This is a genomic window from Pseudomonas sp. 300, assembly GCF_055803035.1.
On the sequence record NZ_JAVLRV010000001.1, the window covers coordinates 123,025 to 164,848 of the forward strand.

Consider the following 41,824-nt stretch of genomic DNA (forward strand, 5'->3'; position numbering starts at 1 on the left):
GGTCAATGGAGCATGGTGTACGCCAACGGTGGGTTCACCCGGATGTTCGGGTACGACCTCGATCAGGTCCGCGGACGCACGCTCGATAGCGTGATCGCGCCGGATTTTGATCAGCAGACCATTGCCGCCATCAACGGGCAGGTAACGCGTGGCGAGGTCTACCGCTCAGAGGCTGTCGGCTACCTGCGCGAGGGGCGCCGGGTTTGGTGCGATGTCACGATTTACCCGGTGTGTGACGACCACGGCAATCTGCTCAATACCGTCAGCGTGATGATCGACGTCACTCACTCTCGAATGCCGGAGATCCTGCGTCACAAGATGCTTGAGGCGATGGTACAGGAGGAGTCGATAGAGTCGTTGATGGGCCTGGTATGCAAGGAGGTCCAGAGGGTCGCGCCGGAAGTGGTCGCCTCGATTTTGAGTGTCGATGATAGCGGGCGATTGCGGACCCTGGCGGCTCCTGATCTGCCGGCCAGCTACTGTGCGGCGTTGGATAATGTGGCTATCGGACCGGGCGTCGGCTCTTGCGGCGCCGCTGCGTTCAGCGGCACGGCGGTGATGGTCCGTGACATTGCCAGTCATCCGTTCTGGGTCCGCTTTCGTGATTTGGCGTTGCCCTTGGGCCTCAGGGCCTGCTGGTCGACGCCGATCAAATCCAGCTCGGGCCGGGTGTTGGGTACTTTTGCGTTTTACTATCACGAGCCCCGTGAGCCTTCGTTGCTGCATCAGCAATTGGTCAGTGCCAGTATTTACTTGTGTGCATTGGCCCTTGAGCGCGAGGAATCACGCGCGCATATCCGCCAACTGGCTTTTTATGACGACTTGACCGGTCTGCCCAACCGCAACCTGCTTAGCGCCCGCGCGGACCAGGCCATCGCCGAAGCCTCACGCGATGACACGCCGCTCACCGTCCTGTTTATTGACCTGGACCGCTTCAAGCAGGTCAATGATTCGCTGGGGCATCCGGCCGGTGATGAGTTTCTGCGAATGATCGCCCGGCGCCTGGGCAAGTATCGGCGCAAGGTCGACATCGTGAGCAGATTATCGGGTGATGAGTTTGTCGTGGTGTTGCCCCAGTGCGCATTGGCGCAGGCCCAGGTCGTGATCGAGCATTTGAGATGTGAACTGTGCGCGCCCTGCGAGATTGCGGGTGTAACGCTCAAACCATCGGCAAGTATCGGTGTCAGCCTGTTTCCTGACGATGGCCGTTCCATGGAGACTCTGCTGCATCGCGCCGATATGGCCATGTATCAAGCCAAGACCAGCGGGCGGGGGTGTGTCAGCTTCTTCAGCCAAGGCCTTGATCAGTTGGCGCGCGGACGCTTGAACCTTGAGGCGGCATTGCGTGAAGCTATTGATCAACATCTGTTGCACTTGGTCTATCAGCCGCAAATCAATCTGCAGGGCAATGATCTTTACGGCGTGGAGGCCTTGGCTCGCTGGAGGCATCCACATCTGGGCGATATCTCGCCCGGCTGCTTTATTCCACTCGCCGAGGAGTGCGGGTTGATTGTCGAGCTTGGACAATGGGCCCTGCGTGAAGCCTGCCGCCAACTGGCCGCCTGGCGTCGCGAAGGGCTTGAGGTGCCCGCCATATCAGTCAATCTGTCACCCACCAATTTCCATAATCGGGGATTGCCCGGCATGCTGATCGGGATCCTCGCCGAGCAGCAGCTGAAAACTTCCGACCTGACGCTGGAAATTACCGAAAACGTCCTGATGGACAGCAATCCCGATACCCTGACCACGATCAACGAGGTGCACGCCCTGGGGATTCGCCTGGCCATGGATGATTTCGGCACGGGTTATTCGAGCCTTAGCTATCTGCGTCGAATTCCTATCCAGGAACTCAAGCTCGATCGCAGCTTTGTTCATGACCTGGAACATGACACCACCAGTCAGGCCTTGAGCGAAGCGGTAATCCGTATTGGCGAGAGCCTGAAATTACGCGTGGTGGCCGAAGGTATTGAAACGCTGGGCCAGCAACGCATTCTGCAAGAGCAGGGCTATCACGTCGGCCAGGGCTATCTGATTTCAAGGCCGCTATCGGCGCCGGGGTTGAGGCTTTGGCTCGAGGATCGCTCGTACTGCGAGTAAGCGTGGCCTTCGACGCGCTTGTTCGAGCTGCTAGCATTGCGTCTGAATCAATCCAGATCAGTCACGAGTGCCCAGTATGCAACTCCCGGACATGAATCTTCTGGTCGCCCTCGACGCCTTGCTCGACGAAGGCAGCGTGGTAGGCGCCGCGCGCCGCATGAATCTAAGCCCGGCAGCCATGAGCCGGACGTTGACGCGGATCCGCGAGGCCATCGGCGATCCGATCCTGGTACGTGCCGGCCGCGGCCTGGTGCCGACGCCCAAGGCATTGGCGTTGCGCGAACAGGTGCGGGAGGTGGTGGAGCAGGCCGCGTTGTTGTTCCGATCCGCTGATGACGTAGAGCTGGGCAGTTTGCGCCGACGCTTCAGCATTCGCGCCAACGATTTCTTTGTCGGGGTCTACGGCGGCAAGCTGTTCGACACCATGGAGCGGCAGGCGCCGCACTGCGAATTGCGCTTCGTTCCGGAGGGCGATGGGGATGACGAAGCGCTGCGTGAAGGGCGCATCGATTTAAGCGTCAGCAACAATCGGCCGTTGATGCCGGAAGTGAAGGTGCAGACCCTGTTCTCCACGCACTTTGTCGGCCTGGTGCGCGACGACCACCCGCTGTTTGATGAAGAGATCACCGCCGAACGCTATGCCGGGTTTTCTCACATCAGCGTGTCTCGTCGCGGCATCGCTCGCGGGCCGATTGATACGGCGCTCAATGCCTTGGGCCTGGAGCGCCGGGTTGCGGTGATAGCACCGAGTTTCCATGCGGCGATGTTTGCCTTGCCTGATTCCGATCTGATTCTGCCGGTGCCCAAGGAAGCGCTGTTGAGCGTGCGACGGCTGGGCTTGAAATTACGCTCGTTCACCCTGCCGATCCCGTTGCCGACCCTGATGCTGACCCAGGCCTGGCACCCGCGCTTCGACAAAGACCCGGCGCATCGCTGGATGCGAGAAACACTAAAAACCTGCTGCGACGAAACGTGGCTGGCTGCACAGCCGACTTCAGGTTGATCAAATGATTCCCTGTGGGAGCGAGCCTGCTCGCGATAACGGTAGATCAGACAAAGATGATGTTGAATGTAAGTGCCCCATCGCGTGCAGGCTCGCTCCCACAGGGGTTCTGCATTGCTGCATGGAACGCACTTATAACCTACCAATAAGTTGATTTTCGTCAGCTTCCACACTTCCTAAAATGCTTCGGTATTCAAATCCCGGAGCTTGCAGTCCATGACGTCCCTCACGGCCCCGGCCCCTCTCGCCACGGCCAGTCCCTCCACCATGACGCCACCGGTGTTCGGCCCGCGGATCATCATCGGTCTGGTGGGCGTGTTGCTGGCGGTGCTGGTGTCGGGTCTGAACGAGATGGTGACCAAGGTCGCTCTCGCCGACATTCGCGGCGCATTGGCCATCGGCTACGACGAAGGCACCTGGCTGGTCGCCAGTTACACCGCGACCTCGGTGGCCGCGATGGCATTCGCGCCGTGGTGTTCGGTGACGTTCTCGTTGCGGCGCTTCACCCTCTGCGCGATCAGCGTGTTCACGGTGTTGGGCGTGCTTTGTCCGTTCGCCCCGAACTACGAAAGCCTGCTGCTCATGCGCACTGTTCAAGGTCTGGCGGGCGGTGCCTTGCCGCCGATGTTGATGACCGTCGCCCTGCGTTTTTTGCCGGCCAACGTGAAGCTCTACGGCCTGGCCGGGTATGCCCTCACGGCCACCTTCGGTCCGGGGCTCGGCACGCCGCTGGCCGGGTTGTGGACCGAGCATGTCGGCTGGCAATGGACGTTCTGGCAAATCGTCGCGCCGTGCCTGATCACCATGGCGGCGGTGGCCTACGGCTTACCCCAGGATCCGCTGCGCCTCGAGCGTTTCAGGCAGTTCAACTGGCGCGGATTACTGCTGGGGTTTCCGGCGATCTGCATGCTGGTGATCGGCATCCTGCAGGGCAATCGGCTGGACTGGTTCGAGTCGACGCTGATCTGTGGCTTGCTCGGCGGCGGGCTGGTGTTGCTGGTGCTGTTCCTGATCAACGAGTGGTCGCAGCCGATTCCGTTTTTCAAAATGCAGATGCTCGGCATCCGCAACCTGTCGTTTGCCTTGCTGACCCTGGCCGGCGTGCTGGTGATCTTGCTGGCGGTGATCATCATTCCGTCCAGTTACCTCGCGCAGGTTCAGGGTTATCGCCCGGTGCAGACGGCGCCGGTCATGTTGCTGGCGGCCCTGCCACAGTTGCTTGCGCTGCCCTTGGTGGCGGCGCTGTGCAACCTGCGCTGGGTCGATTGCCGCTGGGTGTTGGGGATCGGCCTGAGCATGCTGGCGCTGTCGTGCATCGGTGGCTCGCAGCTGACGTCGGTGTGGATTCGCGACGATTTCTACGTGCTGCAACTGCTGCAAATCTTCGGTCAGCCGATGGCGGTGTTGCCGCTGTTGATGCTCTCCACCGGCAGCATCAGTCCGATGGAAGGGCCGTTCGCTTCGGCATGGTTCAACACCGTAAAGGGTCTGTCGGCGGTGATCGCCACGGGTGTCATCGACGCGCTGACCACGTCAAGGCTGCACTTTCACTCGACCATGCTGGTGGACCGCCTCGGCAACTCGCCGCTGGCCGACAGCGACAGCGCGGGCCTTGCCCACCGGCTGCATGAGCAAGCCGTGGTGCTGACGGCCTCGGACCTTTATCTGTGCATGAGCGGCGTCGCGCTGGCGCTGATCCTGCTGATTTTCTGGCTGCCGACGCGAATCTATCCGCCGCGTGCACCGACATGAATGCTTCGCTGAAACAGAAGGTTTTTATGACTCAATCCAAGCAAAAAGTGGCCGTCGCAATTGTCGCCGTGATGGTGGTCGGCGTGCTGGTGTATCTGTTGGCGCCGGGGATTTTCGGCAAACGCACGCAACAGAACACCAATGACGCCTTTGTCTCTGCCGACTTCACCTTGGTCGTGCCCCGCGTTGCCGGGTTCATCAAGGAAGTGCTGGTGGAAGATAATCAACAGGTCCAGGCCGGGCAGTTGCTGGCGCTGATCGATGACCGGGATTTGCGCGCTGCCGCTCAGGCCGCGGATGCCGAAACGCTGGTGGCGCGGGCGCAACTGCAAAACGCCCGCGCAACCCTTGAGCGCCAGACGTCGGTGATTGCTCAGGCGCAAGCCACGGTCGTGTCGGCCAAGGCGGAAATGGCCTTCGCCGAACATGAATTGAACCGCTACAACCACCTTGCCGGTGTTGGCGCGGGGACGGTGCAGAACGCTCAGCAAGCCCGCACGCGTATCGATCAGGCCAGCGCCCGGTTGGCCAATGCGATGGCGGTGTTGGCGGCGGAACGCAAGCAAGTGGAAATCCTCACCGCCCAGCGCGATGCGGCAGACGGTGGGTTGAAACGCGCGCAAGCGGCGCTGGAAATGGCCAGCTTTGAGCTGTCCTATACGCGCATCGTCGCGCCGCAGGACGGCATGGTCGGCGAGCGCGCCGTGCGTGTCGGTGCGTATGTCACACCGGGCAGCAAGCTGCTGGCGGTGGTGCCACTGGCGCAGGCGTATGTGGTCGCCAACTTTCAGGAAACCCAATTGACCGACGTGCAACCGGGGCAGGGTGTGCAGGTGCGCGTCGACAGCCTTGGCGGCGAAGCATTGCGCGGTCGCGTCGAGAGCATTGCGCCGGCCACCGGGGTGACCTTCGCGTCGATCAAGCCGGACAACGCGACCGGTAACTTCACCAAGGTTGTGCAGCGGATTCCGGTGAAAATCGTCCTCGATCCGGGCCAGCCTCTGGCTGAGCGTTTGCGGGTGGGGATGTCGGTGGAGGCGAGTATTGATACGGCTGACACCGGTGAGCATGAGGTTGCTCAGCGATGAAAATGTTTGTTAACCGGGCTGGCCCCATCGCCGGCAAGCCGGTCTCGCTCCCACAGTGGATTTACGCAACGACCACAATCTCAGCACAAATGGAGATCCCCTGTGTGCGAACCTGCTCGCGAAGAGGCCGTCTGCCTCAACTGACCTTTTGTGCCTTGTTGGTCATGAGCCTCACCGCCTGCACAGTCGGCCCTGATTTTCAGAAGCCTCAAACCCGGCAAGTGGCCGGGTGGTCGAAACCGTCGAAAGCCGCCGCCAGCGAAGTGATAACCGCTGACATGGACGAACACTGGTGGGACGTTTTCCAAGACCCGAAACTGTCGGCCCTGACCCAGCGCGCACTGACCGACAACCTCGACCTGAAACTCGCCAGCAGCCGCTTGCAGCAAAGCCGCGCTGCGCGCCAGGTGATCACCGCCGAACGCTATCCCAACACCGCCGCCACCGGCAGCTACGGGCGCAAACGCAACAGCGGTGAAGGCCTGAGCGATCCGTCGGGGCACAACGGTGACTCGGCGTTTAACCTGTGGGACGCAGGTTTCTCGGCCTCCTGGGAACTGGATTTCTGGGGCCGTGTGCGGCGCGAAACCGAAGCGGCTGATGCCACCCTTGAGGTCGCGGAAAACGACCAGCGCGGTGTGCTGTTGTCGGTGCTCGCCGAAACCGCCCAGGACTACATTCAACTGCGTGGGGTGCAGAGCACACGAGCCGTCACCGAGCAGAACCTCGATGTCGCCCGCCATAGCCTGAAGCTGTCGCAACTGCGCCTGGCCGACGGTGTCGCCACCGACCTGGATGTCGCCGAAGCCGCCGCGCAAGTCGCGGCTATCGAATCGCGCTTGCCGGCGCTGGAGCAACGCCAATCGCAACTGATCAATGCCCTGAGCCTGTTAATGGGCGAACCGCCGCAAGCGCTGCACGCCGAGTTGTCCACCGACGCGCCAGTGCCACAAACCCCGCAGCAGGTCGCCATCGGCCTGCCGTCGCAACTGGCCGAACGCCGCCCGGACATTCGGCAGGCCGAAGCCCGTTTGCATGCCGCCACCGCGAACACTGGCGTGGCCAAGGGCGATTTCTATCCGCGTATCACCCTGTCGGGCAACCTCGGTTCGCAAGCCATGCAACTGAGCGATTTCGGCTCGTGGGGCTCACGTGCTTTTGGCATCGGCCCGCAATTCAGCCTGCCGTTGTTCGACGGCGGGCGCCTGCGCGGCGTGTTGAACCTGCGTGAAGCGCAACAACAAGAAGCCGCCATCGCCTACCAGCAAACCGTGCTGCGCGCCTGGCACGAAATCGACGATCAACTGAGCGCCTACAACGCCAGCCAACTGCGCCGCGACAGCCTCGCCGAAGCCGTGCGCCAAAACCGAATCGCCCTGCGCGCCGCGCAACAGCAGTACGTGGAAGGCGTGGTGGATTTCGTCAATGTCCTCACCGTGCAAGGCGAGTTGCTGGCGACGCAGCAGCAATGGGTCGAGAGCTCGACCGGGGTGTCGCTGGCGATGGTGGGGTTGTACAAGGCGTTGGGTGGGGGATGGGAGTCGGTGTATCCGCTGTCGGTGCAGCGCTGAGTGAAATAGGGAACCTGAAAGTAGGAATCGTCCTGTTTTTTTTGTGTGGGCATTGTCCAGGCCATTCGAGCGTTAGCATTTTCGCGAATTCCTTGAGCAAGGTTGCGCACTTCTATGATCGTCAGTTCCGGTAAGCCCTTTTCAGTTGAACTGCTGGAAACATCGCCAAAGCGTCCAGCCTTTTATGTCGTTGGCCAAAGCAAGTTTGCGGGCAAGGAAGGGCGGATGGCTGCTGTGGGTCAGGTCAACTCGATGGCGCAGCGATGGCTCCGGTCGATGCGGGTTGTTGCCGATCCTGATCCTCGCCGCCGTCGTTCGTCTCTATGGCCTCACTGACTCGGCCATCTGGTGCGATGAAGGCTCCAGCCTGCTGTTGAGCCAATATTCACCCGCGCTGACCTGGTTTCACGCGCCTGGCGTGGTGGCTGGCCAACGTCGCCATCGTCGCGCTCTATATGCCGTGGATTCCCAGTCTGGTGGATCAACTGCAGCACCTGGAGCAACTCAAGCTCGGCGGGGTTGCTGCTGGTAATCGGCGTGCAAGGTGTCGGACTGAAGAACATTTACACCACCGCTCCGGATCGAATCGATCGAATGGTCGACTACGTGAACCAGCAGTACGTCGCCGGAGATCGCATCGTGGTCAGCGATCTGTTCTGGTACTTCAGTTACGTCTATTACAACCGCACGGCTGCTGCGCCGATGCTTTACACGCCGCCGCAGCCCGACGGACGCTCGGGTCGCCCCAATGCATACGGATTTGGCACATTGGTCGAGGACAGTGGCGAAAAAATCTACCTCGATACACTGACGGACTTACCGCGTGGCACCGGGCGTGTCTGGCTGATCAGCAGCAGCGAAGCACCTTATGATTTCGCGCCGGTACCCAGTGGCTGGAAAGCCATCGATGAGCTGAAAGTCGACGACACGCTGGCGCGGCTGTACGCGATCTGCCCGGACTAGGGTTGTCCTTAAGGTTTCGACAAATCCGCCATGCCCTTGAGCAGCTCGATTGGCAGCGGAAAAACGATGGTCGAACTCTTGTCCCCGGCAATCGAACTCAGTGTCTGCATGTAGCGCAGCTGCATGGCGCCCGGCTGACGTCCGAGCATTTCGGCGGCCTGCATGAGCTTTTCCGAGGCTTGCAATTCGCCTTCGGCGTGGATGACCTTGGCCCGACGTTCCCGCTCGGCTTCCGCCTGTTTGGCGATGGCGCGGACCATCGACTCGTTGAGGTCCACGTGTTTGATTTCGACGTTGGCGACCTTGATGCCCCAGGCGTCGGTCTGGGCATCGAGCACTTGCTGGATGTCGATGTTCAACCGTTCGCGTTCGGCCAGCAGTTCATCGAGTTCGTGTTTGCCGAGCACTGCGCGCAGGGTGGTCTGGGCCAGTTGGCTGGTGGCCATCAGGAAATCTTCGACCTGGATGATCGCTTTCTGCGGGTCGAGCACGCGGAAGTACAACACCGCATTGACCTTGACCGAGACGTTGTCGCGGGTGATCACGTCTTGCGGTGGCACGTCGAGCACCACCGTACGCAGGTCGACGCGGACCATTTGCTGGACCACCGGAATCAGCAGGATCAGGCCAGGGCCTTTTACTTGCCAGAAGCGACCGAGCTGGAACACCACCCCGCGCTCGTATTCGCGCAGGATGCGAAACGTCGATCCCGCCAGCGCAATCACCAACAGCAGCAGCGCGGCAAAACCCAGTTGCAGGCCCATGGTTATTCTCCACCCGGCGCCGCGTCAGCCGCGGCCACTTTCAGCACTAATCCCTTGCGTGCCACCACCCGGACCTGTTGCCCGGGTTGCAGTGGCGTGGCGCTGAGTACTTGCCACTGCTCGCCTTGCAGATGCACCCAGCCGTTGCAGGCATTGCCCGGCTGCAACGACATCACCGGGGTCACGCTGCCAACCAGTCCGGCATCGCCGCTGACGGTCTGGCGCGGACGGGTCTTCAGCGCGTGGATCAGCAGGAAGATCAGCAGCAATGCACTGATCATTCCCAGGCCGATCATCAATGGCACAGGCACCTCGGTGTTGGTCAGGATCACCGCGCCAATGACGAACATCACGATGCCACCCAAGCCGATCACGCCGTAGTTGGGCAAGGCAGCTTCGGCGATCAGAAACGCGACGCCGAAGGTGATCAGCCAGATCCCCATGGGGTTGGGAATCAGCACGATGGTGTCGGCCGCGAACGCCGATCCGCTCAAGGCCAACAGCAATGCAAGTGCACAGCCACGAATGTTCACTTGGCCCTCCTTGTAGGTGCGAGCTTGCTCGCGATGAACCTGAGAGCGCCTCGCCCATCCATTCAGTCCGCATTCCCGATAACGCCCATCGCTAAATACAGTCTAGTCGAGCAATGGGTTGTACGATTTTTAGTCAATTTTCGACATTGTTCCGGTGGGCAGATTTCCCACGCGGTGTCGTCATCAGGCCTAGACTTTTCAGTGGTGAGAAAAGGTTTATTCATCGTCCGCAACGTTGTCGCGGACACCGAGGTGCATCATGCGTATGGCAAGAACCGTGCAGAGAAGCCTGGAAAAGGCGCGCTGCGAATTTGACATCGTTACCCACCCTCACTCGGCCAGCAGCCTTGAAACGGCGCGTGTCGCGGGCATTCCTGCCGAGCGGGTGGCCAAATCGGTGATTCTTGACGATCACCACGGCCATTACTTGATGGCCGTGCTGCCGGCGAGTCGTCACCTGGATCTGAGCAAAGTGCGCAGCAGCGGCGAATGGCAGGTCTCCCGGGAAAGCAATCTGCCGCACCTGTTCGATGATTGCGAACGTGGCGCGGTGCCGGCCCTGGGCGAGGCCTATGGGCTGGACGTGGTTATTGACCCACTGCTGACCCGGCAGAAAGACATTTATCTGGAAGCCGGCAACCACACCAACCTGCTGCACATGAACATGCCGGAGTTTCTGAAAATGGTGCCGCATGCCGAAGTGCGGGAGTTGAGCTATTAGTTTTTGCGGCGTCCGTTACATCGCCTTCGCGGGCAAGCCACGCTCCCACAGGGATCTCGCCATTCCTGTGGGAGCGTGGATTGCCCGCGATTGACTGCGCAGCAGTCGCCCATCCTTTGCCATTCCCAAGGAGCCCGACATGGAATCCCCAACCCACAGCCTCCCCTCCCTGTTCAAACAACTCGGCCTGCCGGATGACGCCGAAAGCATCGATAAATTCATCGCTACCCACTCACCGCTCAAACCGGAATTGCATTTGGCCGATGCTTTTTTCTGGAGCGAGAGCCAGGCGCAGTTTTTGCGCGACGATATTCTCGATGACGCGGATTGGGCGGAGGTGGTGGATCAGTTGGATGTGCTGTTGCGAAAAGGGCGCGGTGGTTAAAAATCGATCATCTGCCTAAGAATTGTTTCAAAACTTGACCAACTTTCCCCTCCAATGACATATTGATAGTTAGCAAACTAACAGTGTGTCTTTTCTCTCGTGTCAAAAAACCTCGACGCTCTCCAGATGAACATCAGCAGCTCCATGGTGGTGGCCGCCCGGCATTGGCGGAAGATCTGCCAGACCACGCTGGTCAACTATGGAATCTCCGAAGCCTGCGCCGTCCCGTTGTTGATGATCGGCCGGTTAGGCGAGGGTGTGCGGCAGGTGACGGTGGCGCAGGCGGCCGGGATGGAGAGCCCGTCGCTGGTGCGGCTGCTCGATCAGCTGTGTCATGCCGGCTACGTTCGTCGAACCGAAGATGCGCAGGACCGCCGCGCCAAATGCCTGAGCCTGACTGACACCGGTCGGGAACTGGTGCAGGCCGTTGAAATCGAGTTGGTGCGCTTGCGCAATGAAGTGCTGGAAGGGATCGCCCCGAGTGATCTGGAAGCAGCGTTGCGGGTATTGAAAGCGTTTGAAGCGGCCGGTGCTCCGTCGTTGGTGAACCCTTGAGCGGATTTTTTACCGGCGTTCCTCCGGCGCGAGACTGGTTCTACGGTGTGCGCACTTTCGCGGCGTCGATGATTGCGTTGTACATCGCCATGCTCATGCAAATGCCGCGTCCGTACTGGGCGATGGCCACGGTCTACATCGTTTCCAGCCCCTTCGTCGGCCCGACCAGTTCCAAGGCGCTGTACCGCGCAGTCGGTACATTGATGGGCGCGGCGGCGGCGGTGTTTTTTGTGCCGATGTTTGTCCAGAGCCCTTATGTGCTGGTGGTGGTCATCGCGCTGTGGACCGGGATTCTGCTGTTCCTGTCGCTGCACCTGCGCACCGCCAACAGTTACGCATTGATGCTCGCCGGTTACACGCTGCCGCTGATCGCCTTGCCCGTGGTCGATAACCCCCTGGCGGTGTGGGATGTGGCTGAAGCGCGGACTGAGGAGATCTTCCTCGGCATCGCCGTCGCGGCAGTGGTTGGTGCGATGTTCTGGCCACGGCGGCTGGCGCCGGTGTTCAACGACTCGGTGAACAAGTGGTTCACCGATGCCTCGACCTACAGTCTGCGATTCCTAAACCGCAACGTGCAGCCCGATGAAGTCAGCGCGCTGCGTTCGGCGATGGTTGCGACATTCAATACGCTGGAGTTGATGATCGGTCAGCTACCCCACGAAGGTGCGCGCCCGCAAACCGTGCGCAACACCAAGGAACTGCGCGGGCGAATGATTCATTTGCTGCCGGTAATCGATGCCCTCGACGATGCGCTCTACGCCCTCGAACGCCGCACGCCGGAGCTTGTGGATAAGTTCGCGCCGTTGCTGGCAGCGACTACTGAATGGCTCGACCACAAAGACGCCAACCTCGATCGCTGGCAAACGCTGAAAGATCAACTCGAAGCGCTGCAACCGTCCGCCGAGGCGCTGGATGATCGCAAGCAACTGCTGTTCTCCAACGCGCTGTATCGCCTCGGCGAATGGATCGATCTGTGGCAAGACTGCCGCAGTCTGCAATGCGCGATTCAGTGCGAAAGCCAGGACAGCTGGCGCGCGGTGTATCGGCACTGGCGCCTCGGTCGCCTGTCGCCGTTTCTCGACCGTGGGCTGATGCTTTATTCGGCGGCGTCCACCGTCACCGCGATCATCGTCGCCTCGGTATTGTGGATTCTGCTCGGCTGGACCGACGGCGGCGCTGCGGTGATTCTGGCGGCGGTGGCGTGCAGTTTTTTCGCCTCGATGGACGACCCGGCGCCGCAGATTTACCGGTTCTTTTTCTGGACGGCGATGTCGGTGCTGTTCGCCAGCCTTTACCTGTTTCTGGTGCTGCCTAACCTGCATGACTTCCCGATGCTGGTGCTGGCGTTCGCCGTGCCGTTCATTTGCATCGGCACCCTGACGGTCAAGCCGCAGTTTTACCTGGGCATGCTGCTGACGCTGGTCAACACCTCGTCCTTCATCAGTATTCAGGGCGCTTACGACGCGGATTTCCTGAGCTTCGCCAACTCCAACCTGGCGGGCCCGGTCGGTTTGCTGTTTGCGTTTGTCTGGACCCTGATCGCCCGGCCGTTTGGCGCGGAACTGGCGGCCAAGCGCCTGACCCGTTTCAGTTGGCGCGACATCGTCAGCCTGACCGAGCCGGCCTCCCTGGCCGAACATCGCCGCTTGGGTGTGCAGGTACTCGACCGCCTGATGCAGCATTTACCGCGTCTGGCCATGACCGGCCAGGACACCGGCGTCGCGTTGCGCGAAGTGCGCGTGGCGCTGAACGTGCTCGACCTGCTGGCCTACACGCCGCGTGTGCTCGGCGTACCGCAAACATTGCTGCACCAAGTCGTGGCCGAGGTCGGCGAGTACTTCAAAGCCTGCCTCAAGGCCGGCGAGCGTTTGCCGGCACCGAGTGCGTTGTTGATGACGATGGACCGCGCGCGCCGCACCCTGAACCGCGAATGCGATGACGGCGCCCGTCTGCACCTGCTGCACGCCTTGAGCGGCTTGCGTCTGGCATTGCTGCCCGGGGTGGAATTCCTCGGCACCGGCGACCTCGAAGAACCGCTTCCCCATGGCATCGATGGAGCGCCTTTATGATCGGTGATCTGGATATCAGCGGGGTGTTCCTGCCTACGCTGCTGGTGCTGATGGGCATTACGTATGTGATTTACCTGCTGGTGCACGGGCTGCTGACGCGCCTGCACTTTTACCGTCTGGTCTGGCACCGGGCATTGTTCAACGTGGCTCTCTACGCCTTGCTGCTCGGCGCCGTGGACTCACTCAGTCGATACCTGATGACATGAAAAAACCTTTTTTGACCCTCGGCCGTGTGGTCCTGACCCTGTTGATCGTGACCTTCGCCGTGGTCGTGGTCTGGCGCATGGTGATGTATTACATGTTCGCGCCCTGGACCCGTGACGGGCACATCCGCGCCGACATCGTGCAGATCGCTCCGGACGTGTCCGGGCTGATTCAGCAAGTGGACGTGCGCGACAACCAATTGGTGAAACGCGGCCAGGTGCTGTTCAGCATCGATCAGGACCGTTTCAAACTCGCGCTGCGTCAGGCCAAAGCGGCGGTCGCCGACCGTCAGGAAACCCTGGCGCAGGCGCAACGCGAAGCCAAGCGTAACCGCGGCCTCGGCAATCTGGTGCCGGGCGAGCAACTGGAAGAGAGCCAATCACGAGTCGCCCGCGCCGAAGTGGCGTTGATGGAAGCGCAAGTGGCAGTGGATAGCGCCCAGCTCAACCTCGACCGCTCGACCATCCGCAGCCCGGTGGACGGCTACGTCAACGACCGGGCGCCCCGTACGCAGGAATTCGTCACCGCCGGGCGCCCGGTATTGTCGGTGGTGGACAGCAATTCGTTTCACATCGACGGCTATTTCGAGGAAACCAAACTGGACGGCATTCATGTCGGCCAGTCGGTTGATATCCGCGTGATTGGCGACCGCGCTCGCCTGCGCGGGCACGTGGAAAGCATCGTCGCCGGCATCGAAGACCGCGACCGCAGCAGCGGCAGCAACTTGCTGCCCAACGTCAACCCGGCGTTCAGCTGGGTGCGGCTGGCCCAGCGGATTCCGGTGCGGATCGCCTTCGATCACGTGCCGTCGGACTTCCGAATGATTGCCGGGCGCACCGCGACGGTGTCGATCATCGACGACCAGCAGCAGGAGCCGGGCAAATGAGCAGGGCCTCGGGTTTGGCGGTGGCCGGATTAGGCCTGCTGCTGTCGGCGTGTCAGGTGGTCGGGCCGGATTATCACCTGCCGGCCGAGGCCGCCGTGCACCGGGAAGACGTTCAGGGTGACTTGGCGGTGAACGGCAAAAATGTCATTTCTGCGCCGGTGCCGAGCGATTGGTGGCGCCTGTATCAAGATCCGCGACTGGATCAGTTGGTGCAGCAAGCCATGGCGTCCAACACTGACTTGCGTGTGGCCGCCGCAAACCTGTCCCGCGCCCGCGCGCAGCTCGATGAAGCCCAGGCCGCAGGAGGCTGGAGTGGCGGCGTGAAGCTCGGCGCCCAGCGTTTGCAGGAGTCCGGCGAAGCCTTCCTGCTGCCGGAAAAAGTGCCGGTGGCTAATGTCGGCGACATCGGCATTACCACCTCGTACCAATTCGACCTGTTCGGCACCTTGCAGCGCGGGATCGAGGCCGCCAAGGCCAATGCCGATGCGACGCAAGCGGCGGCGGATACGGCGCGAATCACCTTGGTGGCCGACGTCGTCCGGGCCTACACCCAAGTGTGCGCGGCCAATGAAGAGCGGGAAATCGCACAGCATTCCCTCGACCTGCAAGCCCAAGGCACCTCGCTGATCCAGCGTTTGCGCGATGCGGGGCGTGGCGATGAAACCCAGGTCACCCGCTCGCAAACCCAATTCAAATCCCTGCGCGCCGACATGCCGCGTTATGAAGCGGCGCGTCAGGCGGGATTGTTCCGTTTGTCGATGTTGTTGGCCAAACCGGTCGACCAATTGCCGACCGGCACCGCCACGTGCGCCGAATTGCCGAAAATCGCGCAATTATTGCCGGTCGGTAACGGCGTTACCTTGCTCAAGCGCCGGCCCGATGTGCGTCAGGCCGAGCGCCGACTGGCCGCCGCGACCGCTGGCATCGGCATCGCCACCGGCGAGTTGTACCCGGACATCAGCATCGGCGCGACCGTCGGCACCGTCGGTATTCTGGAGAATCTCGGCAAACCGGCGACCAACCGCTGGGGCTTCGGTCCATTGCTGACCTGGACCGTGCCGTCCAATGGCTCCCGGGCGCGAATCCGCGAGGCAGAAGCGGCGACCCAAGGCGCCCTGGCGCATTTCGATGGCGTGGTGCTCAACGCCATTCGCGAGACACAAACCGGTCTGGCCCAGTATTCCGCGTTGCTGCAACGCCGCGATGCGTTGGCGGATGCCGAGCAGTCGGCGCAATTGGCTGCGGACCAGACCCACCGCTTTTTCACGGCCGGTCGCGAATCGTTCCTGGCCGATCTGCAAGCCACGCGCACCTACACTGATGTGCGGGCGCAACTGGCCTCCGCCAACACCCAGGTTGCCATGAGCCAGATCGATTTGTTCCTGGCTCTGGGCGGTGGCTGGGAAAGCGGACGAACGCAAGCGACGAACACCAGCAAACCCTGAGGCCGTTGCTATGCTTTGATGTGTTGGGCTGACGCGCTACGAGCCACGCCAGTCCGCAGATCAAGGCTCGCGTTGGTCATGGGGACTCTAATAATGAAAAACCCTTATGCTCCCGGCTTCTGGTGCGCTATTGCGGCGTTGGTGTTGCTGTCGGCCACCTATTTCTACGGCATCATGCTGGCTCACCAGATCGACAAGGCACTGGTGTTCCTCGACAGCGCATCCGCACTGATTGCCGTGATGGCCATCGTGGTGGTGGCCTGGGCTTCGTTCCAGGGCCAGCGCATCAAAAAAAGACATCTCGAACAAGGCAAGACGCTGGTGCTGATCTGGGACACCAAGGTCGCTCTGCGCCGGGTCGAAACGGTGTTCGATCGTTATTTCTGGGGCAGTTACTGGCAACCGGGGCGCACGTTCCAGGAAGTCATGGGCGAACTCACCGGCACGCCGCTGGAAAAGAGCCTCGAAACGCTGAAGAAGCAATGTCTTGAGCTGGACAAGCAAATCGCCGAAGACGACTGGCACTGGCTGAACAACGCCCGAGAACTCTCTGATGTTGCCGCCGCCATGGCCCGCGAGCGTTATCAGCTGGATTTCTGCGACCCGCGCGCGGACGTGGCGGGCGGGGCGGTGATCAATCGGGATTTCGAGGTGCTGGTGTATACGTGGACGGCGCGGCTGAAAAGCTTTGATCATCAGCTGGATGAGATGGAAGTGCAGTATTCCTGAATTGATGCCGTCGGCACTGACGCCATCGCGGGCAAGCCCGCTCCCACAAGGATCACGCTGAACCTGTGGGAGCGGGCTTGCCCGCGATGGCGATTTTAAGTGCACCGAAACTCTCAACCCCTTCGCACGGTCCATAGACACTCTTTAACCTTTAAACATTGGGCCACCCGATGCGCCTGATGCTAATCTCCTTCGCACTTTCAGCGCAGTCGTGTCCGTACGCCGTCATGGGTTCAGGGAAGACGACCACACCTCAAACAACGGACATCGAACGGGTCATTCATGAATAAATCAGCAGGCGTGCTTCTTGGAATTGTCGTGGCCATCGGTGCAATCAGCGCTGGCGGTGCCTGGTTCACCGGCACCAAACTCGAAGGGGTGCTGAACACCTCGATCGCCGACGCCAACAAAGAACTGCAAGCCGCACTGGTCGGTTCCAACGGCACCGCGTCGCTGGAACTGGTGTCGCTTGAGCGCCACGTGTTCAGCAGCACCGCGCACTACCGCCTCAAGGGCGAGGGCGAGATGTTCGGCGAGGCGCCGGTCGAATTGCTCTTTGTCGATCACATCGAACACGGTCCGCTGCCGCTTTCGCGTCTGATGTCACTGAAGTTGTTGCCGGTCCTGGCCACCAGTCACTACGAACTGGAAAAGACCCCGATCACCGAGAAGTGGTTCGCCGCGGCCAAGGACAAATCGCCGCTCACCGGCGTGGTCAACATCGGTTACGACAACGCCACCAACGGCACCCTCGAATTGCTGCCGCTGGATGTGGCGCTGGACGACAAGTCCCACCTGAAATTCTCCGGCCTGAACCTCGATGTCTCGGCCAACGCCCAGGCGCAGAAAGTCAAAGCCAACGGCTACATGGACAGCTTCACACTCACCACCGTGGCTGAAGACCAGACACCGGTAAAAGTCGAATTGAGTGGCCTGACCCTGGCCAGCAATCTGGTCAAAAGCACCTACGGCTACTACACCGGCGAGAACACCGTCGAGCTGACCGACAGCAAAACCACGTTCGGCGCGCAACAGTCGGTGTTGGGCATCAAGAAATTCGAAATGAAGAACCAGACCGAGGAGTCGGGCACGAACGCTTCCGGGCGAGCCGATTACAAGATCGGCGAAGTGTCCTTGAACGGCAAGACGGTCGGCTCCGCGCAAATGGCCATGAGCCTGAAGAATCTCGATATTCCGTCGACGATGTCGTTGATGCAGATCTACCAGACCAAACTGCAACCCTACGAAAAAGCCGCCGCCGAAGCGGCTGCCGCTGGCGAGCCGGCACCCGAGCTGGTCTTGACCCCGGAGGAAGAGGCTCAGGTAAAAATGGGTCTGGAGAAACTGCTGGCCGCCGGCCCGCAAGTGGCTCTGGAAAACCTGTCGTTCACCACCGCCAACGGTGAAAGCCGCGCCAACCTGGTGCTCGACCTGACCAAACCACAATCCATGGACCTGCCGCCGGATCAACTGACCCAACAGCTGATCGCCCTGCTGGACGTCAACATCAAAGTGTCCAAGCCGATGCTGGTTGATTTGCTCAGCGTGCAGGGCCAAATCGACGGTCAGGCCGACGCCAAGGTCATTGCCGATCAAGCCACCGCCACCGCCGACATGTTCGGCGCCATGGCGGTCGGCACGCAATTCGCCAAAGCCGACGGCAATGACATCGTCAGCAAACTGCATTACGCCAACAATCAAGTGGAATTCAACGGCCAGAAAATGACCGTCGAAGAGTTTGTCGGCTTCGTGATGAGCAAACTCGGTGGTGCGGGCGTGGTCCAGTAACGCTAGACGTCCCGAATCAGCCGCCACGCCTCGTCAACCGGCAGCGGCTGTTTCATCCGCTCGGCCAGCATCGCCATCGCCCGCTCTTCATCGCAGGCGATGGCGGCGGTTACCACGCCATTCTTGCCAAACAGGCCGATAAAGGGTGGATGGTACGGATCGCCCTTGAACTCGACCTCGTCCCACGTTTCGGCATGACCGAGGTAGTCGTAGTTTTTGCCGAAGTGCCAGGTCCAGAAGTACGGCACATCCAGGTAGTGTTCATCACCGCCCAGCATGTTTGCCGCTGCAATCCGCGCTTGTTGTTGGGCCAGGCGCCAATGCTCGATTCGTTGCGGCTGGCCGTTGAGCGGGAAGGTCGCGATATCGCCGGCCGCCCACAGCCCCTCGGTCACGCGCATACCGCCATCGACCTTGAGTGAATGATCTTTTTCCAACGGCAGATCGTTGAACGGCCCGGTGGCCGGGCTGACGCCAATGCCGACCAATACCAGATCCGCCGGCAAACGCTGACCGTTATCCAGGCGCACCGCTTCGACTTTGTTCGAACCTTCGATTTGCGCGGCCTCGCCCTCCGTATGAAACACCACGCCGTGGGCCACATGGCGGGCAAGAATCGCTTTGCCGACCGTTTCGCCGAACTGCTTGGCGAAGGGCACCGCGTGGCGGGCCAGGACGGTGACATCCAGCCCGTATTCGCGTAAAGCCGCAGCGGATTCCATCGCGATAAAGCTGTCGCCGATGATCACTGCCCGCTGGCCGGGTTTGGCAGCGCTCAGAATTTTTTGTGCCTGATCTTTCGTGCGCAGCAAGAACACCTGCGGCAGGTCGGCGCCGGGCACGTCGAGGGCGTTCGGTGTGCCGCCCGTGGCGATCAGCGCGGCGTCATAGGTCAATGTTTGACCGTCCTTGAGCTGCAGGGTCCGGGTCTTGGCATTCAGGCTCGCCACTTCACCGTTGATGCGATCGATGCGCTGCTCGCGGTAAAAGCTGTCGTCACGCAGCGGTGGCACTTCGTCCGGCGGCATCTCCCCGGCAATCACGAATTTGCTCAACACGGTGCGGTCGTAACCGGCGTCAGCTTCGCGGTCGATCAGTAGCACGCGGCCACCGAAACCCTTTTCACGCAGCGCCGCTGCACCCGCCGTGCCTGCGGCGCCAGCGCCGATAATCACAAACGTGCGTTCATCATCGGCCGGGGGGGTGTGAGCATCCGCAAGCGGGTTTTCGTCGACCCAGACGTCGTCGTCGCGCACTTCCAGGGGATAGCGCTTGAGGCTGTCCAGCGACGGCGGTTCACACAACGCGCCGTCCTCGATCCGATATGCGGCCTTGTGCCACGGGCAAATCAGACGTCCGTGACACAGCGCGCCCTCCGCCAGCGGCGCCCCGGCGTGGGGGCATTCGCCCTGATAGGCGCGCAATTGCGCGCCGACCCGCAGCAAGACGATTTTGGTGTCCCCAATCCGAACTTCCAGGCCACGGTTATCGGGAACATCGGCAAAACGGGCAACGCGGTGCAGTGCCATGATCGCTCTCCAGGCAGGCGTTTCACTTAAGAGTTTGGCGCCTATCCCGTGGTTCAGCCAATTCCCACTGCCACCGCACGAACGGTTTGGCTATAGTTTGCACGCCGACCACGGCCTCACCCGCACAAGGTGCTCCGGTATGACCCGATTGACCTCTCTGAACCCTTGGCTGGCGGCCGTTGCCGTCGCCCTTTGCGTGCAGTTTCCGGCGCAGGCCGCAGAACGATTTACCGTCAGCATCCCCGGCGTTTCGGACAACCGGCTGTTCACTTCGGCGGCGGCCAGCGATGCTGCCGGTTGCGGCGGCAAGAACCAGTCTCCGGCCCTGAGCTGGACTGCCGCGCCGCCAGGCACCCAGAGCTTCGCCGTCGTCATGCATGACCCGGACGGCCAGAAAGGCCTCGGCGTCGATCATTGGGTTCACTACGGCATCAAGGCCGCAACCCGTCAGATTCCAGCCGGAGTGGGCGCCAAGTCCGCGTTCGAAGGCGTGGCTGGCAGCAACAGCAAAGGCACCACCGGCTACATCGGCCCTTGCCCGCCGGTCGGCGACAGCTCCCATCACTACATCATCCAGCTCTATGCCCTCGACCTGGCTCCGGACGCCTTGCCTGCCGGCCTGACCCGCGTGCAGTTGCTGGAAAAAATCAAAGGTCATGTGCTGAAAAACAGCAGCGTGGTGCGGCGTTATCACCGCTGAAGTTTTTTTCAGCGGGTTTAACCCGAACCGGTCGTGCTGCCCGTCTCAGAGGATGAATGGATCAATTTCCTCCTGAGGTCAGCCCCCATGTCCCTCCCTCTGCATGTCCTCCGCCCGGCCGCCCAGGGTTTCGCCGCCGGGTTGCTGCTGGCCGTTGCCGGTTGCGGTGTTTCGTCCAAGCCTGAATCTGCGGCGGTTCCGGTTTCGCCTCCGGCACAAAGTACGTTGGTGCGAAGTGAAGCCGTCATGGCCGATGCGACTCTGGCCAAGCGCAGTGTAAGTCCGGCGCCCATGGCAGGTTTTGCCCCGGAATCTTCACCTCCGGGTTATCAGGATGAGCCGCGCGAGCAATATCAAGCGCTGGCGGATAACCCGATTCACAGTGTCGCCGAAGCGCCGGTCTCCACCTTCAGCGCCGACGTCGACACGGGCGCTTACGCCAACGTTCGCCGCTTGCTCAATCAAGGTCGCTTGCCACCCGAGGGTGCGGTGCGCCTGGAGGAGATCGTCAATTACTTCCCCTACGATTACGCCTTGCCTACCGATGGCTCGCCGTTTGGCGTGACCACGGAACTGGCACCGTCGCCGTGGAACCCGCACACCCGCTTGCTGCGCATCGGCATCAAGGCATCGGATCGCGCAGTGGCTGAATTGGCCCCGGCGAACCTGGTGTTTCTGGTGGACGTGTCCGGTTCGATGGACCGTCGCGAGGGGTTACCGTTGGTCAAAAGCACCCTGAAATTACTGGTCGATCAATTGCGCGAGCAGGATCGGGTGTCGCTGGTGGTCTATGCCGGCGATTCGCGTGTAGTGCTCGAACCCACTTCCGGACGGGAAAAGGCGAAAATTCGTACAGCCATTGATCAATTGACTGCGGGCGGCTCCACCGCCGGGGCATCCGGCATCGAACTGGCCTATCAAATGGCACAACAAGCCTTTATCCCCAAAGGCATCAACCGCATCCTCCTGGCCACCGACGGCGATTTCAACGTCGGCATCAGCGACTTCGACAGCCTCAAGCAAATGGCTGTGGATAAACGCAAGACCGGCGTATCCCTGACCACCCTGGGTTTTGGTGTGGATAACTACAATGAACACCTGATGGAACAACTGGCCGACGCCGGTGACGGTAACTACGCCTACATCGACAACCTGCGCGAGGCACGCAAGGTGCTGGTGGATCAGCTCGGCTCGACCCTCGCCGTCGTGGCGAAGAACGTGAAACTGCAAGTGGAGTTCAACCCGGCGCAGGTCAGCGAGTATCGGCTGTTGGGGTATGAGAATCGCGCATTGAAGCGTGAGGATTTCAGCAACGACAAGGTCGATGCCGGTGAAATTGGCGCAGGGCATACGGTCACGGCGTTGTACGAAATCGTGCCGAAGGGTGAGAAGGGTTGGTTGGAGCCGTTGCGGTACGGCGGCGTCGAATCAACGGCTTCTGGTAAGTCTGGGGAATTGGCGATGCTGCGTGTGCGTTATCAACCGCCGGAAGGTGGGAATAGTCGGCTGATCGAGCGCCCGATTGCGGCTGGCTCTGAAGGCAAAGCCAGTGATGACCTGCGATTTGCCGCGGCCGTAGCGGCGTTTTCCCAGCAGCTCAAGGACGGGCGTTACACCGGTGATTTCAGCCTGAAGGACACTGAGGCATTGGCTCGCGGTGCGCGGGGTGATGATCGATTCGGTCTGCGTGCAGAATTCGTGCAATTGGTGGAGTTGGCGCAGAGCCTGCGAACCACGACCGCATCCAATAGTGAGCCGCATAAAGGAGGCTACAACTGACATGTCTGCTCCCGAATCGAGCGACGAAACTCTGCTGGCCCGCTATCGCTCAGGCGACGGCCCCGCGTTCGAGACGCTGTACGCCCGTCACCGGCAAGGACTTTATCGGTTCCTGCTCGGCCTCAGCGGTAAGTCGGAACTGGCCGAAGAGGTTTACCAGGACACCTGGCTGAGCCTGATCCGCAGCACCAGTCAGCCACAAGGTCGGGCGAATTTTCGTACGTGGCTTTACCAGATCGCCCGCAATCGCCTGATCGATAACTGGCGCAAACACGGAATCCGCAGCCCCTTGCACGATAGCTATGACGAACAGACCCACGCCCTGGCCGATGACGCGGCCGATCCCGAGCAACTGCTGAGCTTGAGCCGCGATAACCAGCGCCTCGAGGCCGCCCTGCAAACCTTGCCCACCGATCAGCGCGAAGTATTCCTGCTACGCGCCCACGGCGATCTCGACCTGCCGCAGATCGCCACCCTCACCGAAACACCGCTGGAGACCGTCAAAAGCCGCTTGCGCTACGCCCAGCAAAAACTGCGTCGGCTGCTGGCCGAGGAGGTACTGACATGACTGACGCCCGCAAAACACCGGAAGACCAAGTGCTGAAGCACTTCCGCGAGCATTCGACCGGCGAACCACCGGCGCATCTCGATGCGTTCATCCTCGCTGCTGCACAGCGTGAAGTCTCCGCGCCGAAACCGAACCTGTGGCAGCGCTGGGTTCAGGCGTGCCAAAAACCCCGTTGGCAAGTGGCTTTCGCCAGCCTCGTCGGCGTCGCGTTGATGCTGGCGCTGGTGCAACGCACGCCGGAACAAGTGCCGAGCTATGACTTCGCTCCCAAATTGTCCGAGCCGGTCGCTAAAAAAGAGGCTGCACAAGCGCCGTCGTCGGTTGCGCGCTCTCTCGCGGCGCCAGCGCCGGCCGCACCGATGGCAGGTTTCACCGCCCCCGCGCAAAGCGAATCGATCAACGCCGAAATGGCCGATGAAGCAAAAGTCAGCAAACGTGCAACCGCCCCGGTGAAAACCCTGGATGAGCAATTGCTTGAAGTGATTCGCCTGCAGAACGCCGGTCAGACACACGCGGCGGATGGCTTGATGGCGACATTGCACAAACGCTTTCCCAAGGAAAACCTCAAAGCCCGACTCGAGGAATTGAAGAAAAACTGAGGACAACGGTGCTCCGCGATTTGGCATCAACACCTGAAAGCGCGCACTATCGACCCATAGCCGATGCGTTGGAGGATGCCGTGGCAAAAAAAATCGACCGCATCGCCCAAATGCTCAATTGCCCGGAAAAGGGTGAGGAACTTCGGCGAGCAGTGACGGAGAGTCGTAAGGAGTTTCTTCTGGCGAAGCAGGCGGAAGAAGCTCTGGAGGAGGACGTTCTTGATGATGAAGAGATTGAGGACGACGAAGACGATGATTACGATGAGTTTGATTGGACGACTGAGTAAGAGCGGCACTTAGGAAGCAATGCTCTTTCAAATTGCAGATCCGTACAAATCAGGATCCGCAATTTGAATGGTGGGTTGCCGCTATTCTTTGGTTTTACCTTTCCGCGAAGGTTCGTCCCGCGTCAGCACTTTCACAGCATCATCTACCAATGCCTTACTCAGCGCCGTCAGATAATGTGCCGCCCAGGCATGACGATCGCTTTCTTTGTCATATGCCGCATCTCTGGTCAGTGCCTTGGCAAGGAAAAGAAAGTCAGAAGCCATGCCTAGCGCGTCGTCGAGAGGCACATCGCGAGTGACGTGGAAGACTGCCTTATCCAGGCAATAGATGGCAGGCGTTAAGCCGATGGTTTTCAGTTCTGATGGATCGGTCATTTGCCACCTCCATTGATGGAGGTGCGGGGGAATTGCGATTCGAAATCGCGTTGGGTGGTAAGTCGAATTTCATACGGATTGATGCTGCGCATTTTTACTTCCTTGATTTTAGAAGTTGCCGCGCATTCGATACCAAGCGAATGGGTGGCAACTGTGCGCAGGTTGGTAAACCGGGGAATCAAGGAAACCGGCACGTCCGAAGACGTCCCACGCACAGCCGCCATAGCACAAGATCACAGACGAAAAAAAACGCCTGCAAACGTGTTTGGGGCGCTGTTGCGCCTTTATTCCATCGGGTTACCAAGCCCGGCCGCTGAATTGGCAGCGACGGCGGAAGGGTATCGTGCGGGATGGTCACCTGCAACCTCTGATGTTGGTTGAATGGCAACGGCGAATGTCAGAGCACTAGTGGTCGCCGACTACTGAAGAAACTACCCAAGAAACGCCCAAGGACTACCCAAGACACTTGCCATGGCCAGCATGCGAACGACTCTGACGCGCTCACTCAAATCGAACCGTCAAGTTTTCCTTGACGGTTGCATTGGGCTAACCAGAAGTTGCCGAGATGCCCTTACCCCTTATAATCGCTAACAACACGGCCCCTGTCGGTTGATGCGCCTCCGCGCTGAGATTTCTCAGGGGTTTTTTATTGCCTGGCCCTCTCCACCTGGCAGGCATTTTCTTACGGTGCCGTCGTGTATCTACGAGTAAAACTGCGGGATCCTGCAGGTGACAGGCTCACCGAATTATTGAATGCCACTTCTGCCGTCTGCCGCAGTTGTCAACTTTTAGTTGACAACTGCGGCGTCAGTCAGCTGAGCACCCGGGGGGGGATGTTCGGATAGGGCAAAGGCGTGGGTTCACACGGTCCAAGCTGCTAGTCGGGTCGTGTATACAAAAATCAAATGCGGTGACCTAGCACTGGTAGCGATCTTTGATGACTCTGTCGAAATATGAACCTTTGGAGCCTGACGTCATCAAGCCTTGGTGTACGTGTGATGGAACGCGGCAGAAGTCGTACGTCCGTCCTTGTTTGAACGTAATTTTCATCCGGCCGGTGGTGGCATCGTAGCCCACAGCTGAAATTGCCGACGAGATGACTCGAACCATATCCATCGCGCTTTCCTTAAATTTGACTCGCTACCAACCTGATAGCTTGGCTACTGATACTAGCTGATGACTGACATTCCAATACTTTGGCAGTCCTTGAGCCCGCGCCAATAGGGTGCGCAAGCTGTCACGAGATACCGTCCGTCAGCTTAACGAGAGAAGGAAATCAAATATGGTAACTTCCGCGGCCAGTAAACACCTGCGTATTGACAGCTTGGCGTTTTCCGGTAGGCTGGCGCGTCAGTGCCGGCCTACCGGGAAACGCCAAGCTAACAACAACAGTGCCCCAACATTTTTCTATGCATGGTCTAACCTTGTGTTGACGTCACTTACACATTAGCCGGCAGGTGGGACTTTTTTACTAAGGACAATACGCCGATGAGAACTGAAGAACGCGTTGAAACGCCAGTCGCTAAGGTCGCTCGCGGTGAGGAGTCTCGCGGCTCTGTAGTTTTCTCGGATGCATTCGTTGAACGCAGAAAGCAAAAAGAATACCAGCACGCGATTAAACAAATAGCAGAGCGCGCCAAAAAACTCGATTGGTAGTTTTAATATGGCAACAGGGACGGTTAAAAGTTTTCCTCAAAAAGGAATAGCTGAAAGTACTCGCACTGATCACGATCAGAATTTACAGGAAAAGATTAAGTCTCGTCGCACCAACGAGCTTATTATTGGTGTATGCGGAGCTGTAGGATGCAACCTACAAGATGTTGTCTCCGAGCTGAAGGACCAATTTGGTGCATTTTCTTATGAAGTCACCATTGTCAAAGTAAGCAGTCTCATCAAAGAGCTTGCAAAAAAACACAGCGATCTATCGTCGATTGATATTGGATCAATTGAGAATCTCGATTTTTTTTCGCGCTATACCGCACTCCAAGATCTTGGTAATGATATCCGTGACAAATTTACTGATGACGCATTGGCTATCCAGGCTATTAAATTCATCTCTACTAATCGCCAAGTAAAGATGAATGAAAGTGGGGATGCGATCCCGCCCCGTGCTGTTTATATTGTGGATCAACTTAAACACCCGGCAGAAGTAGAACTGTTCCGCCTGACGTACCGGAATGCTTTTTTCCTAGTAGGTGTGATGAGTCCTCAGAATGCTCGTTTGGAGTATCTGCAAACGGAAGGGTTGAGCCCTGTTGATGCACAGAATCTGGTCGAACGTGATCGCAAAGAGAACGTCACTCATGGGCAGCAGCTTGAAAAAACAGTCCACAGGGCTGACTTTTTCGTTAAGCACAGTTTAAAAAACTCCGGAAACATCACCAAACCCTGCAAAAGGTTTGTTGGCTTGGTTCATGGCGAGAACGGAATTACCCCTACTCGTGACGAAGCGGGTATGTATGCGGCCTACGCTGCCTCATTGAAGTCAGCATGCCTTAGCCGCCAGGTTGGCGCCGCGATTGCGAATGGTTCCGGCGATGTGATCTCTGTTGGTTGGAATGATGTTCCGGCGGGTGGCGGTGGTCTCTATAGCGAAGATTCCGAAAATGACCAGCGTTGTGTTGTGCACGGTAAAAAGTGCTACAACGACGATACCAAGCAACGACTGGCCAAAGACATCGTATCCATACTTTCGGAGGTCAAGAGTAACGACAATAGCGATAAACGTAATGAGCTTGAGAAAGAAGAGGTTACTCCGGCGCTTATTTTTGCGAAAGTTGGTGGATTAGATGAGGCCGGCGGGAATAACACCCTACTTAGCTCCGCGGAAGCAGCTAGGTTGGCGCGCCAAATACTCGAAATTACCGCGCTGGGCTCTATTATCGAATATTCTCGTGCCATTCATGCGGAAATGGAAGCAATTCTTAATATTGCTCGAAGTGGGAAAAGTTCTACTCTCGGGGCGATAATGTATACAACTACTTATCCCTGCCACAACTGTGCCCGGCATATCATTGCGTCTGGAATTTCCCGCGTGGTTTACATCGAGCCATATGAGAAAAGCTTGGCAATGAAATTACATTCTGATGCGATTTCGATAGACGAGTCTTCTACCGGAAAGGTTCTATTCGAGAATTTCCAAGGTGTTTCCCCTACGCGTTACACTACTCTGTTCGCATTCAGTCATCGTCGCAAAGACAAAACTGGTCAAGCCGTTCGAATTGTTGGCAAGGATGCTTCGCTTATTTCTCACGAATATTTAGATTCTTATATCGATGTTGAAAGCAAGGTGGCAGTCAAAGGGTTAGAAGACAGCGGCGAAGCTCCTAATTAAAGAATTCGGTCGGCCGAACGTCCATTTTCGGCCGAGCCCACGCCAAAAATTAACAAAAAAATGCGGACGTCAAAAAGAGCGCGATTCTAACGGAGGTGCTGTCCTGTTACCTCGTCGGGTAACCAAGCCCATCGCCGAGTTGGCAGTGGGCGGCAGTGGCAGAAGGGTTTCGTGCAGGCCGATCTCCGCAACCTCCACAGATGCACACGTCAGTTAACGATAAAGTGGCAACCGACTTTTTATGCTGGACTTTTGTACGAGCGTTTTCCCAAAGCCGTGCGATTTGTCTCGTATCCGTCGACGGGGCTGCGGTAGTAGAAGCTTTTGGTTTGCAACTACATGTTTGCCGGATCATCGGCATACAGCTGCAATTGTCATGGAATCCTAAAAACAATACTCACAAAAAAGCCCCAGACCCTACGGCCTGAGGCTTTCTCGTTTCTACTATATGGTGCACCAGGCGGGATTCGAACCCACGACCCCTGCCTTCGGAGGGCAGTACTCTATCCAGCTGAGCTACTGGTGCAAGCGGGCGCCATGATACTCATATGCACTGCGGGCGTCCATGCTGCTGAATCGACAGCGCTTTTTCAAAGCGTAACCTGCATTTGCTACGTTGATCAGAAAAAAGCAGCAAATGCGGCGTTTTCGTTCTTTTTTTCGAACAGGCTATTGTCCTTTACCCCCTTTGATCCTAGGATTCGTTTGAGATTTCAAACGCTCTTGTCTGGGTGCTGAACCGCACGAGTTCATTCCGTGCGCTATTTATGTGCTTCAGCCCGGTGAATGATTTCCCTGACGGCAGCCTTTGAGGCGCCTTTCTACAATCATAATTTGCTCCGCGCCTGTCGCGGTGCTGTTAAGGAAAGCCGACATGCAGCTTAAAGACACCCAGTTGTTCCGCCAGCAAGCCTTTATCGATGGCGCTTGGGTCGATGCGGACAATGGTCAGACGATCAAGGTCAACAACCCGGCAACGGGCGAAATTCTGGGCACTGTGCCGAAAATGGGCGCTGCCGAAACCCGCCGTGCAATCGAAGCCGCTGACAAAGCGCTGCCGGCCTGGCGTGCACTGACCGCCAAGGACCGCGCCAACAAGCTGCGTCGCTGGTTCGAACTGATCATCGAGAACCAGGACGACCTGGCTCGCCTGATGACCCTCGAACAAGGCAAGCCATTGGCCGAAGCCAAGGGCGAAATCGTTTACGCCGCTTCCTTTATCGAGTGGTTCGCCGAAGAAGCCAAGCGCATCTACGGTGACGTGATTCCGGGCCACCAGCCAGACAAGCGCCTGATCGTGATCAAGCAGCCAATCGGTGTGACCGCTGCAATCACCCCGTGGAACTTCCCGGCCGCGATGATCACCCGTAAAGCCGGCCCGGCCCTGGCCGCCGGTTGCACCATGGTGCTCAAGCCTGCTTCGCAAACCCCGTTCTCGGCATTCGCTCTGGCTGAACTGGCCCAGCGTGCCGGCATTCCTGCTGGCGTGTTCAGCGTGGTGTCCGGCAGTGCCGGCGACATCGGTAGCGAGCTGACCAGCAACCCGATCGTGCGTAAATTGTCGTTCACTGGCTCGACCGAAATCGGTCGTCAGCTGATGGCTGAATGCGCCAAGGACATCAAGAAAGTGTCCCTGGAATTGGGTGGCAACGCGCCGTTCATCGTGTTCGACGACGCGGACCTGGATAAGGCCGTCGAAGGCGCGATCATTTCCAAATACCGCAACAACGGCCAGACCTGCGTCTGCGCCAACCGTCTGTACATTCAGGATTCGGTCTACGACGCGTTCGCCGAGAAGCTGAAGGTGGCTGTGGCCAAACTCAAGATCGGCAACGGTCTGGAAGAAGGCACCACCACTGGCCCGCTGATCGACGAAAAAGCCGTGGCCAAGGTTCAAGAGCACATTGCTGACGCGATCAGCAAAGGCGCTACCGTTCTGGCGGGCGGCAAGGTCATGGAAGGCAACTTCTTCGAGCCGACCATCCTGACCAACGTGCCGAAAAACGCTGCCGTGGCCAAGGAAGAAACCTTTGGTCCATTGGCGCCACTGTTCCGCTTCAAAGATGAAGCCGAAGTGATCGCAATGTCCAATGACACCGAGTTCGGTCTGGCGTCGTACTTCTACGCTCGCGACCTGGGTCGTGTGTTCCGTGTGGCGGAAGCCCTGGAATACGGCATGGTCGGCGTCAACACCGGGTTGATCTCCAACGAAGTCGCGCCATTCGGCGGCATCAAGGCGTCGGGCCTGGGCCGTGAAGGCTCCAAGTACGGCATCGAAGATTACCTGGAAATCAAATACCTCTGCCTGGGCATCTAAGCTCGGCAGACGGGAATGCAATAAGCGGAAAGGGCACGAGAGCGCTGACCCTTTCTGCGTTTCAAATGGAATTTTCTCTGCGGCCGGGAACGCTGTGGCAGTCGATCATCGCATGCTGCCGTAGTTGCCTCCCCGCCGCATTTTCCTTGAACCACGCCGCCCGATGAGCGGTGAATGAGGACTTTATGAGCAAGACTAACGCATCCCTGATGAAACGCCGCGAAGCCGCTGTACCACGCGGTGTTGGCCAGATTCACCCGATCTTCGCCGAGTCCGCGAAGAACGCCACCGTGACCGACGTTGAAGGTCGCGAGTTCATCGACTTCGCCGGCGGTATCGCCGTGCTGAACACCGGCCACGTGCACCCGAAAATCATCGCCGCCGTGACCGAGCAGCTGAACAAGCTGACCCACACCTGCTTCCAGGTCCTGGCTTACGAGCCGTACGTTGAAGTGTGCGAAAAAATCAACGCCAAGGTGCCAGGTGATTTCGCCAAGAAAACCCTGCTGGTCACCACCGGTTCCGAAGCGGTAGAAAACGCCGTGAAAATTGCCCGTGCCGCCACTGGCCGTGCTGGCGTGATCGCGTTCACCGGCGCTTACCACGGTCGCACCATGATGACCCTGGGCCTGACCGGTAAAGTCGTGCCTTACTCGGCCGGCATGGGCCTGATGCCAGGCGGCATCTTCCGCGCGCTGTACCCGAACGAACTGCACGGTGTGAGCATCGACGATTCGATCGCCAGCATCGAACGCATCTTCAAGAACGACGCCGAGCCGCGTGACATCGCTGCCATCATCATCGAGCCGGTTCAGGGCGAAGGCGGTTTCTACGTCGCGCCTAAAGAGTTCATGAAGCGTCTGCGCGCCCTGTGCGACCAGCACGGCATCCTGTTGATCGCTGACGAAGTGCAGACCGGCGCGGGCCGTACCGGTACTTTCTTCGCCATGGAACAGATGGGCGTTGCTGCCGACCTGACCACCTTCGCCAAATCCATCGCTGGCGGCTTCCCGCTGGCTGGTGTGTGCGGCAAGGCCGAATACATGGACGCCATCGCTCCAGGCGGCCTCGGCGGCACCTACGCCGGTAGCCCGATCGCTTGCGCCGCGGCCCTGGCCGTGATGGAAGTGTTCGAAGAAGAACACCTGCTGGACCGCTGCAAGGCAGTCGGCGAGCGTCTGGTCACTGGCCTCAAAGCCATCCAGGCCAAGTACCCGGTGATCGGCGAAGTCCGTGCCTTGGGCGCGATGATCGCGGTCGAGCTGTTTGTTGACGGCGACAGCCACAAGCCGAACGCTCCAGCGGTCGCTGCCGTCGTGGCCAAGGCTCGCGATAAAGGTTTGATCCTGCTGTCCTGCGGCACTTACGGCAACGTTCTGCGCGTCCTGGTACCGCTGACCTCGCCGGACGAGCAGCTGGACAAAGGCCTGGCGATCATCGAAGAGTGCTTCTCGGAGCTGTGATCTCCTGACTCTGATCGATCTGTGACCTGATTGACAAAAAAACCCGCTTCGGCGGGTTTTTTTTCGTGTCCGCGGAACACATGCACTGTTTCAAATGGCCTGCATTGACTAAGGTGCAAGCAGTGCGAATGGAGTATGCAGATGACCGCTGTCGTTTTACCCGCTGTACCGCGTGTACTGATTGCCGAAGCTGACCCTTGGTCTCGCGACTTGCTCAAGCAGGTGTTGTTGAACGTGCGCTGCGATGCACGTCTGGATCTATGCGCCGACGGTCAGCAGGCGCTGGAGTTGCTGGCGGAAAATCCTTACGACCTGGTGATCGTCGATTGGGAATTGCCCGGCGTCGACGGTTTGAATATCTTGCGCTCTGTCCGCCAGCGCAAACGTAATCCGCCGTTGCCGTTTATTCTGATGAGCAGCCGCAACGACAGCGCCAGCGTGCGCGAAGCCTTGCCCCTGGCGCCCACGGCGTACCTGACCAAACCCCTGAACATGGAAAGCCTGACCCTCCGTCTGCAGGATCTGCTGCTGAACGCCGGTGAACAGGTTTCGTGTGACGTGCCGGCGTTGGCGCCCGGCATGACCTTGTCGGCGTACCTGGAGCGTTGTCGTGAATTTGCCGATGGTGCGCCGCTGATGACCGACGTGCAACTGGCGGTCAAGCGCAGCCTTAATCCCAACGGCCTTGACCTGAAACTGCTGGAAGATGAAATCCGCGTTGATCCGCAGATCACCGCCGTCCTGATCGCCGCCGCCAACAGTGCGGCCCAGCATCACGGCGCGGCGGTACAAACCCTGTCCCAGGCGCTGCATCGGCTGGGCAGCGCGCAGAGCATGAATCTGATTCTGGGGTTGGCGCTCAAGCGCAGTGCGCGGCTCAGCGATCCGGCGCTCGCGGATTACGCCGAGCGTTACTGGAACCTGTCGCTGCACACCGCCGAATACGCCCGAACGCTGGCACGTCTGCTGGACCTGGACCAGGAGCGCTGTTACTGCGCAGGCATGCTGCACCGCTTGGGTGACCTCGCGTTGCTGCGGTGTCTGCAGGAATGGAAGCAGTCCGGCGGAGAGCTGGATGAGTGGGAGGAGGTCGGTGATGCACTCGCTGAGTTCGGCGCGGCCTATGGTTCGGCGCTGCGTACGCGCTGGCGCTTGCCCCTGGAGCTGCGAGAACTGATTGCGGCGGTCTTCCAGCTCGGTGGCGGGGTTTACTCACGCGAAGCGCTGGTGATGAACATGGCGGCGCAGATGGCGCGGTTGAATGAGCACGAAGGCCTCGAGGAACTGGCCAAGAGCCGGACGGCGCGGTTGCTCAAGATTGGTTTGCCGGAATTGATACGTTTGCGCAAAAAGTGAGTCCGACGCAGCCCCTTGTAGGCGCTGCGTTGATTGCATCAGCCGGAGATGATCCGGTTCTTGCCCTGGCGCTTGGCTTCGTACATCGCTGCATCCGCCCGGGAAAACAGACTGTCGACGTTTTCGTCCTCGGCAGTGAGGCTGGTCAGGCCCTGGCTGACGGTGATGCCGAACGTCTGGTCGGCATGGCTGAAGCTCAATCGCTGAATCTCCCGTTGCAGACGCTCCGCCACTTGCATGGCCATGTCTGGCGCGCAACCGGGGAACACGGCGGCAAACTCTTCGCCACCAATCCGTCCAAACACATCGCCGCGCCGTAAAGCCGCTTGCCCGCACTCGGCGATACGTTGCAGAACGTTGTCGCCTTCCGGATGGCCGTAGGTGTCGTTGATCAATTTGAAGTCATCGATGTCCAGCAACAGAAACGCCAATGGCGCGCCTTTTTGTCGCGCCTGTTCGAACTCAAGGCTGGCGCAGTCGAAGAAATGCCGGCGATTGCTGCTCTGGGTCAGGACGTCGGTAGTGGCCAGGCGATGCAACTCGCTTTCCATCTGCTTCTTGTCGGTGATGTCTTCGGCAATGCCGACGATGATCACCGGCTGCCCCGGCTCGGCTTGCCGGTTGATGAAGCACTTGTCGCTGAGCCAGCGCACCTGGCCGTCGGCGGCGATGATGCGGTACTCACGGTCTTCAACGGCACCTTTGACCAGCACTTCGGCGAGGCTGCGCTCGGCGTACTCCAGATCGTCGGGGTAGATGCTGTCGCGCCACTGGTTGGCATCGGACAGCAACAGGCCGGCGGATCGGCCGAAAATCCGTTCGTAGGCGGGGCTCACGTAGAGCACTTGGCGGGTTTCCCAGTTGAACGCCCAAAGCACCGCGTTGACGCTCACCAGCAGCGAGCTGAATAGCTGTTCGCGTTCGCTCAGGCGCGCGACTTCGCCTTGGGCATGCATCAGCGCCATCAGGGTTTGCGCGGCTTCCGGCCACTGGGGCAGGGATGCGTCTTGCGGGTTCTTGTTGACCATCGACACAAATCTCAAGGACGTGCCGCGAGTTCGACAGCGGCCACAGCAAAGCCCGCCGTAGTGGCGAAGTGTCTTTGAGATAGGGGATTTGGAGCTAAGTTCCGAAGGGTGCGCCCGCAAACGGGGCGCACCGATCAACGGTGTCAGGCGGTAACGGCAGGTCGCAGGGAGTAGGTCTTCAATTGGTCAGCGAAGTCGCGCAGGGATTGAATTCCGCTGGCTTCGGCTTCGTGTACCCAATCCTTGATGGCGGCCAGCATGTCGTGACCATTTGAGCTGGTCTTGACCCAGATCTGCTGCAAGGCCAGTCGTTTCTCGTAAATTACCTTCAGCGCCTGACTGTGCTCGAGCATGGTCTGGATACGCAGGTGGTGTTTGTCATCGAGCAGGCTGGTTTCCCGCGAGAGCAGGCGTTTGGCCCTGTGGAACTGGTGACGGACCGAGTGATCGACCTTTTCCAGCTCTTGCTTGACCAGCGGCGCGATCACCAATTTGCGGTACTGGGCCATGATCTGGAAGCGGTTGTTGAGGATGGCCATGGCGGTGTCCATGTCCAGGCTGCCTTTGCCTTCGACCCGGTGGGCAATCGGCGCAACCCGCTGAACCTTGGCCAGGCGCAGGAAACTGAAGACCTGGATCCAGGCCCAGCCGAGGTCGAACTCCCATTTCTTCACCGACAGTTTTGCCGAATTAGGATAAGTGTGATGGTTGTTATGCAGTTCTTCGCCGCCGATCAGGATGCCCCAGGGCACCAGATTGGTCGCCGCATCGCGGCACTCGAAGTTGCGGTAGCCGACGGCATGGCCCAGGCCATTGACCACGCCGGCGGCCCAGACCGGGATCCACATCATCTGGATAGCCCAGATGGTGATGCCGATGGTGCCGAACAACAGCAGGTCGATGACGGCCATGATCGCCACGCCCAACAGCGGGTAGCGGCTGTAGAGGTTGCGTTCGATCCAGTCTTCGGGGCAATTCTTGCCGTAGATGCGCAGGGTCTCGGGGTTTTCCGCTTCGGCGCGGTACAGCTCGGCACCTTTGCGCAGAACGGTAGACAAGCCCTTGATTACCGGGCTGTGCGGGTCATCGACGGTTTCGCATTTGGCGTGATGCTTGCGGTGGATGGCGGTCCACTCGCGGGTGTTCTGCGCCGTGGTCAGCCACAGCCAGAAGCGGAAGAAATGTTTCAGGCCAGCATTGAGCTCAAGCGAGCGATGCGCCGAATAACGATGCAGATAGACCGTGACGCCGATAATCGTGACGTGGGTCATCAGCAGGGTGACTGCCACCAGTGACCAGGGCGACAAGCCGAGAAAACCTTCGTACCACATAGGCTATAGGGCCCTCGATAAAGAAAAAAACAGCCGTTGCATTATCACTAAGCCCACAGATAAAACCAGTCACCCTTTCAGATAAGAGTGGCCGGATGTTTCTTTACACTATAATTCCAACCCTTTTGTTGGGACATGGACGACCGAATGCCTGCCACCTATCGCGATGCCATGCGTGCAGCGCTGCTTTACCTGCTGCTTTCCGTCGTCTGGCTGAAGCTAAGCGGTTACTTATCGAACAGTTTCTTCGATAGCTCCGATGAGCGACTGCGATGGCAACTGATCAACGGTTACGTGTGGGTGGTGCTCAGCGCCGGGTTGATCTTTATTGCTCGGGCGCGATTGTTCCGTTGCCTGGGGATCGGCGCTGAATTGCGCGAGCGCAATGAAGACCGGGAACGTTTGCGTCAGGCGGCCGCTGTGTTCGATTGCACCCGCGAAGGCGTGTTGGTCACCGACCGTCATGGGATCATCGTCCATGTGAACCGGGCGTTCATGGAAATCACCGGCTATCAGACCGACGAAGTGCTGGGCAAGCAACCCAGTCTGTTCAAGTCCGGTCATCATCCGGCGAGTTTCTACCAGGCGATGTTCGCCACACTCACCCGTTGCGGCGAGTGGAGCGGTGAAATCTGGAATCGCCGAAAAAGTGGCGAAATCTATCCGCAATGGCAGACGATTCGCCTGATTCACGATGACCAGGGTCAGCTCAGCCACTACGTCGCGGTGTTCTCCGACATCAGCGCGATCAAGGATTCCGAGCACGAGCTCAAGTACCTGGCTCATCACGATCCGTTGACCGATCTGCCCAACCGCCTGCTGTTCACCGACCGTGCCGAGCAGGCATTGGCGTCGGCGCAAATCCACAAACGCGGCTGTGCGTTGCTGATGATCGATCTGGATCATTTCAAGATGATCAACGACAGCCTCGGACACACGGTCGGCGACCAACTGCTCAAGCCGTGGCAGAGCGTTTGGAGGCCTTGCTTGGCCCGGAGATCACGTTGGCGCGACTGGGGGGGGATGAGTTCGCAGTACTCGCCGAAAGCTGTCCGCAGTTGATACAGGCTGCGGCGCTGGCGCAGCGGATCATTGACGGTCTCAAAGAGCCGTTCCTGATTGGCGGGCACCAACTGTTCATCAATACCAGCATCGGTATCAGCCTGTTCCCTGGCGATGCCTTGAGCGCTGAACAGCTATTGCGTAACGCTGACTCGGCGCTGTTCAAGGCCAAAAGCGCCGGTCGCGATGGCTACGCCCTTTATACCGAAGAGCTGACAGCCCATGCCCAGAATAGGGTCGAGACTGCTGTAGAGCTGCGCCAGGCGCTGGAACAGCAGGAGTTGCGCGTTTATTACCAGCCTGTTCATGACTTCAAGACCCGTCGCCTGGTTGGCGTCGAGGCGCTGGTGCGCTGGGAACATCCGAAGCGGGGGCTGGTGTCGCCGGCAGAATTCATTCCCATCGCCGAACGCACCGGATTGATCGCAGAAATCGATACCTGGGTGATGCGCCAGGCTTGTCAGCAAATGTGCTTGTGGCAGCAGGCAGGTGTCGCGCTGTCGTTTGTCGCAGTGAACGTCTCGTCACGATTGTTCGCTCGTCGTGAGCTCTTTCAGCAAGTGGCGAAAGTGCTGCACGAAACCGGGCTGGATCCGGCGTGTCTGGAGCTGGAAGTCACTGAGAGCGCGGTGATGGAAGACCCGGAGGTGGCGTTGGAGCAGATGCATCGACTGCGCGAGCTGGGTGTGCGGCTGGCCATCGATGATTTCGGTACAGGCTATTCGTCGCTGCTACGGCTCAAGCGTCTGCCGGTGCAGAAACTCAAGATCGATCAGGGCTTCGTGGCCGGATTGCCTTGGGATGATGACGATGCGGCCATCGTGCGCGTGATCATCGCGCTGGCGCAAAGCATGGGCATGCAGGTGCATGCCGAAGGGATCGAGCAGGTCGAGCAGGCGCGGTTCCTGCTTGAGCAGGGTTGCGATCTCGGTCAGGGTTACTGGTTCGGCCGACCGGTGCCGGCGGAGCAGCTGGATTGGATGCGCATTCCGGAAATCCACTAATCCCCCCACTTTGTGCACAGCCAGCGCCCACAAGTTTGCGTACGAACAAACATCTCCGCCATGAACAGGCCTCTGTGGGAGCTGGCTTGCCAACGATGGCGGTCTCGAGTCCTGCGTAAATCTCAAGGGCCTCATCGCCCGCAAGCCCGGCTCCTGCAACGATTTCGCAGGGGCTGGAGAGGGGGCGATTTTTCGATCCCTGATCCGTCGCGCAGACGTAACTCCTCGCCCCGACAAATAATTTATTTTGGTTATATAAACATTCTTAAATAGTCTTTTTAAGAATATCCGCACCTATCTACTATTGGTCTCACGCCGCAAGCAGTGCCCCCTCTGCCAGGCAACCTCTCAGTCGAAGGAGCAGCACCATGAGCGCATCCCTACGTAGCGTTGACGGTCAAGACGAAGCCACCATTTTGCGTGAGATCCAGAGCGCCCTGCGCGATCTGCGGTTTGGCGCCGTGGAAATCACCGTGCACAACGCTCAAGTGGTCCAGATCGAACGTAAAGAGAAATTCCGTTTGCAGAACCCCAGCAGCAAACCGAGCTAAGCAACCGGCAACCGATTCCAACACTCCATAAAAAAAGCCAACACACCAAGAATTCCAGGAGCTTTCACCATGTCGTCGATTCGTCATTTCGCTTTGGCCGCACTGGCCAGTGCCCTTTTTGCGGGCTCCGCGGTTGCCAAGGATTACGAGCTGCTCAACGTCTCGTACGACCCCACTCGCGAGCTGTATCAGGATTACAACGCTGAGTTCGTCAAGTTCTGGCAGAAAGACCATGCAGGCGACACCGTGAAAATCCAGCAGTCCCACGGTGGCTCGGGCAAACAGGGCCGTGCGGTGATCGACGGCCTGCGCGCCGACGTAGTGACCCTGGCGCTGGCCGGTGACATCGACGAAATCGCCAAGCTCGGCAAAACCCTGCCGGCGGACTGGCAGACGCGTCTGCCGGAAGCGAGCACGCCGTACACTTCGACCATCGTGTTCCTGGTGCGCAAGGGCAACCCTAAAGGCATCAAGGACTGGGGCGACCTGGTCAAGAACGACGTGTCGGTTATCACTCCGAACCCGAAAACCTCCGGCGGCGCTCGCTGGAACTTCCTCGCGGCCTGGGCCTACGGCCTGAAAGCCAACGGTGGCAACGAAGCCAAGGCCAAAGAATACGTACAAACCCTGTTCAAGCACGTGCCTGTGCTGGACACCGGTGCTCGCGGTTCGACCATCACTTTCGTCAACAACGGTCAGGGTGACGTGTTGCTGGCGTGGGAAAACGAAGCCTTCCTGGCGCTGAAAGAAGACGGCGGCGCCGACAAGTTCGAGATCGTCGTGCCTTCGCTGTCGATCCTTGCTGAGCCTCCAGTGGCGGTAGTCGATAAAAACGCCGAGAAGAAGGGCAACGAACAGATCGCCGAAGCGTACCTCAAGCACCTGTACAGCCCGGCCGGTCAGGAAATTGCTGCGAAAAACTTCTACCGCCCACGTGATAAGGAGGTCTCCGCCAAGTACGCTCAGCAGTTCCCGAAACTGGAGCTGGTCACCATCGACAAGGACTTCGGCGGCTGGAAAACCGCGCAACCGAAATTCTTTAATGACGGTGGCGTGTTCGACCAGATCTACCAGGCGCAGTAACCTGCTGTAGGTCATAAACGAGCCCCGATTTAACCGTCGGGGCTTTGCGCGTTCTCAACCAAGGACTTTTATGTCGCGTCGTATCTCCCCCGTCATACCCGGCTTCGGGCTGACGCTGGGCTACACCTTGGTGTACCTCAGCCTGATAGTGCTCATTCCGCTGGCGGCGATGTTTGTGCACGCCTCTCAACTCACCTGGGATCAATTCTGGGCAATCATCTCGGCGCCCCGCGTACTCGCGGCGTTGAAGCTCAGCTTCGGCACCGCGCTGTACGCCGCGATCATCAACGGCATCATCGGCACGCTGCTGGCCTGGGTGCTGGTGCGCTACACCTTCCCCGGTCGCAAGATCATCGATGCGATGATCGATCTGCCCTTCGCCTTGCCCACGGCCGTGGCCGGTATCGCGCTGACTGCGCTGTACGCGCCGAATGGTTGGGTGGGTCAGTTTGCGGCGGACCTGGGTTTCAAGATCGCGTATACCCCCCTCGGTATCACGCTGGCGCTGACGTTCGTAACCCTTCCATTCGTAGTACGTACCGTACAGCCAGTATTGGCCGATATTCCCCGTGAAGTCGAAGAAGCGGCGGCGTGCCTGGGGGCCAAACCCTTGCAGGTTTTCCGCCATATTCTGGTGCCCGCGTTACTGCCGGCGTGGTTGACCGGGTTCGCGCTGGCCTTTGCCCGCGGGGTTGGCGAGTATGGTTCGGTGATTTTCATCGCCGGCAACATGCCGATGAAAACCGAGATCCTGCCGCTGCTGATCATGGTCAAGCTCGACCAGTACGATTACACCGGCGCCACCTCCATTGGTGTACTGATGCTGGTGGTTTCTTTCGTCCTGTTGCTGCTGATCAATCTGCTGCAACGCCGTATTGAAACCCCATAAGGAGGCGCTGAAATGTCCCAATCATCTATTGCTGCTGCTTCCTCGAACGCTGCCCGCCGTGGCAGTGCCAGTTCACGGCGAATCCTGATCGGTCTAGGCTGGCTGGTGTTTGCCCTTTTCCTGTTGCTGCCGCTCGTGATCGTGGTGTCCCAGGGTTTGAAGAATGGCCTGGGTTCGTTCTTCACCGCGATCCTTGAGCCCGACGCGCTGTCAGCGCTGAAGCTCACGGTCATTGCCGTGTTGATTTCGGTCCCGTTGAACCTTGTGTTCGGCGTCAGCGCCGCGTGGTGCGTTAGCAAGTACTCGTTCCGCGGTAAAAGCATTCTGGTGACCCTGATCGACTTGCCGTTTTCGGTGTCGCCGGTGATCGCCGGTCTGGTCTACGTGCTGATGTTTGGCGCGCAGGGTTTTTTCGGCCCGTGGCTGCAGGATCACGACATCCAGATCGTCTTCGCGTTGCCGGGTATCGTGCTGGCGACGATCTTCGTCACCGTGCCGTTCGTGGCACGCGAACTGATCCCGCTGATGCAGGAACAAGGCACGCAGGAAGAAGAGGCCGCGCGTCTGCTCGGCGCCAATGGCTGGCAGATGTTCTGGCACGTCACCGTGCCCAATATCAAATGGGGCCTGATCTACGGCGTGGTGCTGTGTACCGCGCGGGCGATGGGTGAGTTCGGTGCGGTGTCGGTGGTTTCCGGGCACATTCGCGGGGTGACCAACACCTTGCCGCTGCACGTCGAGATCCTCTACAACGAATACAACCACGTGGCCGCGTTCGCTGTGGCGAGCCTGTTGCTGATCATGGCGCTCTTCATCCTGCTGCTGAAGCAGTGGAGCGAAAACCGTATTAACCGCCTGCGCGCCAGCGCCGCGGAGGAATAATTCATGTCGATCGAAGTGCGTAACGTCAGCAAGAATTTCAACGCGTTCAAGGCGCTCAATGACATCAGCCTGGACATTCAAAGCGGCGAACTCGTGGCGCTGCTCGGCCCGTCGGGTTGCGGCAAGACCACGCTGTTGCGGATCATCGCCGGGCTGGAAACCCCGGATCAGGGCAACATCGTGTTCCACGGTGAAGACGTGTCCGGCCACGATGTGCGTGATCGCAACGTCGGTTTCGTGTTCCAGCATTATGCGTTGTTCCGCCACATGACGGTGTTCGACAACGTCGCGTTCGGCTTGCGCATGAAACCGAAAAACCAGCGCCCGACGGAAAGCCAGATCGCGGTGAAAGTCCATGAGTTGCTGAACATGGTGCAACTGGATTGGCTGTCGGATCGCTACCCGGAGCAACTTTCCGGCGGTCAGCGTCAGCGTATCGCGCTGGCTCGCGCCCTGGCGGTAGAGCCGAAAGTCCTGCTGCTCGACGAACCCTTCGGCGCCCTTGACGCCAAGGTGCGTAAAGAGCTGCGCCGCTGGCTCGCGCGGCTGCACGAAGACATCAACCTGACCTCGGTGTTCGTGACCCACGACCAGGAAGAGGCGATGGAAGTGGCCGATCGTATCGTGGTGATGAACAAGGGCGTGATCGAGCAGATCGGCTCACCGGGCGACGTCTACGAAAACCCGGCCAGCGACTTCGTTTATCACTTCCTCGGCGACTCCAACCGTCTGCATCTGGGCGAAGACAACCACGTGCTGTTCCGTCCGCACGAAGTGTCGCTGTCGCGGCATGAACTGGACGACCATCACGCGGCCGAGGTGCGCGATATCCGTCCGCTGGGCGCGACGACTCGGGTGACGTTGAAGGTCGAAGGCCAGAGCGAGTTGATCGAAGCGGAAGTGGTGAAGGATCACGACAGCCTGATCGGCCTGGCGAAGGGCGAAACCTTGTTCTTCAAGCCGAAGGTCTGGCAGAAAGTCGCCAACATTTAAGAGCAAAAGCTTCGTCGGAACGCCGCCCGGGGCAAGCCCGCTCCCACAGTGATTTGCGTCGTTTACAAATTCCCTGTGGGAGCGGGCTTGCCCGCGATGGCGTCCTACGCCGCAGCGTTGTTCTGACGCAGACGTACCCCA

General features: G+C 59.3%; 38 protein-coding genes, 1 tRNA gene and 1 pseudogene (1 of these 40 cut by a window edge). 32 read left to right on the forward strand and 8 right to left on the reverse strand.

Annotation, left to right across the window (positions count from 1 at the left end):
* The 7 genes from Q7W83_RS00570 to Q7W83_RS00600 all read left to right on the forward strand — a co-directional run.
* Window positions 1-2,097: the 3' portion of an EAL domain-containing protein gene (locus Q7W83_RS00570; RefSeq protein WP_150632943.1), read on the forward strand. The gene continues 450 nt to the left of window position 1, outside the view; only the last 2,097 of its 2,547 coding nucleotides appear in the window; its start codon lies beyond the left edge, outside the window; its stop codon occupies window positions 2,095-2,097.
* A gap of 76 nt (window positions 2,098-2,173) precedes the next feature.
* Window positions 2,174-3,100, forward strand: coding sequence for a LysR family transcriptional regulator (locus Q7W83_RS00575; RefSeq protein WP_150632942.1), 927 nt, complete (start codon window positions 2,174-2,176; stop codon window positions 3,098-3,100).
* 216 nt (window positions 3,101-3,316) lie between these two features.
* Complete coding sequence (locus tag Q7W83_RS00580; protein ID WP_473655539.1) at window positions 3,317-4,852, forward strand: MFS transporter; 1,536 nt, start codon at window positions 3,317-3,319, stop codon at window positions 4,850-4,852.
* A 26-nt stretch (window positions 4,853-4,878) separates the two neighbouring features.
* Complete coding sequence (locus tag Q7W83_RS00585; protein WP_473655540.1) at window positions 4,879-5,940, forward strand: HlyD family secretion protein; 1,062 nt, start codon at window positions 4,879-4,881, stop codon at window positions 5,938-5,940.
* Between the two features lie 164 nt (window positions 5,941-6,104).
* Entirely contained in the window at window positions 6,105-7,511 is a 1,407-nt protein-coding gene (locus tag Q7W83_RS00590; RefSeq protein ID WP_473655541.1) for an efflux transporter outer membrane subunit, read from the forward strand.
* A 114-nt stretch (window positions 7,512-7,625) separates the two neighbouring features.
* The gene (locus tag Q7W83_RS00595; protein ID WP_473655542.1) at window positions 7,626-7,847 is read left to right on the forward strand and encodes a hypothetical protein; all 222 of its coding nucleotides are present in this window, start codon (window positions 7,626-7,628) and stop codon (window positions 7,845-7,847) included.
* 183 nt (window positions 7,848-8,030) lie between these two features.
* Window positions 8,031-8,474 (forward strand): hypothetical protein, encoded by a 444-nt coding sequence (locus Q7W83_RS00600; protein ID WP_150639955.1) that lies wholly within the window; start codon window positions 8,031-8,033, stop codon window positions 8,472-8,474.
* An 8-nt stretch (window positions 8,475-8,482) separates the two neighbouring features.
* On the opposite strand, the gene Q7W83_RS00605 is transcribed toward Q7W83_RS00600, so the two are convergent.
* A complete protein-coding gene (locus Q7W83_RS00605; protein WP_008034707.1) occupies window positions 8,483-9,238 on the reverse strand; it encodes a slipin family protein in 756 nt (251 codons plus the stop codon).
* A gap of 2 nt (window positions 9,239-9,240) precedes the next feature.
* Window positions 9,241-9,771 (reverse strand): NfeD family protein, encoded by a 531-nt coding sequence (locus tag Q7W83_RS00610; RefSeq protein WP_150639956.1) that lies wholly within the window; start codon window positions 9,769-9,771, stop codon window positions 9,241-9,243.
* 259 nt (window positions 9,772-10,030) lie between these two features.
* Here Q7W83_RS00610 and Q7W83_RS00615 point away from each other — a divergent pair, with 259 nt between their 5' ends.
* The 9 genes from Q7W83_RS00615 to Q7W83_RS00655 all read left to right on the forward strand — a co-directional run bounded on the left by Q7W83_RS00615 (window position 10,031) and on the right by Q7W83_RS00655 (window position 18,553).
* A complete protein-coding gene (locus tag Q7W83_RS00615; RefSeq protein ID WP_150632935.1) occupies window positions 10,031-10,492 on the forward strand; it encodes an aminoacyl-tRNA deacylase in 462 nt (153 codons plus the stop codon).
* A 139-nt stretch (window positions 10,493-10,631) separates the two neighbouring features.
* Window positions 10,632-10,877 (forward strand): DUF2789 domain-containing protein, encoded by a 246-nt coding sequence (locus Q7W83_RS00620; protein ID WP_150632934.1) that lies wholly within the window; start codon window positions 10,632-10,634, stop codon window positions 10,875-10,877.
* Window positions 10,878-11,003: 126 nt separating this feature from the next.
* Window positions 11,004-11,432, forward strand: a complete 429-nt coding sequence (locus tag Q7W83_RS00625; protein ID WP_150632933.1) for a MarR family winged helix-turn-helix transcriptional regulator — start codon at window positions 11,004-11,006, stop codon at window positions 11,430-11,432.
* Window positions 11,429-13,501 (forward strand): FUSC family protein, encoded by a 2,073-nt coding sequence (locus Q7W83_RS00630; RefSeq protein ID WP_458378034.1) that lies wholly within the window; start codon window positions 11,429-11,431, stop codon window positions 13,499-13,501. The genes Q7W83_RS00625 and Q7W83_RS00630 overlap by 4 nt, the downstream gene beginning before the upstream one ends.
* A complete protein-coding gene (locus Q7W83_RS00635) occupies window positions 13,498-13,707 on the forward strand; it encodes a DUF1656 domain-containing protein (RefSeq protein ID WP_008034684.1) in 210 nt (69 codons plus the stop codon). The genes Q7W83_RS00630 and Q7W83_RS00635 overlap by 4 nt, the downstream gene beginning before the upstream one ends.
* On the forward strand, window positions 13,704-14,591 hold the full coding sequence (locus Q7W83_RS00640; RefSeq protein WP_473655543.1) for an efflux RND transporter periplasmic adaptor subunit: 888 nt from the start codon (window positions 13,704-13,706) through the stop codon (window positions 14,589-14,591). Before Q7W83_RS00635 ends, Q7W83_RS00640 begins: the two co-directional genes overlap by 4 nt.
* A complete protein-coding gene (locus Q7W83_RS00645; RefSeq protein ID WP_473655544.1) occupies window positions 14,588-16,036 on the forward strand; it encodes an efflux transporter outer membrane subunit in 1,449 nt (482 codons plus the stop codon). The genes Q7W83_RS00640 and Q7W83_RS00645 overlap by 4 nt, the downstream gene beginning before the upstream one ends.
* A gap of 93 nt (window positions 16,037-16,129) precedes the next feature.
* A complete protein-coding gene (locus Q7W83_RS00650; protein WP_150632929.1) occupies window positions 16,130-16,765 on the forward strand; it encodes an NADH:ubiquinone oxidoreductase subunit N in 636 nt (211 codons plus the stop codon).
* Between the two features lie 282 nt (window positions 16,766-17,047).
* Entirely contained in the window at window positions 17,048-18,553 is a 1,506-nt protein-coding gene (locus Q7W83_RS00655) for a YdgA family protein (RefSeq protein WP_150654343.1), read from the forward strand.
* Window positions 18,554-18,555: 2 nt separating this feature from the next.
* On the opposite strand, the gene Q7W83_RS00660 is transcribed toward Q7W83_RS00655, so the two are convergent.
* Entirely contained in the window at window positions 18,556-20,082 is a 1,527-nt protein-coding gene (locus Q7W83_RS00660; protein WP_150654342.1) for an FAD-dependent oxidoreductase, read from the reverse strand.
* A gap of 139 nt (window positions 20,083-20,221) precedes the next feature.
* Between Q7W83_RS00660 and Q7W83_RS00665 the strand changes: the two genes are divergently transcribed.
* The 5 genes from Q7W83_RS00665 (at window position 20,222) to Q7W83_RS00685 (ending at window position 24,015) form a co-directional block, all read left to right on the forward strand.
* Window positions 20,222-20,782: a YbhB/YbcL family Raf kinase inhibitor-like protein gene (locus tag Q7W83_RS00665; protein WP_150654341.1), complete on the forward strand. Its 561-nt coding sequence runs from the start codon at window positions 20,222-20,224 to the stop codon at window positions 20,780-20,782.
* An 87-nt stretch (window positions 20,783-20,869) separates the two neighbouring features.
* Complete coding sequence (locus Q7W83_RS00670) at window positions 20,870-22,561, forward strand: vWA domain-containing protein (protein ID WP_473655545.1); 1,692 nt, start codon at window positions 20,870-20,872, stop codon at window positions 22,559-22,561.
* Between the two features lies 1 nt (window position 22,562).
* Window positions 22,563-23,129, forward strand: coding sequence for an RNA polymerase sigma factor (locus Q7W83_RS00675; RefSeq protein ID WP_473655546.1), 567 nt, complete (start codon window positions 22,563-22,565; stop codon window positions 23,127-23,129).
* The gene (locus Q7W83_RS00680; protein WP_150654339.1) at window positions 23,126-23,728 is read left to right on the forward strand and encodes a hypothetical protein; all 603 of its coding nucleotides are present in this window, start codon (window positions 23,126-23,128) and stop codon (window positions 23,726-23,728) included. The genes Q7W83_RS00675 and Q7W83_RS00680 overlap by 4 nt, the downstream gene beginning before the upstream one ends.
* 20 nt (window positions 23,729-23,748) lie before the next feature.
* Window positions 23,749-24,015, forward strand: a complete 267-nt coding sequence (locus Q7W83_RS00685; RefSeq protein WP_224788086.1) for a hypothetical protein — start codon at window positions 23,749-23,751, stop codon at window positions 24,013-24,015.
* Window positions 24,016-24,096: 81 nt separating this feature from the next.
* On the opposite strand, the gene Q7W83_RS00690 is transcribed toward Q7W83_RS00685, so the two are convergent.
* Entirely contained in the window at window positions 24,097-24,390 is a 294-nt protein-coding gene (locus Q7W83_RS00690) for a DUF3077 domain-containing protein (protein ID WP_150632922.1), read from the reverse strand.
* 915 nt (window positions 24,391-25,305) lie between these two features.
* A complete protein-coding gene (locus tag Q7W83_RS00695; RefSeq protein WP_150632920.1) occupies window positions 25,306-25,506 on the reverse strand; it encodes a KTSC domain-containing protein in 201 nt (66 codons plus the stop codon).
* Between the two features lie 372 nt (window positions 25,507-25,878).
* Here Q7W83_RS00695 and Q7W83_RS00700 point away from each other — a divergent pair, with 372 nt between their 5' ends.
* Together Q7W83_RS00700 and Q7W83_RS00705 are read left to right on the forward strand one after the other, a co-directional pair.
* Window positions 25,879-26,046 carry a hypothetical protein gene (locus Q7W83_RS00700; protein ID WP_191623721.1) on the forward strand — a complete coding sequence of 56 codons (168 nt, stop codon included), beginning with the start codon at window positions 25,879-25,881 and terminating at the stop codon, window positions 26,044-26,046.
* A 7-nt stretch (window positions 26,047-26,053) separates the two neighbouring features.
* A complete protein-coding gene (locus Q7W83_RS00705) occupies window positions 26,054-27,724 on the forward strand; it encodes an anti-phage dCTP deaminase (RefSeq protein WP_150632919.1) in 1,671 nt (556 codons plus the stop codon).
* Between the two features lie 449 nt (window positions 27,725-28,173).
* Here the strand turns inward: Q7W83_RS00705 and Q7W83_RS00710 are convergent.
* A tRNA-Arg gene (locus tag Q7W83_RS00710) sits at window positions 28,174-28,250 on the reverse strand.
* A gap of 348 nt (window positions 28,251-28,598) precedes the next feature.
* Between Q7W83_RS00710 and gabD the strand changes: the two genes are divergently transcribed.
* From gabD to Q7W83_RS00725, 3 genes are all read left to right on the forward strand, one after another.
* Entirely contained in the window at window positions 28,599-30,041 is a 1,443-nt protein-coding gene (gene gabD, locus Q7W83_RS00715; protein WP_150633171.1) for an NADP-dependent succinate-semialdehyde dehydrogenase, read from the forward strand.
* A gap of 185 nt (window positions 30,042-30,226) precedes the next feature.
* Window positions 30,227-31,504, forward strand: a complete 1,278-nt coding sequence (gabT, locus tag Q7W83_RS00720) for a 4-aminobutyrate--2-oxoglutarate transaminase (RefSeq protein WP_090177104.1) — start codon at window positions 30,227-30,229, stop codon at window positions 31,502-31,504.
* Between the two features lie 141 nt (window positions 31,505-31,645).
* Entirely contained in the window at window positions 31,646-32,860 is a 1,215-nt protein-coding gene (locus Q7W83_RS00725; protein ID WP_473655547.1) for an HDOD domain-containing protein, read from the forward strand.
* A 38-nt stretch (window positions 32,861-32,898) separates the two neighbouring features.
* Here the strand turns inward: Q7W83_RS00725 and Q7W83_RS00730 are convergent, their stop codons facing one another.
* The gene (locus tag Q7W83_RS00730) at window positions 32,899-33,888 is read right to left on the reverse strand and encodes a GGDEF domain-containing protein (RefSeq protein WP_150633169.1); all 990 of its coding nucleotides are present in this window, start codon (window positions 33,886-33,888) and stop codon (window positions 32,899-32,901) included.
* Window positions 33,889-34,031: 143 nt separating this feature from the next.
* A complete protein-coding gene (desA, locus tag Q7W83_RS00735; RefSeq protein WP_150633168.1) occupies window positions 34,032-35,219 on the reverse strand; it encodes a delta-9 fatty acid desaturase DesA in 1,188 nt (395 codons plus the stop codon).
* A gap of 147 nt (window positions 35,220-35,366) precedes the next feature.
* On the opposite strand from desA, the pseudogene dibA reads away from it, so the two are divergent.
* From dibA to Q7W83_RS00765, 6 genes and pseudogenes are all read left to right on the forward strand, one after another.
* A pseudogene (gene dibA / locus Q7W83_RS00740) lies at window positions 35,367-37,285 on the forward strand (phosphodiesterase DibA).
* A 368-nt stretch (window positions 37,286-37,653) separates the two neighbouring features.
* Window positions 37,654-37,836 (forward strand): sulfur starvation response protein OscA, encoded by a 183-nt coding sequence (oscA, locus tag Q7W83_RS00745; RefSeq protein ID WP_150633166.1) that lies wholly within the window; start codon window positions 37,654-37,656, stop codon window positions 37,834-37,836.
* A gap of 69 nt (window positions 37,837-37,905) precedes the next feature.
* Entirely contained in the window at window positions 37,906-38,919 is a 1,014-nt protein-coding gene (locus tag Q7W83_RS00750) for a sulfate ABC transporter substrate-binding protein (RefSeq protein WP_150633165.1), read from the forward strand.
* 70 nt (window positions 38,920-38,989) lie between these two features.
* The gene (cysT, locus tag Q7W83_RS00755) at window positions 38,990-39,808 is read left to right on the forward strand and encodes a sulfate ABC transporter permease subunit CysT (protein WP_150633164.1); all 819 of its coding nucleotides are present in this window, start codon (window positions 38,990-38,992) and stop codon (window positions 39,806-39,808) included.
* A gap of 12 nt (window positions 39,809-39,820) precedes the next feature.
* Window positions 39,821-40,690 carry a sulfate ABC transporter permease subunit CysW gene (gene cysW, locus Q7W83_RS00760; RefSeq protein ID WP_150633163.1) on the forward strand — a complete coding sequence of 290 codons (870 nt, stop codon included), beginning with the start codon at window positions 39,821-39,823 and terminating at the stop codon, window positions 40,688-40,690.
* 3 nt (window positions 40,691-40,693) lie between these two features.
* Window positions 40,694-41,683 carry a sulfate/molybdate ABC transporter ATP-binding protein gene (locus Q7W83_RS00765; RefSeq protein ID WP_150635953.1) on the forward strand — a complete coding sequence of 330 codons (990 nt, stop codon included), beginning with the start codon at window positions 40,694-40,696 and terminating at the stop codon, window positions 41,681-41,683.
* Window positions 41,684-41,824: the final 141 nt, after the last annotated feature.

Bases quoted from the DNA above. Each gene is read 5' to 3' on its own strand.
- Q7W83_RS00575 (WP_150632942.1), top strand. From the start codon at position 2,174: ATGCAACTCCCGGACATGAATCTTCTGGTCGCCCTCGACGCCTTGCTC.
- Q7W83_RS00580 (WP_473655539.1), top strand. From the start codon at position 3,317: ATGACGTCCCTCACGGCCCCGGCCCCTCTCGCCACGGCCAGTCCCTCC.
- Q7W83_RS00585 (WP_473655540.1), top strand. From the start codon at position 4,879: ATGACTCAATCCAAGCAAAAAGTGGCCGTCGCAATTGTCGCCGTGATG.
- Q7W83_RS00590 (WP_473655541.1), top strand. From the start codon at position 6,105: ATGAGCCTCACCGCCTGCACAGTCGGCCCTGATTTTCAGAAGCCTCAA.
- Q7W83_RS00595 (WP_473655542.1), top strand. From the start codon at position 7,626: ATGATCGTCAGTTCCGGTAAGCCCTTTTCAGTTGAACTGCTGGAAACA.
- Q7W83_RS00605 (WP_008034707.1), bottom strand. From the start codon at position 9,238: ATGGGCCTGCAACTGGGTTTTGCCGCGCTGCTGCTGTTGGTGATTGCG.
- Q7W83_RS00615 (WP_150632935.1), top strand. From the start codon at position 10,031: ATGCGTATGGCAAGAACCGTGCAGAGAAGCCTGGAAAAGGCGCGCTGC.
- Q7W83_RS00620 (WP_150632934.1), top strand. From the start codon at position 10,632: ATGGAATCCCCAACCCACAGCCTCCCCTCCCTGTTCAAACAACTCGGC.
- Q7W83_RS00625 (WP_150632933.1), top strand. From the start codon at position 11,004: ATGAACATCAGCAGCTCCATGGTGGTGGCCGCCCGGCATTGGCGGAAG.
- Q7W83_RS00635 (WP_008034684.1), top strand. From the start codon at position 13,498: ATGATCGGTGATCTGGATATCAGCGGGGTGTTCCTGCCTACGCTGCTG.
- Q7W83_RS00640 (WP_473655543.1), top strand. From the start codon at position 13,704: ATGAAAAAACCTTTTTTGACCCTCGGCCGTGTGGTCCTGACCCTGTTG.
- Q7W83_RS00645 (WP_473655544.1), top strand. From the start codon at position 14,588: ATGAGCAGGGCCTCGGGTTTGGCGGTGGCCGGATTAGGCCTGCTGCTG.
- Q7W83_RS00650 (WP_150632929.1), top strand. From the start codon at position 16,130: ATGAAAAACCCTTATGCTCCCGGCTTCTGGTGCGCTATTGCGGCGTTG.
- Q7W83_RS00655 (WP_150654343.1), top strand. From the start codon at position 17,048: ATGAATAAATCAGCAGGCGTGCTTCTTGGAATTGTCGTGGCCATCGGT.
- Q7W83_RS00660 (WP_150654342.1), bottom strand. From the start codon at position 20,082: ATGGCACTGCACCGCGTTGCCCGTTTTGCCGATGTTCCCGATAACCGT.
- Q7W83_RS00665 (WP_150654341.1), top strand. From the start codon at position 20,222: ATGACCCGATTGACCTCTCTGAACCCTTGGCTGGCGGCCGTTGCCGTC.
- Q7W83_RS00670 (WP_473655545.1), top strand. From the start codon at position 20,870: ATGTCCCTCCCTCTGCATGTCCTCCGCCCGGCCGCCCAGGGTTTCGCC.
- Q7W83_RS00675 (WP_473655546.1), top strand. From the start codon at position 22,563: ATGTCTGCTCCCGAATCGAGCGACGAAACTCTGCTGGCCCGCTATCGC.
- Q7W83_RS00680 (WP_150654339.1), top strand. From the start codon at position 23,126: ATGACTGACGCCCGCAAAACACCGGAAGACCAAGTGCTGAAGCACTTC.
- Q7W83_RS00690 (WP_150632922.1), bottom strand. From the start codon at position 24,390: ATGACCGATCCATCAGAACTGAAAACCATCGGCTTAACGCCTGCCATC.
- Q7W83_RS00695 (WP_150632920.1), bottom strand. From the start codon at position 25,506: ATGGATATGGTTCGAGTCATCTCGTCGGCAATTTCAGCTGTGGGCTAC.
- Q7W83_RS00700 (WP_191623721.1), top strand. From the start codon at position 25,879: ATGAGAACTGAAGAACGCGTTGAAACGCCAGTCGCTAAGGTCGCTCGC.
- Q7W83_RS00705 (WP_150632919.1), top strand. From the start codon at position 26,054: ATGGCAACAGGGACGGTTAAAAGTTTTCCTCAAAAAGGAATAGCTGAA.
- gabD (WP_150633171.1), top strand. From the start codon at position 28,599: ATGCAGCTTAAAGACACCCAGTTGTTCCGCCAGCAAGCCTTTATCGAT.
- gabT (WP_090177104.1), top strand. From the start codon at position 30,227: ATGAGCAAGACTAACGCATCCCTGATGAAACGCCGCGAAGCCGCTGTA.
- Q7W83_RS00725 (WP_473655547.1), top strand. From the start codon at position 31,646: ATGACCGCTGTCGTTTTACCCGCTGTACCGCGTGTACTGATTGCCGAA.
- Q7W83_RS00730 (WP_150633169.1), bottom strand. From the start codon at position 33,888: ATGGTCAACAAGAACCCGCAAGACGCATCCCTGCCCCAGTGGCCGGAA.
- desA (WP_150633168.1), bottom strand. From the start codon at position 35,219: ATGTGGTACGAAGGTTTTCTCGGCTTGTCGCCCTGGTCACTGGTGGCA.
- oscA (WP_150633166.1), top strand. From the start codon at position 37,654: ATGAGCGCATCCCTACGTAGCGTTGACGGTCAAGACGAAGCCACCATT.
- Q7W83_RS00750 (WP_150633165.1), top strand. From the start codon at position 37,906: ATGTCGTCGATTCGTCATTTCGCTTTGGCCGCACTGGCCAGTGCCCTT.
- cysT (WP_150633164.1), top strand. From the start codon at position 38,990: ATGTCGCGTCGTATCTCCCCCGTCATACCCGGCTTCGGGCTGACGCTG.
- cysW (WP_150633163.1), top strand. From the start codon at position 39,821: ATGTCCCAATCATCTATTGCTGCTGCTTCCTCGAACGCTGCCCGCCGT.
- Q7W83_RS00765 (WP_150635953.1), top strand. From the start codon at position 40,694: ATGTCGATCGAAGTGCGTAACGTCAGCAAGAATTTCAACGCGTTCAAG.